The following is a 56104-nucleotide window of genomic DNA, read 5'->3' on the forward strand; positions in this document are numbered from 1 at the left end:
AGGAGTTCCACCTGGAGCTGGCGCGCGCCTTGCGCCATGCCGGGCCCTGGGGCCAGCACTTTCCCGAACCCCTTTTTCATGGCGTGTTCCAACTGGTCGAACAGCGCGTGGTCGGCGAGCGTCACCTGAAGGTCGTGCTCAAGAGCGAATGCGGTTCGGTGAAGCTTGACGGTATTGCCTTCGGTATCGATCGGGAGATCTGGCCCAACCCTTCGGTGCGCTGGGTAGAGCTGGCCTACAAGCTCGATCTCAATGAGTTTCGCGGCCAGGAAACCGTCCAGTTGATGATCGCGCACATGGAGCCGCGTTGATCGAATAGGGGGGAAGCCGATCAAAGTGGTCTAGGCTCTAAAGCACTGTCTGATTTGTCATGTGAACCTGCGGGGAAGATTCTCGTCTGTCGACTTTTCAAACAGAACCTGGAGCCTTACCACTTGACTTGAGAGGTGCCCCATGAGTCTGCTGCTTGAACCCTACACCCTGCGTCAGTTGACCCTGCCCAATCGAATTGCGGTTTCTCCAATGTGCCAGTATTCCAGTGTCGATGGCCTGGCCAATGACTGGCACCTGGTTCATCTCGGCAGCCGCGCCATCGGCGGTGCGGGCCTGGTTTTCAGCGAAGCGACGGCGGTCACCGCCGATGGCCGCATCACCGCCCAGGACTTGGGCCTGTGGTGCGACGAACAGATCGCGCCATTGCAACGCATCACCCGTTTCATTACCGCGCAAGGCTCGGTGCCCGGCATCCAGCTCGCACATGCCGGGCGCAAGGCCAGTACGTATCGGCCCTGGTTGGGCAAGCACGGCAGCGTGCCGGTCAGCGAAGGTGGCTGGGTTCCGGTCGGGCCATCGAAAATTGCCTTCGACCCCGAGCACACTGCGCCCACCGAACTCAGCGAAGGGCAGATCCAGAGTGTGATCGAAGCCTTTGTCGAGGCCGCCAAGCGGGCATTGGTCGCCGGTTTCAAAGTGGTCGAGATTCATGCGGCGCACGGCTACCTGCTGCATCAGTTCCTGTCGCCGATCAGCAACCAGCGTCGCGACCAGTACGGCAGCTGCTTCGAGAACCGCATCCGTCTGACCCTGCAGGTCACCGAAGCGGTGCGCGCCATCTGGCCTGAAGAGTTGCCGCTGTTCGTGCGGGTTTCGGCCACCGACTGGGTCGAGGACGGCTGGAATCCGGACGAAACCGTCGAATTGGCACGGCGCCTGAAAGCGGTGGGCGTCGACTTGATCGACGTTTCGTCCGGTGGCACCTCAGTGAATGCCGAAATCCCCACAGGCCCCGGTTATCAAACCCGTTTCGCCGAGCGTGTACGCAAGGAGTCCGGTATCGCCACTGGCACCGTGGGCATGATCACGGAACCGGCCCAGGCCGAACACATTCTGCGGACGTGCCAGGCCGACATCATCCTGCTGGCCCGTGAACTGCTGCGCGACCCTTACTGGGCGTTGCATGCCGACGACGATCTGGGCGGGCAAAAGGCCGTCTGGCCGGCGCAATACCAACGCGCCACGAGTCGGGACCAGCCGATTCATGAGTCGGATTTGCGCGATTGATCGCAGGGGCGGCCGAGCGGTGCCCAGCTTGGCCGCGAATGGTTCGAGTCACCTCCAACCAGAGCGGCCACTTGAAGTCAGGCGTGCGCCTCGCGGCTCAAAACATCACTGACCCATTGATTGATGCTTTTATGCGCAAGCTCTGCCTTTACTGCGACTGACGCGTGCAAGGCGGGCTCCAGCCGTAGGCTCAGTTTGCCCGAATAGGCTTTTTGTGGCGGGCGCCCGATGCGCGCACAGGCCGCCAGATAATCGTCTACAGCGTCTTCGAAAGCCTCGCGAAGTTCGGACACCGACTCGGCGTGAAAGCCAATCACGTCCCGAATTCCGGCGACTTGGCCGATCAGTAGTCCATCTTCGTCGCTGTACTCGATGCGGGCTGCATAGCCTTTGTAATTCATTACATTCATGGGGTAATTCCCGCCTGCTCCAGAAAAAAACGCGCATCGCGAACCTGGTAAGGTTTGGCTTCCTTGTCTGGATGAGGCCGATGGAAGGTGGCGATAACACCGTTGAGTTCAAAGCGAACGCGAGAGCCATTGCCCTCGATTGTTCTGGCTCCCGCTGCTACCAGCAACGATTCGATACGGACCCACTCCAGGCTTCTGGGGACAGGTCTGGCGAATATCACGCGGAGAGTAGAGAGCTGATTGTTATTCATGGTATCAGATTATGATACCTAGTAGAGAAGCTCAATTGGCATGAGATGGGAAAAGGAAGCGCGTTTTGTCGGAGATGTCTGCGGCAGGGCAGGGGAGTGAGTGCCCAGACGACCCGACCGCATAGCGGCCGGGTCGTTGCAGTTACCGGCTGACTTTCCAGCGATAAGGCCCCAGAGGGGTCTTGCCTTTTAATGCTTGAACATCACATGCCGCACAACCGTGTAGTCCTCCAACCCATACATCGACATGTCCTTGCCATACCCGGAAAGCTTCTGCCCGCCATGGGGCATTTCGCTGACCAGCATGAAGTGGGTGTTGACCCAGGTGCAGCCGTACTGCAGGCGCGCCGACATGCGATGGGCCAGGCCCACGTCGCGGGTCCAGACCGACGAGGCCAGGCCGTAGTCCGAGTCGTTGGCCCAGGCCAGGACCTGCGCCTCGTCCTTGAACTTCGTCACCGATACCACCGGGCCGAACACCTCGCGGCGAACGATCTCGTCGTCCTGCCGGGCATCGGCCAGCACCGTCGGCTCGAAGAAGTAGCCATCGCCTTCGACCGCCTTGCCGCCAGTGATCAGGCGCATGTGCGGCTGGGCGATGGCCCGCTCGACCAGGCCAGCGACGCGGTCACGGTGCTGGGCGGTGATCAGCGGGCCGAGCTCGGTGCTCGGGTCGTCCTGCAGGCCGAGCTTGATGCTGCTGACGGCGGCGCCGAGTTTCTCGACGAACTTGTCGTAGATGCCTTGTTGCGCATAGATGCGGCAGGCCGCGGTGCAATCCTGGCCGGCGTTGTAGAAGCCGAAGGTGCGGATGCCCTCGACGGCGGCGTCGATGTCGGCGTCGTCGAAGATGATCACCGGGGCCTTGCCGCCCAGTTCCATGTGCATGCGTTTGACGCTGTCGGCGGTGCTGGCAATGATGTTCGCGCCGGTGGCGATGGAGCCGGTCAGCGAGACCATGCGTACCTTCGGATGGGTCACCAGCGGGCTGCCGACGGTAGCGCCGCGACCGAACACCAGGTTGAGCACGCCGGCCGGGAAGATTCCGGCAGCCAGTTCGCCCAGGCGCAGGGCGGTCAGCGGGGTCTGCTCGGACGGCTTGAGCACCACGGTGTTGCCGGCGGCCAGGGCCGGGGCGATCTTCCAGGCGACCATCATCAGCGGGTAGTTCCACGGCGCGATGGAGGCGATGACACCGACCGGGTCGCGGCGGATCATCGAGGTATGGCCCGGCAGGTACTCGCCGGCGGTCGAGCCGCTCATGCAACGGTTGGCCCCGGCGAAGAAGCGGAACACATCGGCAATGGCCGGAATCTCATCGTTCAATGCGGCGTGGTAGGGCTTGCCGCAGTTGTCCGATTCCAGCTTGGCCAGCTCTTGGTCATGGGCCTCGATGGCGTCGGCCAGCTTGAGCAGCAGCAGCGAACGTTCCTTGGGCGCGGTCTGCGACCAGCTTTCGAAGGCTGCATCGGCGGCGCGCACGGCGGCATCGACCTGGGCTTCGCTGGCTTCGTTGATTTCCACCAGGACCCGGCCCAGCGCCGGGTTGAAGACCGGCTGGCCCGGGCCCTCGCCAGTGACCAGTTGGCCATTGATCAACAGTTGGGTTTGCATGGCTGAATCCTCAGGGTGCTTGATTCGAATCACAGGTTATTTTCCGCCACTGCCGGCCACGCTTTCACCGCCGCGGGTCAGGTAGTAGGCGCCAAGGATCGGTAGCATGGTCACCAGCATCACCAGCATGGCGACGACGTTGGTCACGGGCACGTCGCGCGGGCGGCTGAGCTGGTTGAGCAACCAGATCGGCAGGGTCCGCTCGTGGCCGGCGGTAAAGGTGGTGACGATGATTTCATCGAACGACAGCGCAAACGCCAGCATGCCGCCCGCCAGCAATGCCGAGCTGAGGTTGGGCAGGATGATGTAGCGGAAGGTCTGCCAACCGTCGGCGCCCAGGTCCATGGAGGCTTCGATCAGGCTTTGCGAGGTGCGGCGCAGGCGGGCGATGACGTTGTTGTAGACGATCACCACGCAGAAGGTCGCGTGACCGACGACGATGGTGAACATGCCCGGTTCGATGCCCAGGGTCTTGAAGGCCGAGAGCAGGGCGATACCGGTGATGATGCCGGGCAGGGCGATCGGCAGGATCAGCATCAGCGAGATGCTTTCCTTGCCGAAGAAATCGCGCCGGTAAAGCGCCGCCGACGCCAGCGTGCCCAGCACCAGTGCGATCAACGTGGCCAGCAGGGCGATCTGCGCGGACAGCTTGATCGATTCCAGCACGTCGGGGCGCGAGAACGTCACGCTGAACCACTTCAGGGTGAAGCCCTGGGGCGGAAAGCTGAAGGCCGCGTCCTGGGTGTTGAACGCATAGACGAAGATGATCAGGATCGGGAAATGCAGAAACACCAACCCGCCCCAGGCGGCAAGGCGCAGGCCCAGGGAAGCCTGCCCTTGAGATGAAGAGTCAGAGTGCATCGAAGGCCCCCAGGCGTTTGACGATGGACAGGTAGATGGCGATCAGCACGATCGGCACCAGTGTGAAGGCTGCGGCCATGGGCATGTTGCCGATGGCACCCTGTTGGGCGTAGACCATGCTGCCGATGAAGTAGCCCGGTGGGCCGATCAGTTGCGGCACGATGAAATCGCCCAGGGTCAACGAAAAGGTAAAGATCGAGCCTGCTGCGATACCCGGCACCGACAGCGGCAGAATCACCTGCATGAAGGTCTGCCGGGGCTTGGCGCCCAGGTCCGCCGAGGCTTGCAGCAAGGAGGGCGGCAGGCGTTCCAGCGAGGCCTGGATCGGCAGGATCATGAACGGCAGCCAGATGTAGACGAACAACAGGAAGCGGCCCAGGTGCGAGGTCGACAGGGTGCTGCCGCCGACACCGGGAATGCCCAGCACGAACTGCAGCACCGGTTCCAGATTCAGTTGCTGGACAAACCACTGGGCGACGCCGCCCTTGGCCAGCAGCAACGTCCAGGCATAAGCCTTGACGATGTAGCTGGCCCACATCGGCATCATCACCGCGATGTAGAAGAACGCCTTGGTCTTGCCGCTGGTATAGCGGGCCATGTAATAGGCGATCGGAAAGGCGATGACTGCGCTGGCGATCGACACGCTGACGGCCATGCCCAGTGTGCGCAGGATGATGTCGAAGTTGGATGGATTGAACAGGGCGGCGAAGTTGGCCAGGGTCAGGTCGGGCGTGACCGCCATGGTGAAGTCATCGAAGGTGTAGAACCCCTGCCACAACAGAATCAACAACGAGCCGAGATAAATCGCGCCGAACCAGCTCAGCGGCGGTATCAGCAGCATCGCCAGATAGAGGTTGGGGCGCCGCCAGAGCAGGTTGGAGAAGCGCCTGAAGGGTGAGTACACCGGCGTTTGTGTCGTTTTTTCCAGGGCCAGGCTCATGTCACTTGCCCTCGCTCAAGGCGGTTTCCTGCAAGGCGGTCATGGCCTCGCGGGCCCAGCGAGCGGTCAGGCGCTGGCCGGGTTGGTGCACGACCGCGTGTTCCTGCCATTGGTTGTTGGCCTGGCTGACGCTGAGCAGCTGACCGTTATCCAGTTTCAGTTCATAGCGCGTTGCGCTGCCCTGATACTGAATATCATGCAGCAGGCCACTGATTTCGACTTCATGGCTGGCCAGCGGGCCGTCGCCGAAGCGGATGTGTTCGGGGCGAATCGAGAAGGGCAGCTGGCTGCCGCTCAACTGTTGCGCCAGGTCGCCGCGAACCACGTTGGACGTGCCGACGAACTCGGCGACAAAGGTCGTGGCCGGTTTCATGTACAGGTTGCGCGGGGTATCGACCTGCTCGATACGACCCTTGTTGAACACCGCGACACGGTCGGACATCGACAGCGCTTCGGTCTGGTCGTGGGTGACGAAGATGAAGGTGATGCCCAGCTGGCGCTGGAGCTTCTTCAATTCGCCCTGCATTTGCTCGCGCAGTTTCAGGTCGAGGGCGCCCAATGGCTCGTCGAGCAACAACACGCGGGGGCGGTTGACCAGGGCGCGGGCCAGTGCCACCCGCTGGCGCTGGCCGCCCGACAGCTGCACCGGTTTGCGCGCGCCATAGCCACCGAGGGCGACCATGCCCAGGGCTTCTTCGGCGCGTGCCAGACGTTCCTGTTTGCCGACACCCTTGACCTTCAGGCCATAGGCGACGTTGTCCTGCACATTCATGTGCGGGAACAGGGCGTAATCCTGAAAGACCGTGTTCACGTCACGTTGGTAGGGCGGCAGGCCGGCGGCTTCAGCACCGTGAATGCGGATCGAGCCGGCACTCGGTTGCTCGAAGCCTGCGATCAGCCGCAGGCAGGTGGTTTTGCCCGAGCCCGATGGGCCGAGCATGGAAAAGAACTCGCCGTCCTGAATGTCGATGGAAACCCGGTCTACGGCTTTCACTTCGCCGAATTGACGGGAAACTTGGGTGAACTGGACTGCAAGCGTCATGATGCGGTGCTCCGGATAGGCGCGGGTGTGCACAGCGGCCCGGCCTGGACTTCTGAAATCAAAAAAGCGTCGATGCTGGCGAGCGCTTTGGGCTCGATCCATGTAGCCGCTGCCGAAGGCTGCGCTCGCTCGCGAAGCGGGCGCACGATCTCAAGATCGCCTTGGAGGTCCTGTCGGACCTCAGCGTCGCAGCGGCGCACCGAGCCTGCGGCAGCGGCTACAGGAGGTCGGGGTTAGCGACCGCCCATAATGGCGATGTAATCCTGCGTCCAGCGGCTGTACGGCACGAACTTGCCGCCTTCGGCCTGCGGGGTTTTCCAGAAGGCGATCTTGTCGAACTGATCGAAACCGTTGATGGCGCAACCCTCGGCCCCCAGCAGTTCACTTTCCTTGCACGCCGCAGGTACGGCCGGCAAGGAGCCGAACCAGGCCGAGACATCACCCTGGACTTTCGGCTGCAACGACCAGTCCATCCACTTGTACGCACAGTTAGGGTGTTTGGTATCGGTGTGCAGCATGGTGGTGTCAGCCCAGCCAGTGGCACCTTCTTTCGGAATGACCGAGGCTACCGGCTGCTTCTCGGCCTTCAGCGTATTGACCATGTAACCCCAGGAGCTGGTGGCCGCGACACCTTCGTTTTTCACGTCGCTCATCTGCACGGTCGCGTCATGCCAGTAGCGGTGAATCAGCTTTTGTTGGGTGCGCAACAGGTCGAGCACCGCCTTGTACTGGGTTTCGTTGAGCTCGTAGGGGTTCTGGATGCCCAGCTCGGGTTTGATCGATTTCAGGTACAGCGCCGCGTCGGCGATGTAGATCGGGCCGTCGTAGGCCTGGACGCGGCCCTTGTTGGGGTTGCCGTCCGGCAGGTTCTGTGGCTCGAAGACGACGCCCCAGCTGGTCGGTGGCTGTTTGAAGACGTTGGTGTTGTACAACAGCACGTTCGGGCCCCACTGATAAGGGGTGCCGAAGGTCTGCTTGTTGACCACGTACCATGGGCCGTCCTTCAGGCGCGGGTCCAGGTTCTTCCAGTTCGGGATCAGTGCCGTATTGATCGGTTGCACACGCTTGCCGGCGATCAGGCGCAGCGATGCATCGCCGGAGGCGGTGACCAGGTCATAACCACCCTTGGTCATCAGGCTGACCATCTCATCGGAGGTGGCGGCGGTCTTGACGTTCACCTTGCAGCCGGTCTCTTTCTCGAACCCGGTGACCCAGTCGTAATTCTTGTCGCTTTCACCGCGCTCGATATAGCCGGGCCAGGCGACGATATCCAACTGGCCTTCAGTGGCGCCCAGAGCCTTGAGCGGCTCGGCGGCCTGGAGGCTGGCGCTGGCCAGCAAGGCGGTGGTCAGTGCGCTCAGCAGTGCAGTCTTGTGCACGAACATGGGATATCCCTCTTTTTTAAATTATGGTCGGGGCAGTAGTGAACGTGATGAAACAGTTAAGGCTCGTTATTAGAGTAGTGCGGTTATCGGTGCTTAACTCATATGCTCGCCATGTCGCGCCATGATGTGGCGTACCACGCTGTAGTCCTGAAGCGAATCGCTCGATAGATCCTTGCCATAGCCGGAGCGCTTGAGCCCGCCGTGAGGCATCTCGCTGACCAACATGAAGTGGCTGTTGATCCAGGTACAGCCGTACTGCAGGCGGGCGGCAACCTGCATGGCCTTGTCCAGGTTCTGGGTCCAGACCGAGGAGGCCAGGCCATATTCGGAATCGTTGGCCCAGTCGACTGCCTGGGACAGCTCGTCGAAACGGGTGACCGTCACGACCGGGCCGAATACCTCGCGCTGAACGATCTCGTCGCTCTGCTTGCAACCGGCGAGCAAGGTCGGCTGGTAGTAGAACCCGGGGCCGGAGTGCACCGCTGCCCCGGTGACGCGTTCGATATGCGGCTGGCCAAGAGCGCGCTCGACAAAACTGGCGACGCGGTCGCGCTGGCGGGTGCTGATCAGCGGCCCGATCTCGTTATCGGCATCACGCTTGCCGGCAAAGCGCAGGCTGCCGACGGCGCTACCGAGCTCGGCGACCAGGCGATCATGAATCCCGGCCTGGGCGTAGATACGACAAGCTGCGGTGCAATCCTGGCCTGCGTTGTAATAGCCGTAGCTGCGCACGCCTTCGACGACCGCCTTGATGTCGGCGTCGTTGCAGACGATTACCGGTGCCTTGCCGCCCAGTTCCAGATGCGTGCGCTTGAGGGTCTTGGCGGCGGCCTGAAGGATTTTCTGCCCGGTGACGATATCGCCGGTCAGCGACACCATGCGTACCTTCGGGTGGCTGACCAGATGGCTGCCCACGCCTTCGCCGCCGCCGCAGACGATATTCAAAACCCCGGGCGGCAGCAATTGGGCCAATGCTGGCGCCAGTGCCAGGATCGACAAGGGGGTGTGCTCGGACGGCTTGAACACGAGGGTATTGCCGGCCGCCAGTGCCGGAGCGATTTTCCAGGCGGCCATCATGATCGGGTAATTCCACGGCGCGATCGAAGCCACGACGCCGATCGGGTCGCGGCGGACCATGCTGGTATAGCCAGGGAGGTATTCGCCCGAGAGCTGGCCGGTCTGGCAGCGCACGGCGCCAGCGAAGAAACGGAAAACGTCGATGGTCGCGTTGAGGTCGTCCTGGCGCGCCAGATGCAGGGGCTTGCCGCAGTTCAATGCTTCCAGGCGTGCCAGCTGATCGGCCTGTTTCTCGATGGCGTCGGCAATGGCCAGAAGGATATTCGAGCGTTGCTGCGGGGTGGTTCGCGACCAGCCGGCAAAGGCGCGATGAGCTGCAAGGATTGCCGCTTCGACCTGTTCGGTGCTGGCTTCGGCGATATGTGTCAGGACTTCGGCCGTGGCCGGATTGATGATGGGCTCGACGAAACCCTGGCCGGCAACCAGCTCACCATCGATCAACAGTGAGGTGAACAGTGGAGTCGGTTGCACGCCAGCCATGTTACGAGTTCTCTTGTTAGTTAATGGCACGGTGCTCTCCACGAAACTCTTTATGAAAAAAGCAGCCCGACCTTATGTTCTCGATGGAAACAGACTAGTGGTCGGGCCTGAGGTCGACAAATTCTAAATACTGAAAGGGGCATTCGATTAAATCGATGGCCTGCGCCCACCATTGGGTTGTTCGCGGGCCACGGTCAGGAAAGGGTCGACCAACGCTGGCCGCGCCGTGCCCCGGCGCCAGGCAAGGCCCACGTCCAGGGTCTGGTTGAGGTCGGCCAGCGGGCGGGCCTCGATAATGTCGCCTTCCAGCGACCAGGGTCGATAGGTCATGTCCGGCTGGATCGAAACCCCCAGCCCGGCCGCGACCAGGCTACGCACGGCCTCGGTGGAGGCAGTGCGCAGTGTGATGCGGGGCTGCAGGCCGACGCCGGACCAGATGCGCTGGGCATTGCGGTCCATCTCGTCGACGTTGAGCTGGATCAAGGGCTCGCGCGCCACATCGCCCAGACTGATGCTGTCATGTTCCAGCAGCGGATGTTGGGCGGGCAACCAGAGGCGATGCGGCGAATGGGTGAGGACTTCGGTCTGCAGTGCATGCCGGTCCTCCAGGTTGGAGAGGATCAGCACACCGACATCGATCTCGCCGCTGACCAGCAGGTGTTCGATGTAGGGGCGCTCATCTTCCATCACTCGAATCTCGACGTTGGGGTAGGCCCGTTGGAAGCGCGTCAGCAGGTCGGCCAGGTAATAGCCGGCCACCAGGCTGGTCACGCCGATGGTCAATTGCCCGGCAACCTGGTCGGTGCTCTGCTGCAGGCTGCGCTTGGCGTTGTCGACAGTGGCCAGGATCAGGTGGGCCTGGCGCAGGAATTGATGCCCTTGGTGGGTCAGGGTCATACCCTTGGCGTGACGGTTGAACAGGTTGACGCCGATTTCCTGCTCCAGTTGCTGGATCGCCAGGGTGAGGGTCGATTGCGAGATGAACACCGCCTGGGCGGCGGCGGAGATCGAGCCGGTCTCGGCGACGGCGATGAAATGACGGATCTGGCGTAGCGTCATCATGGACAGCGGCTTCTTGGTGAGTTTTATAGATTTTTCTGAGTGTATATCTTTTTTATCAATGGATAGTGGCACCTTGAGGGTATGCCTGTGGGCAACATCTGGAAGCAAATCCCTGGGCGTGCTTGTCTGGAGTTGGCATTACTCTCGTGAAGTCTTTTATGGATTCGGTGTGTGGAGGCTCTCCCATGAACACGCGTGGCTTGCTCGATCAATTGCTCAAGTCCGGTCAGGACCTGCTGCAGAACCAGGCGAAGAAAAGTTCGACCAACACACCGTCCGCCAGCGCCGCGGGTGGGTTGGGTGGCCTGCTCGGCGGTTCCAATGGCGGCGGGCTGGGCAGCCTGCTCTCCGGTGCCGGGGGCGGTGCCCTGGCGGCAGGTGCCATGGGGCTTTTGCTGGGCAACAAGAACGCGCGCAAGTTTGGCGGCAAGGCATTGGCCTACGGTGGCCTGGCCGCGCTTGGGGTGCTGGCCTACAAGGCTTATGGCAACTGGCAGGCGCAACAAAACAATGCCCCGCAAAGCGAACCGCAAACCCTTGACCGCCTGCCCGAGCAACAAGCGGAACTGCACAGCCAGGCGATTCTCAAGGCGCTGGTGGCAGCCGCCAAGGCCGATGGGCATGTCGATGAGCGCGAGCGGAACCTGATCGAGGGTGAGTTCGTCAAGCTGACCCCGGACCAGGAACTGCAGCATTGGCTGCATGCCGAGCTCAACAAGCCGCTGGACCCGGCCGACGTCGCTCGCGCGGCGAGCACTCCGGAAATGGCCGCAGAGATGTACATCGCCAGTGTCATGCTGGTCGATGAGGAGCATTTCATGGAGCGCGCTTACCTCGATGAGTTGGCGCGTCAGCTCAAGCTGGATCCGGGCTTGAAAACCGAGCTGGAATTGCAGGTAAGACAAGCATCGGTCTGACGCTAAAGGAGGCAATGGCAAATATCAAAGCAGTTGGGGTCTGGTTCAACGCTGGAAAAGGCCTGCGAGTCTGTCGGAAAGAAGACAGATAGCGAGGATGCGCCTGGGCTATACTCGCCCATTTTTCGCGTGCTGGCGTTGAACGCTTGAGGGCTGACTGTGAAGAATTGGACATTGCGCCAACGAATCCTGGCGAGTTTCGCCGTAATTATCGCCATCATGTTGCTGATGGTGGTTGCCTCTTACTCCCGCCTGGTCTCCATTGAAGCCAGCGAAGAGAATGTTCGAACCGACAGCCTCCCGGGGCTGTACTACAGCTCCATGATTCGCAGTGCGTGGGTCGACAGTTTCGTGTTGACCCAGCGCCTGGTCGACCCCACCGATCAGCACGCCCTGGTTGCCGAAGACCTGGAGCAGTTCAAGGGCTTCAAGGAGCGACTGACGGCGAACAAGGCAAAGTATCAGGCAACCATCCATGAGAGTACCGACCAAGCCAGCTTCGACGAGTTCGGACGCCTTGAAGCCACCTTTGACGAGGCATTGAGCCACGTCCTGGAGGCCTATCGAAAACAGGATCATGCCGAGACCCAGCGGCTGTTGACCGATGAATTGGGGCCGGCCTGGATGGCGGGTCGCGACCAGCTGAACAGCCTCATCGAGCGCAATCGCCAGGTGGCCGAAGAAGCCACCGCGTCCATCGAGGCGGCTGTAGCGGCCGCCAAGATCAGCATGATGCTCTCCTTGCTGGTGGCTGTTATCGCAGCCGCTATCTGCGGGCTGCTGCTGATGCGCGCCATCATGGCGCCGATGCAGCAAATCGTGAAAATCCTCGAAATCATGCGCACCGGTGACTTGAGCACCCGACTGAACCTGGCGCGCAAGGATGAGTTCGGCGTGGTGGAGAGCGGATTCAACGACATGATGACCGAGCTGACGGCGCTGGTGTCCCAGGCCCAGCGGTCTTCGGTGCAAGTCACCACGTCGGTGACCGAGATTGCCGCGACCTCCAGGCAGCAGCAGGCGACGGCCACCGAGACGGCGGCGACCACCACCGAGATCGGTGCGACCTCCCGCGAGATCGCGGCAACTTCCCGCGACCTGGTCCGCACCATGACCGAAGTCACCTCGGCCGCCGACCAGGCATCAACCCTGGCAGGCTCCGGCCAGCAGGGCCTGGCCCGCATGGAAGAGACCATGCACCAGGTCATGGGCGCGGCCGATCTGGTTAACGCGAAACTGGCAATCCTCAACGAGAAGGCTGGCAACATCAACCAAGTGGTGGTGACCATCGTCAAGGTCGCCGACCAGACCAACCTGCTGTCGCTCAATGCGGCCATCGAAGCGGAAAAGGCCGGCGAGTACGGCCGTGGTTTTGCCGTTGTCGCCACGCAAGTGCGACGACTGGCGGACCAGACCGCCGTGGCGACCTATGACATCGAGCAGATGGTCAGGGAGATCCAGTCGGCGGTGTCCGCCGGCGTCATGGGCATGGACAAGTTCTCCGAAGAAGTGCGACGCGGCATGTTCGAGGTGCAGCAGGTCGGTGAACAACTTACGCAGATCATTCAGCAGGTGCAGGCGCTGGCGCCGCGCGTGTTGATGGTCAACGAAGGGATGCAGGCCCAGGCCACCGGCGCCGAACAGATCAACCATGCCCTGGCGCAACTCGGTGACGCCAGCAGCCAGACAGTGGAGTCCTTGCGTCAGGCCAGCTTCGCCATCGATGAGTTGAGTCAGGTGGCGGTCGGGCTGCGCGGCGGCGTATCGCGTTTCAAAGTCTGAACTGCCGATGAACGAGCTTTCGCCACCTCGCGGCGCCATGACGGCATCGCTCAGCAAGCTGTTCCTGGTCTTCCGCATTGGCACGGAACGCTTTGCGCTGGAGGCCGCCGAAGTTGCCGAAGTGCTGCCCCGCCTGGCCCTCAAACCAATCGCCCAGGCGCCGCAGTGGGTCGCCGGCGTATTCGCCCATCGCGGCCTTGTGGTTCCGGTCATCGATGTCAGCGCATTGACCTTTGGCCGACCGGCACCGGAGCGCACCAGCACGCGTCTGGTCCTGGTGCATTACCGCATCGATGCACAGCGCCCCCACTTGCTGCTGGGCCTGGTTCTGGAACAGGCCACTGACACGCTGCGCTGCAACCCGGCCGACTTTCACCCCTATGGCCTGGACAATCGCCAGGCGCCCTACCTTGGGCCGGTGCGCGAGGATGAGCAGGGCTTGTTGCAATGGATCCGAGTTCTGGATTTGCTGCCCGAATTCGTTCGCGCGCTGCTGTTTCCTGCGCAGATGGGCGTTCCGGGCGAGGGCCAGGCATGAACCATCAGCAACGTTTTTTCCGCTTCCTGCAAGACCGAATCGGCCTGGACGCTACCTCGGTCGGTGCCGCGATGATCGAGCGTGCCGTGCGCCAGCGCTGCACGGCGGCACAGGCGCGAGACCTGGATGATTACTGGCTGATGTTGCAGCAGTCGGCGCCTGAGCAACAAGCGCTGATCGAAGCGGTGATCGTTCCGGAAACCTGGTTTTTTCGCTACCCCGAGTCGTTTACCGCATTGGCCCGACTGGCCTCGGCGCGTCTGGGCGAGCTGAATGGGGAGCGGCCGTTACGCATACTGAGCCTGCCTTGCTCATCGGGAGAGGAACCCTATTCGATTGCCATGACCTTGCTCGACGCCGGTATTGCCGCGCATCAGTTCAAGGTCGAGGGTATCGATGTCAGTCCGCATTCGATCGAGCGGGCCAGTCGTGGGCTTTATGGGCGCAACTCATTTCGCGGTGCCCGGCTCGACTTTCGCGAACGGCATTTCACGGTACAGGCCGAGGACTACCTGCTCAGCGAGCCCGTTCGCAAGCAGGTGCAGCTGCGGGTCGGGAATGTACTGGACCCGGCATTGCTTGCCGGAGGGCCGACCTACGACTTCGTCTTTTGCCGCAACCTCTTGATCTATTTCGATGTGCCGACCCAGCAACGGGTGTTCGGCGTGCTCAAGGCACTGACCGCTGAACCAGGGGTGTTGTTCATTGGTCCGGCCGAGGGCAGTTTGCTGGCCCGCCTGGGCATGCGCCCGCTGGGCATTGCCCAGTCATTCGCCTTCGTGCGGCGCAGCGAGCCTGCCGCGATCGACCTGCCGACACGGCTACCAATTTCGCCGCCGCCACGTTTATTGCCTGCGGTTCACTTGTTGCCACAGGCCCGCTCCCAGAACCGATCGGTGCCCCTGCGTGCGGCCGTCGCCGAGCCGGCCGAGGTCATTGCCGGCGCGCAACAGGCGGCGACCCTGCTCGGTCAGATCGCCACGCTTGCCAATGAAGGCAAGAGCCGTGAGGCACGTACCGCGTGCGAGCTTTATCTGCAGCAGCATGCCCCGGATGCCCAGGTGTTCTACTGGTTGGGGTTGCTCAGCGATGGGGCGGGCAACGCCCTCGAGGCTCAGGTTTTTTACCGCAAGGCGTTGTACCTGCAACCGCAGCACCCTGAAGCACTGGCGCACCTGGCTGTTCTGCTTGCGTCCCGGGGAGATATGGCCGGTGCCCGACGCTTGCAGGAGCGCGCTGCCCGTAGCGAACGTGCCGCTGAAAGTGAGCGCAAACGATGATTGGCCTGACTTCGCTGAATGTGATCCAGGCGGATGCCCAGGACATCGACGATTGCTGGAACCGGATCGGCGTGCATGGCGAACAGTCCTGCCCGCTGCTGGTCGAGCATATTCATTGTCGCAATTGTGCTGTCTATGCGGCGGCTGCCACCCGTCTTCTCGACCGTTACGCCTTGTCCCAGGAGCCGCAGCAGGCATACGCCGAACAGCAAGCCTCGGTGGTGACGCGTTCCATGTTGATGTTTCGCCTGGGCGATGAGTGGCTGGCCCTGGCAACCCGTTGCCTGGTCGAGGTCGCGCCGGTTCAGCCGGTTCACTCCCTGCCGCACCAGCGCTCAAGGGCCTTGCAGGGGGTGGCGAACGTCCGTGGAGCGCTCGTGGCCTGCCTGTCGCTGGGTGAATTGCTCGGGCTCGACAGCGCAGCTGTCAGCGTACCTTCTGCTGCTGCACGGGGCATGCCGCGCATGTTGATTCTCGCCGCGCCTGGCGGCTCGGTGGTGGTGCCGGTCGACGAGGTCGACGGGATTCACGCGATCGTCCCCAGTGACCTTGACGCCAACCCGGTGAGCGGGCAGGGCAGCGCCCGGTTCACCCAGGCTGTATTGATGTGGAAGGGCCGTAGCGTGCGAGTCCTGGATGAAGAGCAATTGTTGTCTGCCGTGACCCGGAGCCTGTCATGACCCCAGAGCAAATGCGCGATGCTTCATTGCTCGAACTGTTCAGCCTGGAGGCCGAGGCGCAGACCCAGGTCTTGAGTGCCGGGCTGCTGGCGCTGGAGCGTGATCCAACCCGGGCCGATCAACTGGAAGCGTGCATGCGCGCCGCCCATTCGCTCAAGGGCGCGGCGCGTATCGTCGGCGTCGATGCGGGTGTCAGCGTCGCCCATGTCATGGAAGATTGCCTGGTCGGCGCCCAGGAGGGGCGATTGTTCTTGCTGCCCGAGCATATCGATGCGCTGTTGCAGGGCACCGACCTGTTGATGCGCATCGCCACCCCCGGGGATGCCTCGAGCGGGCCGGACGAGATCGCAGCGTATCTGGCGCACCTGGCCGGCTTGCTGGAGCCGGCTGCGGGGATCGCGCCTGCGGCTCCGGCAACATGGGTTGAACCCGAACCCGAACCCGAACCCGAACCCGAACCGGCGCTGGCCGAACCTGAACCAGCGGCGACGAGCAGTTCGGCCATGGGCAAGCAGGTCAGCGAAGGGACCGAGCGCGTCCTGCGGGTGACCGCCGAGCGCTTGAACAGCCTGCTGGATCTGTCGAGCAAGTCCCTGGTCGAGACCCAGCGCCTGAAGCCTTATCTGGCGACCATGCAGCGGCTCAAGCGCATGCAGGGGCAAAGTATCCGTGCACTGGACGACTTGAAGGTGCAACTGCAGGCCAGTGGTCAGAGCCTCAAAGTGCAAGAGGCCCTGGCCCAGGCGCAGCAGTTGCTGGCCGAGACCCAACAGATGCTGGTGCAACAGACGGTCGAGCTCGATGAGTTCGGCTGGCAGGCCGGCCAGCGTGCGCAACTGCTTTACGACACCGCCCTGGCGTGCCGGATGCGTCCGTTCGCCGAAGTCCTGGCCGGCCAGGCCCGTATGGTCCGCGATTTGGGACGCTCCCTGAACAAGCAAGTGCGTCTTGAGATCGAGGGTGAAAAGACCCAGGTCGATCGGGATGTGCTGGAAAAGCTCGAGGCGCCGCTGACGCATTTGCTGCGCAATGCTGTCGACCATGGCATTGAAGCGCCGGAGTACCGAATGCTGGCCGGCAAGCCGCCGGAGGGCCTGATTCGCCTCAGGGCTTCGCATCGGGCCGGCATGCTGGTGCTGGAGCTGAGCGATGACGGCGCGGGCGTCGACCTGCCGCGCCTGCGCCGCAGCATTGTCGAGCGGCAGTTGTCGCTAGCCGAGACGGTCGCACAACTGAGTGAGGCCGAGTTACTGACGTTCCTTTTTCTGCCGGGTTTCTCGCTGCGAGACCAGGTCACCGAGGTTTCCGGGCGCGGGGTCGGGCTCGATGCGGTCCAGCACATGGTCCGTCAACTGCGGGGGGCGATCGAGCTTGAGCAGGTGAATGGGCAGGGCAGTCGTTTTCATCTGAAAGTGCCACTGACCCTGTCGGTGGTACGCAGCCTGGTCGTTGAAGTCGGCGCCGAAGCCTATGCTTTTCCCCTGGCGCATATCGAGCGCACGCTCGACCTGCCGACTGCCGACATCGTGCAGATCGAAGGGCGCCAGCATTTCTGGCATGAAGGGCGCCATGTCGGCCTGGTCGCGGCCAGCCAGTTGTTGAACCGCCCGGCCAGCCAGGCTGCCGGCGATAGCCTGCGCGTGGTGGTGATCCGTGAACGCGATGCGATGTATGGGGTCGCGGTGGAACGCTTCATTGGCGAACGGACCCTGGTGGTCCTCCCCCTCGATGCACGACTGGGCAAGGTCCAGGATATCTCTGCCGGTGCCTTGCTCGATGATGGTTCGGTGGTCTTGATCATCGATGTCGAGGACATGCTCCGTTCGGTAGAGAAACTGCAGGCCACCGGGCGTCTGGAGCGGATCGACCGTGGCTTGCACCGGGCCAGTGAAGCGGCGCGCAAGCGGATTCTGGTGGTGGACGACTCGCTGACCGTACGCGAGTTGCAACGCAAGCTGTTGAGCAATCGCGGTTATGAGGTCACCGTGGCTGTCGATGGCATGGATGGCTGGAATGCACTGCGCGGCGAGGATTTCGATCTGTTGATCACCGATATCGACATGCCGCGCATGGACGGTATCGAACTGGTCACCCTGTTACGCCGCGACAGCCGCCTGCAATCGTTGCCGGTGATGGTTGTGTCCTACAAGGATCGAGAAGAAGACCGACGTCGTGGACTGGACGCAGGAGCCGACTACTATTTGGCAAAAGCCAGTTTTCATGACGATGCCCTGCTCGATGCAGTGGTGGAGTTGATCGGGGGAGTTCAGGGATGAAGATCGCAATCGTCAACGATATGCCCATGGCCGTAGAGGCCTTGCGCCGAGCCCTGGCGTTCGAGCCGGCGCACCAGGTGGTATGGGTGGCACACAATGGTGCCGAAGCGGTGCGCCTGTGCGCTGAAATGACCCCGGACCTGATCCTGATGGACCTGATCATGCCGGTGATGGATGGCGTCGAAGCGACCCGTCTCATCATGGCCTCGACGCCTTGCGCGATTCTCATCGTCACGGTCGATCGCCAGCAGAACGTTCACCGGGTTTTCGAGGCCATGGGCCATGGCGCCCTGGATGTCGTCGATACGCCGGCACTCGGCTCCGGTAACGCTCGGGAGGCCGCCGCACCGCTGCTGCGCAAGATCCTCAATATCGGTTGGCTGGTCGGCCAGCGCAGCCCGTCGTTACGCAGCCTGGACAACCCCTTGCGTGACGTTGTCCAGCGCCAGGGGTTGGTCGCCATTGGCTCCTCGGCGGGCGGCCCGGCCGCGTTGGAGATACTGTTGAAAGGTTTGCCGCCCGATTTTCCTGCCGCGATCGTGCTGGTTCAGCATGTGGACCAGGTCTTCGCCGCGGGCATGGCCGAATGGCTCGGCAGTGCTTCGGGGTTGCCCGTGCGCCTGGCGCGTGAAGGCGAATCGCCCCAACGGGGGGCGGTGCTGTTGGCTGGCACCAACCACCATATCCGCTTATTGAAAAATGGCACCCTGGCCTATACCGCCGAACCGGTCGATGAAATCTACCGGCCGTCCATCGATGTGTTTTTTGAAAGCGTGGCCCGCACCTGGCGCGGGGATGCCGTCGGCGTCCTGTTGACCGGCATGGGTCGCGATGGTGCGCAAGGGCTCAAGTTGATGCGTCAGCAAGGATTTTTGACCATCGCCCAGGACCGGGAAAGCAGTGCGGTCTATGGTATGCCGAAGGCTGCTGCGGCGATCGATGCCGCTGTCGAGGTGCGCTCACTGGAACGGATCGCGCCGCGACTGATGGAGATATTTTTGAAATGAACCCGAATTCGCCACGCCCTAGGTAACAGCGCATGCATGATTTACCCATCGACGGTTTCCAGACCGCCCACCATAACGCCGCAATGGTCCTGCTGGTCGATGACCAGGCGATGATCGGCGAGGCGGTGCGCCGTGGCCTGGCCCTGGAAGAGAATATCGACTTCCACTTCTGCGCCGATCCCCATCAGGCTGTGGCCCAGGCAATCCGCATCAAGCCGACGGTCATTCTGCAGGACCTGGTGATGCCGGGGCTCGATGGCCTGACGCTGTTGCGCGAGTACCGCAGCCATCCGGCCACCCGGGAAATTCCGATCATTGTGCTCTCGACCAAGGAAGAGCCCTTGATCAAGAGCGCAGCGTTCGCGGCCGGAGCCAACGATTACCTGGTAAAACTGCCTGACAATATCGAGCTGGTGGCGCGAATTCGCTATCACTCACGCTCTTACCTGACCCTGCTGCAACGTGACGAAGCCTACCGGGCCCTGCGGGTCAGCCAGCAGCAGTTGCTCGATACCAATCTGGTGTTGCAACGGCTGATGCACTCCGACGCCCTGACCGGCCTGTCCAATCGCCGGCATTTCGATGAGTACCTGGAGCTGGAATGGCGCCGGGCAATTCGCGAACAGACGCAATTGTCGCTGTTGATGATCGATGTCGACTATTTCAAGTCCTATAACGACAATTTCGGCCACCTGGATGGCGATGAGGCCTTGTGCAAGGTGGCCGAGGCGATTCGTGGCGTGTGCAACCGGCCATCGGACCTGCCTGCGCGCTACGGCGGCGAAGAATTCGTTCTGGTCTTGCCCAACACTTCCCATGGCGGCGCACGGCTGCTGGCCGAAAAGCTGCGCCAGACGATTGCCGCGCTGCAGATTGCGCACGTTTCGCCGCAGCCTGGCGCCAGGCTGACGGTCAGTATCGGCCTGGCGACGATGACGCCGCAGGTCGGCAGCCAGTGTCGGCAACTGATTTCAGCCGCCGACAAGGGGTTGTACCTGGCCAAGAACAACGGGCGCAATCAAGTGGGTATCGATTGAAAAGCAACCCGGTGGCTGAAAAAAAGCCGGGGGAGTGGGCGGTTTTCGCAGGGCCAACTGCCAGGCGGGCTGCCGTGCGCACCTGAGTGCGCTATACTCTCCGGCTTTTGATACGCTACATACGAGTGCTGCCCGCCATGGAAATCAACCCGATCCTTAACAGCATCAAGGACCTGTCCGAGCGCTCCGAAACTATTCGGGGGTATCTTTGACTACGATCAAAAGCATGAGCGCCTGACCGAAGTCAACCGCGAGCTTGAAGATCCGAATGTCTGGAACAACCCCGAGTACGCCCAGAATCTAGGCCGCGAGCGCGCCTTGCTGGCGCAGATCGTCGAAACCCTCGATGAGATGTCCGGCGGTCTGGCCGATGCCAAAGACCTGCTGTTGATGGCCGCCGAGGAAGAAGACGAAAGCGCTGTCGCGGACGTCAGCGAAGAAGTCGAGCGCCTGCGCGAGTCGCTGGAGAAGCTCGAGTTCCGTCGCATGTTCAGCGGCGAGATGGACGCCAACAACGCCTACCTGGACATCCAGGCCGGCTCCGGCGGTACCGAAGCCCAGGACTGGGCCAACATCCTGCTGCGCATGTACCTGCGCTGGGCCGACAAGCGCGGCTTCGACACCACCATCATGGAACTGTCGGCCGCTGAAGTCGCCGGTATCAAGGGCGCAACCCTGCATATCAAGGGCGAGTACGCCTTCGGCTGGCTGCGCACCGAAATCGGCGTGCACCGCCTGGTCCGCAAGAGCCCGTTCGACTCCGGCAACCGTCGCCATACGTCGTTTTCGGCAGTGTTCGTCTCTCCCGAGATCGACGACAACATCGAAATCGATATCAACCCGGCGGACCTGCGCATCGACACCTACCGTTCCTCCGGTGCCGGTGGCCAGCACGTAAACACCACCGACTCGGCGGTGCGTATTACCCACGTGCCGACCAATACCGTGGTCAGCTGCCAGAACGAACGTTCCCAGCACGCCAACAAGGACACCGCGATGAAAATGCTGCGGGCGCGCTTGTATGAGCAGGAAGTGCAGAAGCGCAATGCCGCTTCCCAGGCCCTGGAAGACACCAAGTCTGATATCGGCTGGGGTCACCAGATCCGCTCCTACGTACTCGACGCCTCGCGCATCAAGGATCTGCGAACCAACATCGAGCGCAGCGACTGCGACAAGGTGCTGGACGGCGATATCGACGAGTACCTGGTAGCCAGCCTCAAGCAAGGCCTGTAAAACAGGCCGGTAAAAATCAGCAGCACCCAAGTCCCTCCCCGATGAGGGAGGGCAACGAATCCCGCGATGGAAAATTTGAAGACATGAGCGACCAACAACTCGACCCGCAAGACCTGCAAGCCCTGCAACAGGAAGAAAACACCCTGATCGCCCTGCGCAAGGAAAAGCTTGCTGCCGTGCGCGCCCAGGGCCAGGCCTTCCCTAACGATTTCCGCCGCGACAGCTACTGCGCGGACTTGCAGAAGCAGTATGTCGACAAGACCAAGGAAGAGCTGGAAGCGGCAGCGATCCCGGTCAAGGTTGCCGGTCGCATCATGCTCAACCGTGGCTCGTTCATGGTGATCCAGGACATGACCGGTCGCATCCAGGTCTACGTCAATCGCAAGACCCTGCCCGAAGAAACCCTGGCGGCGGTCAAGACCTGGGACCTGGGCGACATCATCGCTGCCGAAGGCACCCTGGCCCGTTCGGGCAAGGGTGACCTGTACGTCGAGATGACCAACGTGCGCCTGCTGACCAAGTCGCTGCGCCCGCTGCCGGACAAGCATCACGGCCTGACCGATACCGAGACCCGCTATCGCCAGCGCTACGTCGACCTGATCGTCAACGAGGAAACCCGTCAGACCTTCCGCGTGCGTTCGCAAGTCATCGCTCACATCCGCAACTTCCTGATGCAGCGTGACTTCCTCGAAGTCGAAACCCCGATGCTGCAGACTATCCCTGGCGGTGCAGCGGCCAAGCCGTTCGAGACGCATCACAACGCGCTGGACATGGGCATGTTCCTGCGCATCGCGCCGGAGCTGTACCTCAAGCGGCTGGTTGTCGGTGGCTTCGAGAAAGTCTTCGAAATCAACCGCAACTTCCGTAACGAAGGCGTTTCGACCCGGCACAACCCCGAGTTCACCATGCTCGAGTTCTACCAGGCCTACGCTGACTACGAAGACAACATGGACCTCACCGAAGAGCTGTTCCGTGAACTGGCCGAGCTGGTTCTGGGCACGACCGACGTCCCTTACCAGGGCAAGGTGTTCCACTTCGGCGAACCCTTCCAGCGTATTTCGGTGTTCGACTCGATCCTCAAGTACAACCCCGAGCTCACTGCCGCAGACCTCGAAGACCTGGACAAGGCGCGCGCCCTGGCCAAGAAGGCCGGTGCCGACGTCAAGGGCTTCGAAGGCCTGGGCAAGCTGCAAACCATGATTTTCGAAGAGCTGGTCGAGCACAGGCTGGAACAACCGACCTTCATCACCGAATACCCGTTCGAAGTGTCGCCGCTGGCACGTCGCAACAACAGGAACCCGAACGTCACCGACCGTTTCGAGTTGTTCATCGGTGGTCGCGAAATCGCCAATGCCTACTCCGAGTTGAATGACGCCGAAGACCAGGCCGCGCGCTTCATGGCCCAGGTGGCCGACAAGGACGCCGGTGACGACGAGGCGATGCACTACGACGCCGACTTCGTTCGGGCACTGGAGTACGGCATGCCGCCGACCGCCGGTGAAGGTATCGGCATCGACCGTCTGGTGATGCTGCTGACCGACGCCCCGTCGATCCGCGATGTGATCCTGTTCCCGCACATGCGCCCGCAAGCCTGATCGCACTGAACAAGCCGCCGACCAAGGCGGCTTTTTCTTGTCTAAAAAAAGTTGATCTATCAGACAATATTCGAGGGATGCCCGTAGTGACTCCTGCAATGGCTCGACAAGGTGCTGCTGGCGTTGCCACAGCGGTGGCGGAAAGTGTTCAGTATCAAGGCCGCAAGGCGAGCCGCCAGGGCAGCGAGCAGCGTCGCCAGGACATTCTCGATGCAGCCATGCGCATCGTGGTCCGCGACGGCGTGCGTGGTGTGCGCCATCGTGCAGTGGCGGCCGAGGCGGGCGTACCGCTGTCGGCCACGACCTATTACTTCAAGGATATCGAAGACCTGCTGACCGATACCTTTGCCCAGTACGTCGAGCGCAGTGCGGCGTTCATGGCCAAGCTCTGGGAAAGTACCGAAATCATCCTGCGCCAGTTGCTCGCCCAGGCCAGCAGCGTGCCATCGTCTCGCGCGCAACTGGCCGACGAGATCGCGAAGATGACGGCCGAGTATGTGCAGCGGCAATTGTTTACCCGGCGGGACTACCTCATGGCCGAACAGGCTTTTCGCCAGGAGGCGTTGCTCAGCCCGCGACTGGCCGAACTGGTCTGCTCGCACCAGCAGATCCTGCTGCAGGGCACCTGCCAGATGCTCCAGGTATTGGGCTCGCGCGAACCCCAGCAGGATGCCAAGGTGTTGACGGCGATTATCGGGCGGATGGAATATCAGGGTCTGCTCAATAAAGAGCACCCGCACGCCGATGCAGAGATGCTCGGTATTCTCACGCGGTTCTTGCATCTGGTACTGGCTTCGGAGTAACTCGTGGTCCTATCTGGGAGAGCTGAATGAAAGCCTGGCACCTGGTATTCGCCTTATCGTTTTTGTTGTTGAGTGGCTGTCTGGTGACCTTCAAGGATCCGATCCCGGCCAACCAGGCGGCGCCGGCTGGCTTGCTGGGCAAATGGACCAGCAAGGACGCCTGGGGTGAAAAGCGGACCCTGGAAATCAGCCGCTCCGGCAGTAACCTCTACAAGGCGATCAGCTACCCCACGGGCAAGAAGGCGGCCAGGGACGAGTATGGTTTTACCGTCTCGCGCCACGGCAACCGCTGGTACGTATCGGCCGGCGTGCCGAAGGCCTTCGGTGCGAACTTCGCTATCGCCGGTTTCGACCTGACCGACGAAAATGAGCTGGTGGTTTACAACCTGGACATCGAACTCATCGAACAGGCGTTGCAACACAACGCGCTCAGTGGCGAACCCTTCGAAACCAGCGAAGGTGAAGGTGTGCTGATCACCAGCTCTCTGGACAAGGTCTTTGCCTACCTGGATGACCCGGCCAACTCCGACCTGTTCGTCGAAGTGGCGCGTTTCCAGCGGCCCAGCAAGTAATCGATCGAGAAGGAGCTTTGGGTGGACGAGTACCAGCAGACGATACGCGCACTGTCTGATCGCATAGTGTTGGCGCAGACACCGATTCGCGTGCTCGATGCGGTGAAGTGGGACGATAGCATCCGCCAGGGCTTCCTCAAGGCCAATGGTCGGGAGTTGCCGGCGGTCGACCGGGCTTACTACGAAGCGCGACCGCTGGCGTTCGACTCCAGTGCCGTGAAGCTGGAATTCCAGAACATCGAGCGTGATATCACCCGCCAGTTGGGCCAGTTCAACCCGGTCGGGCAGATCATGCGGCGCATGTGCAAGGAATACCGCATGGTGATACGCATGCTCGAGGCGCGCGGCACCGAGGATTTCGGGCTGATTTCCCAGGAGCTTTATGGCGCGGCATCCGATGCCTTCCACGCCGGCGACCCGACCCTGTCGGACCTGGGCCTGATGCTCTCCGATTACCTGAACAATATCGACTGTCGCGGCGACCTCAAGGACGAGCCCAAGAATCTGACCGCCAAGCAGGCCGTCGAGATGCTGCAGGGCCGCCTGAACAAGGTGTTCGGGGAAGCCGAAGACACCATCCGCGTGTTCGAATCCGACGGTATCGTCGCCGATGCGGCGGCGGGTGCCGATTACATCAAGATCCGCGCCGATGCCATGTTCAACAGTCGTGATGTGCGGGCCCTGGAAGTGCACGAAGGCCTGGTGCACGTCGGCACTACGCTCAATGGCTTGAATCAGCCGATCTGCACCTTCCTGGCCAAGGGGCCGCCATCGTCGACGGTTACCCAGGAAGGGCTGGCAATCCTGATGGAGGTGATTGCCTTCGCCTCCTACCCGAGCCGGCTGCGCAAGCTCACCAACCGCACCCGTGCGATCCACATGGTCGAGGAGGGGGCGGACTTCCTGCAGGTCTTCGAATTCTTCCGGGCCCAGGGTTTCGAAATGGCCGAAAGCTACGGCAATGCCAGCCGGGTGTTCCGGGGTTCGGTGCCCGACGGTCTGCCGTTTACCAAGGACTTGTCCTATCTCAAGGGCTTTATCATGGTTTACAACTACATTCAGTTGGCCGTGCGTAAAGGCAAGCTCGAACAGATTCCATTGCTGTTCTGCGGCAAGGCCACCCTTGAAGACATGCGGACCCTGCGCCTGCTGGTCGATGAGGGCCTGGTGGTGGCGCCCAAGTACCTGCCCGAGCAGTTCCGCGACCTGAACGCGTTGTCGGCCTGGATGTGCTTCTCCAACTTCCTCAACCACCTGAGCCTGGACCGTATTGAAGCGGACTATTCGAACATTCTTTAGCTCCATCCTCAGGCAGCTCGGCATCATGGCCCTGCTGGCGGGGTTGAGCGGCTGCAGTGCCTTGTTGTTCTTCCCTGAACGAGGCCAGCCGTTCACCCCGCAAAGGGTCAACCTGCAATACAGCGACATCACTCTCAAGGCCGCCGACGGTACCCGCCTGCATGGCTGGTGGCTGCCGGCCAAGGCCGGTGTACCGGTCAAGGGCACGGTACTGCACCTGCATGGCAACGGCGGCAATCTGGCCTGGCACCTGGGCGGCAGTTGGTGGCTGCCGGAGCAGGGCTATCAGGTCTTGCTGCTCGATTATCGCGGCTACGGGCTGTCCGGCGGCGTGGCCGAGTTGCCTGGGGTCTACCAGGATATCGAGGCGGCGCTGGAGTGGCTGCGGCAAGCCCCGCCAGTCCAGGGCAAGCCGCTGGTGCTGCTCGGCCAGAGCCTGGGTGGCGCGATGGCCGTGCATTATCTGGTCGGGCACCCCGAACAGCGCGCGCGGTTCAAGGCCCTGGTATTCGATGGTGTGCCGGCCAGCTATCGCGATGTCGGGCAGTTTGCCTTGAGCACGTCGTGGGTCCTTTGGCCGCTGCAGGTCCCGCTGTCCTGGCTGGTGCCGGACGGCGACAGCCCGATCCACTCGATCGATCGACTGACCGGCGTCCCGAAACTGTTCTTCCAGAGCATCGATGATCCGATCGTGCCTCTTTCCAACGGCATCCGACTGTATCAAGCTGCGCCGCCGCCCAAGGCCCTGCAGTTGACCCGGGGCGGGCACGTGCAGACCTTCGCCAAACCGACCTGGCGCAAGGTCATGCTCCGGTTTCTGGATGACCCGCAGCATTTCAACGGGCTGCGACGGCTGGCGGAAGTGTCGAACTTTCCACCTGCTGCATCCGTACCGCCTTCTGACGATGAACCTTCCGAGAGTCCGCAATGAGTGAAGAACGTAACGCCATCCCTCTGATCATCACCGGGATCTGCAGCATCATCGGCACCGTCGGGTTCCTGTGGTACTACGGCTACCTGCATTTCGCCAAACCGGAGGATGCGCTGCTGTTGTCCGACTTCACCATGCTCAAGACCGTGCCAGGCGAGGACTACAAGGTCTCCCTGAGCCCATCCCCGCAGGTTGCGCAGTGCATCGACGGCGTGCTGGTGCTGTTCGACACCGAGCAGAAGGGGCTGACCGGTGTGCTGGTCGATCGCAAGAAACAGGCGGTGCGCTGCATGGGGCAGGAGACGCCGCAGCAGGTTGATTGAGGGCCTGTAATTGAGGCTGTCCTTCAGGGCCTCATCGCGGGCAAGCCCGCTCCTACAAGGATCGCGCGAACCCCTGTAGGAAGGGCCGGGCGGCGTTCCGCTTGCCCGCGATGAGGCCCTCAAAATCACCATCAGTGTTTCTGATCATCATTCTGCACCGAAAGATCATGCAGATACCGCCGCGACAGCGCCAGAAAACGCGGGGTAGGTCCGATGTCCTCATACAGCGGATCACCTTCTTCGTCAGTGGCAATCACCTGCTGGCCCTTGATGTAGGGAAAACTGGTTTCCAGCTCTTCCAGCGCAGCCCCGAGCAGTTCACCGAGCAGTTCTTCGGGCTGGCGTTTGGGATACATTTCGGCAATGGCGGCCAGGCGGGCGGCCGACTCCACATCCAGGTGCAGGCTATAGGCGGTCTTGGTCAGGCGACCCTTGGCGTTTTCTTCCCAGTGTTGGGCAAGTTCACGAATTTTCATATGGACCTCACCGCCTTGGCGGCACTGAACCCTCGGGGGGCGTCTATTCAGATTAGCCCCATTCAGGCAGCCCAACACCTCGGCCGCCTTGTAACAAAGCGCCGGGCTGGGGCACTCTGTGCAGCAGAGGCGTTTTTCCTGACAGTGTTCCTTCACTGGAACGGCAAGCGGTCCCTGCGCCGCTGGAGAGAAGACCGATGACCGATATCGACGCGCGCCTGCGCGAGGACGTCCATCTGCTGGGCGAGTTGCTGGGTAAAACGGTGTGCGAGCAGCATGGCGAGGCCTTCCTGGAGAAGATCGAACGCATTCGCCGAGGGGCCAAGGCCGATCGGCGCAGCGCGGAAGTCAGCGCCGAGCAGCTGAGTTCCAGCCTCAACGACTTGCGCGAAGATGAACTCCTGCCAGTGGCACGGGCCTTCAACCAGTTCCTCAACCTGGCGAATATCGCCGAACAGTACCAACTGATCCGCCGTCGCGACGCCAGCCAGGCCGAACCCTTCGAGGCCAGGGTGTTGCCGGATCTGCTGGCACGGCTCAAGGCCGAGGGCCATGGCAACGACGCGCTGGCCCGGCAACTGGGGCGTCTGGACATCGAACTGGTGCTCACCGCGCACCCGACCGAAGTGGCCCGCCGGACCCTGATCCAGAAGTACGACGCGATCGCCGCGCAACTGGCCGCCCAGGACCATCGTGACCTGATCCCGGCCGAACGCGAGCAGATCCGGCAGCGCCTGCAGCGCTTGATCGCCGAAGCCTGGCACACCGAAGAAATCCGCCGTACCCGGCCAACCCCGGTCGATGAAGCCAAGTGGGGCTTTGCGGTGATCGAGCATTCGCTCTGGCAGGCGATTCCCAATTACCTGCGCAACGCCGACAAGGCGCTGCATGAAGCCACCGGCTTGCATCTGCCGCTGGAGGCCGCACCCATCCGTTTCGCGTCCTGGATGGGCGGCGACCGTGACGGCAATCCGAACGTGACCGCCGCCGTGACCCGCGAAGCGTTGCTGCTGGCGCGCTGGATGGCCGCCGACCTGTTTTTGCGCGATGTCGATCATCTGGCCGCCGAGCTTTCCATGCAGCAGGCCAGCAGTGCCTTGCGCGAAGTGGTCGGCGAAAGCGCCGAACCTTACCGGGCGCTACTCAAGCAGTTGCGCGAAAGGCTGCGGGCGACGCGCAACTGGGCCCAGTCGTCGCTGCGCGAAACCCAGCCGGCAGCGGCCGATGTCCTGCACAGCAACCACGAACTGATCGCAGCGCTGCAATTGTGCTATCAGTCGTTGCATGAGTGCGGCATGGGCGTCATTGCCAATGGCCCGCTGCTCGACTGCCTGCGCCGCGCGGTGACCTTCGGCTTGTTCCTGGTACGTCTGGACATCCGCCAGGACGCCGCGCGGCATACCGCAGCGCTCAGTGAAATCACCGACTACCTGGGCCTGGGGTGCTACGCCGACTGGGACGAAGAGACCCGGATCAGCTTTCTGCTTAAAGAACTGCACAACCGCCGTCCGTTGTTGCCGCCGCACTTTCGGGCGCAGGCTGAAACCGCCGAAGTGCTGGCGACCTGTCGCGAGATCGCTGCCGCGCCTGCGGCATCGCTTGGGTCTTATGTGATTTCCATGGCCGGGGCAGCTTCGGATGTATTGGCCGTGCAGTTGTTGCTCAAGGAAGCCGGCCTGATGCGGCCGATGCGCGTTGTGCCGCTGTTCGAGACCCTGGCGGATCTGGACAACGCGGGGCCGGTGATCGAGCGCCTGTTGCTTTTACCCGGTTATCGCGCCGGTTTGCACGGGCCGCAGGAGGTCATGATCGGTTACTCCGATTCCGCCAAGGATGCCGGCACCACGGCCGCTGCCTGGGCCCAGTACCGGGCGCAGGAAACCCTGGTACGGATCTGTCGCGAGCAGCAGGTCGAGCTGCTGCTGTTCCACGGTCGCGGCGGCACGGTCGGGCGCGGCGGCGGCCCGGCGCATGCGGCGATCCTGTCGCAGCCTCCGGGCTCGGTGGCCGGGCGCTTCCGCACTACCGAGCAGGGCGAAATGATTCGTTTCAAGTTTGGCCTGCCGGACATTGCCGAGCAGAACCTCAACCTGTACCTGGCGGCCGTGCTGGAAGCGACCCTGTTGCCACCGCCGCCGCCGGAACCGGCCTGGCGCACGCTGATGGACGAACTGGCGGCCGATGGTGTCCAGGCCTACCGCAGCGTGGTGCGTGACAACCCGCAGTTCGTCGAGTACTTCCGCCAGTCGACGCCGGAACAGGAGCTGGGGCGCTTGCCCCTGGGCAGCCGGCCGGCCAAGCGCCGGGCCGGCGGTATAGAAAGCCTGCGGGCGATTCCCTGGATTTTCGGCTGGACCCAGACCCGGCTGATGCTGCCGGCCTGGCTGGGTTGGGAGGCAGCACTGAGCAAGGCGCTGGAGCGAGGGCAGGGGCCGCTGCTGGAAGGCATGCGCGAGCAATGGCCGTTCTTCCGCACGCGCATCGACATGCTGGAGATGGTCCTGGCCAAGGCCGACGCCGATATAGCCCGTCTCTACGACGAACGTCTGGTGCAACCGGAACTGCGACCTTTGGGTGCACATTTGCGCGACCTATTGTCGCAGGCGTGTGCGGTGGTGCTGGGGCTGACCGGCCAGTCCGTACTGCTGGCACACAGTCCCGATACGCTGGAATTCATCCGGTTGCGCAATACGTATCTGGACCCGCTGCATTTATTGCAGGCTGAGTTGCTGGCTCGTTCGCGAGTGCGCGAAGCCGCCCTGGATAGCCCTCTGGAGCAAGCGCTGCTGGTCACTGTCGCCGGAATCGCGGCCGGTTTGCGCAATACCGGCTGAGGCCGGGCAGGTCCGAAAAAGGGGCAAAGCGGCCCATTCGAAAGCGCCGATTGCATCATGCATTCGATGCTTTCGGGTGGGGTTGCACTTTGTTCAACCCGAGGCAAAAGACTTTACCTGCGGCCGGTTCTTCCGACTTTCGACGGCTTGTGTGCCACAAGTGTGCTGTGTATCTTGATCAGCCTTTGGCCACATTGCGGCCCAAACTGATTCTGGAATTGGCCCTCGTGGCGAGTCCGACGATTTCCATATAAAAAATTGAGGAGCACATCGATGCGCGTCATTCTGCTGGGAGCTCCCGGGGCCGGTAAAGGTACTCAGGCAAAGTTCATCACTGAAAAATTCGGCATTCCACAGATCTCCACCGGCGACATGCTGCGTGCTGCGGTCAAGGCCGGCACTCCCCTGGGCCTGGAAGCCAAGGCGATCATGGACGCTGGCAAGCTGGTTTCCGACAAGTTGATCATCAACCTGGTGAAGGACCGCATCGCCCAGCCTGACTGCGCCAATGGTTTCCTGTTCGACGGTTTCCCACGCACCATTCCTCAGGCTGAAGCCCTGGTGACAGCCGGCGTCGAGCTGGATGCCGTGGTTGAAATCGCCGTCGAAGACGAAGAAATCGTTCAGCGTATCGCTGGCCGCCGCGTGCACGAAGGTTCTGGCCGCGTCTACCACGTGGTCTACAACCCGCCGAAGGTGGAAGGCACGGACGACGAGACCGGCGAGCCGCTGGTACAGCGCAAGGACGACACCGAAGAAACCGTGCGTCATCGCCTGTCGGTCTACCACGAGCAAACCAAGCCGCTTGTGCACTTCTATCAGGAACTGGCAGCTGCCAATGGCAAGCCGAAGTACAGCCACATCGAAGGTGTGGGCTCGGTTGAAGCCATCACTGCCAAGGTACTGGCTGCCCTGAGCTGATCCTGGCTCAGCAGTTCATACAACGGCCCGCTTGCGGGCCGTTGTTGTTTATAATGCCGTTCTTTTTTCATTCGCCTGGAAACACTGATGACCACCTTGTTGGCCCTGGACACCGCCACTGAAGCCTGCTCCGTTGCCTTGCTGCATGACGGCAAGGTCCTGAGCCACTATGAGGTGATCCCGCGCCTGCACGCGCAAAAGCTGTTGCCGATGATCAGGGACCTGCTGGCCGAGGCCGGTACCAGCCTGTCGGCGGTCGATGCGATTGCCTTCGGTCGCGGTCCGGGTGCGTTCACCGGCGTGCGCATTGCCATCGGTGTCGTCCAGGGCCTTGCCTTCGCGCTGGAACGCCCTGTATTGCCGGTGTCCAACCTGGCGCTGCTGGCCCAGCGAGCCTACCGCGAGCACGGTGCAGTGCAGGTGGCCGCAGCCATCGATGCGCGCATGGATGAAGTGTACTGGGGCTGCTATCGCGAAACCGCCGGGGAAATGCGCCTGGCGGGTGCCGAAGCGGTGCTGCCGCCGGAGCAGGTTCGTTTGCCCGGCGATGCCAGCGGGGAGTGGTTCGGTGCCGGAACGGGCTGGGGCTATGCCGAGCGCATTCCGGTCGCGGTGAGCGGCCAGGATGCCACCCTGTTGCCCCATGCCCTGGACCTGCTGACCCTCGGCCAGTTCGCCTGGCAGCGTGGTGAAGGGATCGCAGCCGACCTGGCGCAGCCGGTTTACTTGCGCGACAAGGTCGCGACGCCGAAAGCGCGTTGAGTGGTCGGTTTTTTCCCATGCGATCAAACATTTTCCGAAAACTGTGGTCCAGTTATCAGTCATTATTTGCGCCACTGCCAAAGTGCCGTTAAATTGCCATCATTGATAATGAGAAGACCGTTATGCGCATAGACGGAGTTTCCTCACCTTCCTATCCCATCAAGCGCAAGCCACGCAAAGAGCAGGCGCTGGTCGACGATTCGGTCGAAGACCTGGATGGTGAGTTCGTCCGCACTGACGCTTCTGCGCATTCGCAATCCTCAAGCGCCGGGGCGCGTACCCAGGCCGGCGCCAGTCGCATCGCGACGCTGCCGGCCCGTCAGCAGGACATGATTTTTCCGCGCGCGCACAGCAACCGGGTCGCCACTGCGCTGGCCAGCTACCTCACCACTGCCAGCTTCGTCGATTGGGACATGGAAGTGCTGGGGCTCGACCTGCATATCTGAACGGATGACCCAACCGCACCTGCCGTATTTTCTCGGATGTCCGTCCTGGAGCGAAAATGCCTGGCGCGAGTACCTGTACCCCGATAGCGCAAAACCTGCGGAATTTCTCGCCTTCTACGCTCAGGTATTCAACGCCGTGGAGGGCAATACCACCTTTTACGCGCGACCTTCGCAGGCGACGGTCGAGCGTTGGGCGCAGTGCATGCCCGCGCATTTTCGCTTCACGGCCAAATTCCCCCGCGATATCAGCCACGGCGGCGACCTGCGCCTGCAAGTGAGCGCAGCCGAAGATTTCATCTCACTTCTCAAGCCCCTGGGCCAGCGGGTCGCTCCGTTCTGGCTGCAGCTGCCGGCGACCTTCTCGCCGCTGCAGTTGGCCGAGCTGGTGGGGTTTCTCGACGCACTGGAGCGCCCCATCGCGGTAGAGGTACGGCACCCGGTGTTCTTCGCCAAGGGTGATGAAGAGCGGCTGCTCAATCGGATACTGCTCGATCGCGGCGTGGAGCGTATCTGTCTGGACCCGCGCGCCTTGTTCAGTTGCCGCTCGAACGATCCTGCGGTGCTCCATGCACAATCGAAGAAGCCCCGGGTGCCACCGCGCCCGGCAGCGTTCAGCCAGTCGCCGCAGGTGCGCTTCATCGGTCATCCGGTACTGGCCGCCAACGAGCCGTTCCTGTTGCCGTGGTTGGATAAAGTCGCAGGCTGGATCGAGGAAGGTCGTACGCCTTATATCTTCCTGCACACTAGCGACAACTACCTTGCCCCGGCCTTGGCGCAGCGTTTCCATCAGGGTTTGATGGAACGATTGCCAGGCCTGCCTGCCTTACCTGAGCTATACAGAGAACCTGTCAGTGAGCAACTCGGGTTACTCTGACCCGCGACGGTCGATATTCAAGGAGTGTGCATATGGATGTTCAAACCCTTAGAGCCCAGGCATTCAAGGCTTTGCACGAGCGCGACGGGGCCTTTGTGATTCCCAATCCATGGGATGCGGGTTCGGCAAAAATGCTCGCAAGCCTGGGCTTCGAAGCCCTGGCGACCACCAGTGCGGGCCTGGCTTTTTCGCTGGGCCGGCCGGATGGCGAGGGCGCGATTTCCCGCGAAGAAACCTTGCTCAACGCCAAGTCGATCGTCGACGCCACGGCATTGCCGGTGGCGGCCGATCTTGAAAATGGCTTTGCCGACGATCCTCAGGGCTGCGCCGAAACCATTCTCGCCGCTGCTGCGGCAGGCCTGGTGGGTGGTTCGATCGAAGATGCCAGCGGTTCGGCGCAGGAGCCGATCTATCCCTTCGCTCAGGCGGTCGCACGGGTAGAGGCGGCCGTGGCCGCCGCCCGCAGCCTGCCGTTCCCATTCGTGCTCACCGCCCGGGCAGAAAACTTCCTGAATGGGCGCATGGACCTGGATGACACCATTGCTCGCTTGCAGGCATTCGCCGAGGCCGGTGCCGATGTGCTGTACGCACCGGGCTTGCGTACAGGCGAAGAGATTCGGCAGGTGGTGCTTGCGCTGGCCCCCAAACCGGTCAATGTTGTGATGGGGCTGAGCGGGGTCAGGTTGACCGTCGATGAGCTGAGCGCGCTTGGGGTCAAGCGCATTAGTGTCGGCTCGGCAATGGCAAGGGCGGCGTATGGGGCTTTCTTCCGGGCTGCCGAAGAGGTCTATGGCCAGGGCCGGTTCGATTTCGCCGAGACGGCGATGCCCTTCGCGCAACTGAATCAGTTGTTCAAACGCTGAGCCTCCCATGCGTGCGGGTGTACGCAGGGGAATAGGCGCGTTGCTCGTCGTGGCCCTCACTCTGCTCACCTGGCCGGGCAACTGGCGCTTGCCGGACAACTGGAACCCTTGGGCCCCGCTGGATGTTCGCCAGCCGCCGAACCGGATCACCCGCTTCAAGCTCGCCCGCCTGCAGAATGACCCGCAACTCTGTGCCAGGGCACTGGCGACCTCATCGCTGCGTTTTGAGCCTCAGGCCGATTCGAAGGTGGACAAGGATTGCCCCTTGCACAATGTGCTGCGCGTGCAAGGCTCCAATGTGCGGCTGAGCAGCAGCTTTCTCGCCAGTTGCCCACTGGCGGTGGCCTTTGCCCTGTTTGAACGTCATGCGCTGCAGCCAGCGGCGCAGGTGACCTTTGGTCAACCCGTGGTGCAGGTGGATCATCTCGGCAGTTTCGCGTGTCGCAATGTCTATAACCGGGCCGATGGCCGCCGCAGTCAGCACGCCACGGCCAATGCGCTGGATATTGCCGGCGTACGCCTGGCCGATGGTCGGCGCATTTCGGTACTGGCAGGTTGGTCGGGCAAAAGCGACGAGGCAGAGTTTCTGCACCAGGTGCATTCGGGGGCCTGCAAGACGTTCAGTTCAGTGCTGGGGCCTGATTACAACGCAGCCCACCGTGATCATTTCCATGTGGATATGGGCGGTTGGTCGGTGTGTCGTTGAGCAGTCAGGCCACCAGCCGCACCCCAACCAGTGAGCGTGTTTCCGGCATAATTTTCGGAAATTTCCGATTTACTCTCGATCCCCTTGTATCGAGTCTAGGGTCTGGCACTTGGCCCTGACTCAGCTTATTCGTACAAGGAGTTCAATCTATGGCAGACGGACACTTCATCCGCAAGGGCGACAAAACCAGCTGCGGAGGCACGGTTCAGGAAGCAGATACACGCGTCATGATGTTTGGCATCGCCCATGCCCGCGAAGGCGATCGGGTCACCTGCGGGAAGGATGGAAAGACCTACGTCATCTCTGGCGGGGTTCCCTACATCAACAGTCATGGAAGACTCGTGGCCGGCACGCTGGACAGCATTAGCACTTGCCCCTGCAAAGCCACCCTGATCCCCTCGCTCTTCAAGTCCACCTACGAGTCAAGTCGAAACGCTGCACCGCCAGCCACCCGAACAGCCGCTCAGCCGGCTGCCCCAGCCGCAAGCAACCCCTCGACAGCGACACGTCATTCCAGTTTCGCTCCCCAGACCAGCCACCCAGCACCAGCGATCTACAGTAGCGCAGAGGCCCAGGAACCGGGCTTCTACATCGTGCCCCATAGCATGTCCGGCGAGCAGGTTCTGAGCCAGCTCAATCCATACCCCGCTGCGCAGTTGATCAATCGAATCAAGCAGCTCAATCCCTCCTTTGGCCACGGCTTCAAGGCTGGCGAACTCTTCGTCCTCGGCGACCCGTACAACCCCATGGCCTGTACCCGCGAGGAAGCCGCCATGATGGCCGCCGCCACTCAAGTACGCGAAGCCTTGGCACCACTGAGCGAAGAAGAGGCCAATTTTATGGCGCGCCATCTCGCCGAAATTGCACTCATCACCGGTGGTGCGAGCGAAGCGCTGGGCGTCGGCAAGGATATGCTGGACAAGGGGCTCAAGCAGGTCGAAGGCACCCTGCGCAGTCTCGAGCTTTTGCATCAACGGGAATTCCTGGCCCATGGTCACCTGCGAAGCAAGGCGTTCTTCGATACGCGCAGTCAGCTATACAGCCAACTCGATGCCCAGCTGAAAACCGCCTTCCTCAACAAGCAACTCAACCTCGGCAGCTACGACAGCCTGCGTCGCGACCTCGGTATTTCCAGCGGTAGCCCGGTGCATCATTGGAGTCGTGCTGGAGCTTCAGGGCAGATTCTTGGGTATGCCACATATATGGAGCAGATCGCCAAGGCTGCCAAGTACCTGAAGTACGGGGGCTATCTCGGTACTGCACTGGGTGGTTTCTCTTCCTATGCCAAAGTTCAGGAGGTTTGCCGAGCTGGTGAAACTGAGGAGTGCCGGAAGATTCGGTTTACCGAAACGGGGAGCTTCTTTGGCGGATGGGCTGGCGCCTCAGTCGCCGTGCCAATTGTTAGCCGTTACGCGGCTCTCCCGATCTGTGCTGCAGTTGGCTTAGGCTCAGCGGGAGTTGGCGGAGCGCTGTGCGTCCTTCTGGTCGTCGGAGGGGCATCTTATGGTGGAAGCTTGAGAGGCGAAAAAGGTGGTGAAGTAATGGGCGAGAGACTCTATAACTGGATGCAGCCATGATGTTTGATTTCTACTCCTGGCATCCCGGTGTCGGCTTCTTCTTTATGGCAGCTCCTTTTGCGATTGGCCTTATAGGTCAAGCTATAACCGTCTATATGGTCTATCGCGACTTGGATGAAATGAAAGCCGCTTTTCCCAACAGCATCCTGATCCAGAACCAAATGAACATGTGGGCCGGTTCCGGCTTCGTAGCACGCTACATGCAGGTAAACGTTATCACGGGTGCCGTGCTGCTCTCGGGATTCTGGCTACGCCGTGGCGAGCTTGACCCAGATGAGGTGAGAAACTTTCCACCCCATTTGAAACCACGGATGATCTGGTCATCTTGGTTTTTGGGAGTAGGTCTGGCCTGGCTGTTCCTGGCAGTAGGCCTAGTCAAGCTTTCTGAAGGCTAAAGCGTCAGGCTGCCAGCCGTACATTCTGCAACACCACCGGCCGCGTCCAGCTGATATCGAAGTCCAGATGCTCCTGCTGCTCACGCAGCGTAGCGGCATCGAATGGCTCCGGCTTCTTGTCCAGCAGGTCCATTTCGAACTCGGCTATCGGCAGGTGCAGTGGGCGCGGCGCAGGTGCCGGGCCAGGCTCGGCCACTGGCTGGCCGGCGTTCAGTGCCAGAGGACGCACCCAACCGCTTTCGAAGTCGAGTTGCTTTTGCTGGGCGATGATTTCAGCCGGTTCGAATGGCACGGCGGGTTTGTCGAGCAGTTCCATTTCGAATTCGGCAATCGGCAGGAACAGCGGCTCTGGCGGACGCAGCTCGGTGTCCTGCACATCGCACAAGCGTTGCGAGATAATCTGCGCCAGAACTTCGCTGCCGCCCAGGGGTTCGCCCGTGTGGCGGTCCACCTTGCCGGCCGGTGCAACGGCCGCTTCGCTGGCATCGCCCATCTGCTCGGCCAGCGCCTGGGCAAAGAAATCCTGCCACAGGTGGCTGACGCCGCCCAATGCCTGGGTATTGCGCAGGCTGTAGTCGCCTACGGGCGACAAATAACCTGGCGATGCGTATTGAATGTCTGACATGGCAGTCGCAGAGCGTCCGGGTCTGGCAAAATACCGAATATCTGGTTATCGGCGGTTTGCGCCGATCATTTAATTTTTGAGTGCAGGAATTCATGGTTGAGCAATTAGCGGGCAGCCGCATCCGCGTTGAAGCACTGAGCCCGGCCTTGCAGGCCCAGGCCGAGCTGTGGGCGGGCCGACTGGACCTGCCGTTGCAGGACGACGCTGCCCAGTTTGCGGTACAGGTCGGGGAGGCCGGTTTGCAGTTGCAGCAACTCGGCCCTGAGGCACCCGGCCCGGTGCGGGTGGACTTCGTCGAAGGCGCCGCGGCGCATCGCCGCCTGTTTGGCGGCGGCAGCGGGCAGATGATTGCCAAGGCCGTGGGTATCCAGCAAGGGGTGCGCCCACGCGTGCTGGACGCTACCGCAGGCCTGGGCAAGGACGCCTTCGTGCTGGCGAGCCTTGGCTGTGAGATGAGCCTGATCGAGCGCCAGCCGCTGATTGCGGCGCTGCTCGAAGACGGCCTGGCGCGAGCCCAGGGCAATGCCGAGGTGGGCGCTATCGTCGCCCGGATGCGCCTGTTGACCGGCAACTCCATCGAGTTGATGCGTGCCTGGGAGGGCGAAGCGCCCCAGGTGATTTACCTGGACCCGATGTTTCCCCACCGCGACAAGAGCGCCCTGGTGAAGAAGGAAATGCGCGTGTTCCGCCCGTTGGTCGGCGATGACATGGACGCACCGGCGCTACTCGACGCCGCCCTGGCCCTGGCCAGCCACCGTGTGGTGGTCAAGCGCCCGCGCAAGGCGCCGTGCATCGAGGGGCCCAAGCCAAGCCATTCGCTGGAAGGCAAATCGAGCCGCTACGATATCTATCCAAAGAAAGCGCTCAAGCCCTAAAGGCGCGCATGAACAACTCGACCACTTCCTCGACGTGTTCCTCGGCGGCTTCGGCGCCCAATGGCCCGGCGCAGCCGAGCAGGAGCCTGAAGTTGGCGGCGCCCTTGAGCAGGCAGAAAAAGTGCTCGGCAGCGTTGCGCGGCTTGTCGATGCGCAGCGCGCCGCTCTGGTCGATCCGGGTCAGCAGGCCTTCCATCTCGTTCAGCACCCGCATGGGGCCGGCTTCGAAAAAAATCTGGCTCAGGCGCGGGTCCTGACTGCCCAGGGCCATGATCAACCGATGCAGGTTGACCGACTCGCGACTGCTGACCAGCGCCTGGAAACCGCGGCCGATGTTCATCAGCACGGTCTTGATCGGCACGCCCTCGGGGAGCTCGAAAAACAACTCGGGCAGTTGCGCCTCGCAGGTCGCGACCACGGCAGCGCAGAACAGCGTCTCCTTGTCGGTGAAATGGCTGTACACCGTGAGTTTCGATACGCCAGCGGCAGCGGCGACGGCATCCATGCTGGTGTTGGCATAGCCGTGGGTCAAAAAGAGCTCCTTGGCCGCGTCGAGGATGGCCTGGCGCTTGGCCAGATCCTTGGGGCGGCCCGGGCCGCTTTGTACTGCTGGATCGTTGTGCATGCGGGACTTGAATAGTGGACGGGTCAGTCTGGCATCTTACCGCGTCCAATCGTTCAGATCAGGAGGAATATCCTCCGTCTGACGACTAACTGGGAGGCGTCCTTCAATGGTTTGTAATCCACCCTGGTACGAAACTTCCTGATTTTTTGGGTGGCGGTTTCAGTGAGTTTTAGCTCAATAGAATCGCGTCTCATTTTAATTGAGGTGCGATTCAATGAAGCTCGATGCAAACGCCAGCCTGCTTTCACCCAACACGGGCTTGTCTTCGGTGCTGGGCGTGGCCCTGATGACAAGTTCACTTGCGCTCATGGCCCAAGACAGCGATAGGCCTGAGCCCATGCTGCTCGATGACGTGGAGATTCAGGGGCTGGCCGAAGAGAGCTACCGCGCGGAACACTCGGCCTCGGCCAAGTACGCGGTCCCCTTGCTGGATGTACCCCAGACGGTCACGGTGATCCCCCAGCGGATCATGCGCGAGCAGGGTGCCTTGAGCCTGCGCCAGACGCTGTCGAACGTGTCCGGTATTACTTTCAATGCCGGCGAAGGCGGTGGCGGCTCGGGTGACAGTATCAATATTCGCGGTTTCAATGCCGATGCCAACCTGCAGGTCGACGGTCTGCGCGACAGCCCGCAGATGAACCGTACCGATACCTTCAATCTGGAGCGTATCGAAGTCATCAAGGGGCCCAACTCGGTATTCGGAGGGGCCGGAACCACCGGTGGCACCATCAACGTGATCACCAAACAGCCCGTGGCCGAGTCGTTCACCCGCCTGGGCGCCGGGCTTGGCACCGATAGCTATCGCCGACTGACACTGGACACCAATCAGCCACTGGAAGGCCTGGCGCAAGGGGCGGTGTTTCGTCTGAACCTCATGGCCCATGGCAACGATGTGCCGGGCCGTGATCAGATCGATCAGCGGCGGTGGGGCATCGCGCCTTCGCTGACCTTCGGTCTGAACGAACCCACGCGCCTGACCTTGAGCTACATCCACCAGCGCGAACGCAATCAGCCCGATTACGGCCTGCCGGCGCGCGATGGCAAGACGCTCGATGGTATCGGTCGTACGCGGTATTTCGGTTGGCGCAACCTGGATCAGGACCAGACCAGCGCCGACAGTTTCACCGTTGCCCTGGAACACGACTTCAACGACGAGCTGTCGCTACGCAACCTCTCGCGCCATGCCCGCATACGACGCGAGGCCGTGGTCTCTGCCTCCCATGTCGATACCCTCGGTTTGCCGCCGGGACGCTACAAGCCGGCCGGGCCACAGGGTTACGGTCGTGATATCGATACGGCCCTGTGGATCAATCAGACCAACCTCACCAGCCGCTTTGACACCTTCGGGCTGGGGCATACGCTGGTAGCCGGGGCCGAGATTTCCCGTGAACACTACGACCGCGATGCCTTTTCATACAACATCACCCGTTTCACCCCGGCAGCCGGTTTCGATCTGTACAACCCGCCCGGTTACTGGAACGGCTCCACCGACCGCAAGCCGCTGGCGAAAACCCGCAATCGCCTCGACGACAAGGCGCTCTATCTGTTCGACACGATTGCCCTGAACGAGCAATGGGACCTGAACCTGGGCCTGCGCTATGACCTGATCAATGGGCGAGCCAGGGAAACCAAAGCCGATGGCGTGACCAGCCGGGCGAGCTCCGAAGACGGTCAATTCAGCCAGCGGGCCGGGCTGGTCTACAAGCCGGTTGAAAATGGCCGCGTCTACCTGGCCTGGGGTACTTCCTTCAACCCTTCGGCGGAATATCTGGTGTCCAGCGGACGCGGGGTCGATGCCAGTACTGCGGGGCTGGCGCCGGAGCAGAACGAGACCTGGGAGCTCGGCACCAAATGGGAGCTGTTGCATTCGCGGCTGGGGTTGGAAGCGGCCTTGTTCCGTGTCGAAAAGAACAACGCGCGTGAGCGCCTGCACAATGGCACCTCGCTGCTGGCAGGCAACCAACGCGTACAAGGCCTGGAGCTGGCCATGACCGGTGAATTGAGCGAGCAGTGGAATGTGTTCGCCAACTTCACCTACCTCGATAGCCAGACCCTGAAGTCGGTGAGCATGCCGGCACGCGAAGGTCAGGCATTGAGCAATACGCCGCCACGGTCCTTCAACCTCTGGACCAGCTATGAGCTGCCGGCGGGGTTCACGCTCGGCTACGGTGCGCGTTACGTCAGCGAGCGCAATGTGACCTCGGTTGACACGGCCAAGCTGGACGCTTACTGGGTACACAACGCGATGCTCCAGTACAAGGTCAATGACGGGCTGGAGCTGCAGCTCAACGCCAACAACCTGTTCGACAAGGCCTATGTCGAGCGCGTGCGGCAGGTCATTGGTTCCGGGTCGCGTTCTTCGGCGCTGGAGTTCGGTGATGCCAGGGCCTTGATCCTTTCCGGGGTCTATAGCTTCTGAGTCTCCCTCGATAATCAAGGGGGCAGGACCCGGGGCGGGAAAAAACCGTTGAACGGTCGCTTCCCCGTTCCGGTACCCTGATTTAATATACTCGCGAGTATAAATATTCCAAGTGTCACTCGCGAAAGGTCATTCATCATGTTGCGCCATGCCTTGCGGCTTGCCCTGCCCATCAGCCTGGTCCTGTTGCTTGCCGCCTGCGGCCAGGAAGAAGTCGCGCAAACCACGGTGCGCCCAGCCATGGTGGTGCAGCCGCAGCCGGCGTCTTCTGCGGTGGACAGTTATCCGGGAGAGGTGCGTGCGCGCCTGGAACCGGAGCTGGCGTTCCGCATCGGCGGCAAGGTCAGCCGACGCCTGGTCGAAGTGGGCGAGCGGGTCAAGGCCAACCAGGCCCTGGCCGAGCTCGACCCACAAGACGTTCGCCTGCAACTGGAGGCGACCCGCGCGCAAGTGGCCGCGGCCGAGGCAAACCTGCGAATGGTACGCGCTGAGCGCGATCGCTACAAAACCTTGATGGATCGGCAAATGGTCAGCCGTTCGCAATACGACAACGCCGAAAACCTCTACCGCTCCGGTGAAGCTCGCCTCAAGCAGATCCGCGCCGAGTTCGACGTGGCCAGCAACCAGGCCGGCTACGCGGTACTGCGTGCTTCCCAGGATGGCGTGATAGCCAGGCGCCTGGTCGAGGTCGGGCAGGTGGTCGCGGCCGGGCAGACGGTGTTCACGCTGGCCGCCGACGGCGAGCGAGAAGTGTTGATCAGCCTCCCGGAACAGAATTTTGGCCGTTTCAAGGTTGGCCAACCGGTGTCCGTCGAATTGTGGTCTCAACCCGATGCACGCTTCGATGGTCGCATTCGCGAACTTTCGCCTGCCGCCGACCCGCGTTCGCGCACCTTTGCGGCACGGATTGCCTTCACTGCTGGCGAGGTGCCGGCAGAGTTGGGGCAGAGCGCCCGGGTATTCATACAAAGCGCGGCCAGCGTGCCGTTATCGGTCCCGCTGTCGGCGCTCACTTCCGAAAACGGCGTGAACTACGTCTGGCGGGTCGATGCCAACAATACCCTCAAGCGTACACCGGTGCGCACAGGCCCCTTTGGGGAAACCAGTGTCCCGGTGCTCGAAGGCCTGAATGCCTCGGACTGGGTGGTGGCCGCCGGCGTTCATGTGCTGCATGAAGGGCAGCAGGTACGGCCGGTGGACCGGTCCAATCGTGTGGTGAATCTGGCGGCCAAGGAGTAGTCCCCATGGGTTTCAACCTTTCTGCATGGGCGTTGCGCAATCGCCAGATCGTGCTGTTCCTGATGCTTCTGCTGGCCATCGTCGGTGCGCTTTCCTATACCAAGCTGGGGCAGAGCGAAGACCCTCCCTTTACCTTCAAGGCCATGGTGATCCGGACCAACTGGCCGGGCGCCAGTGCCGAGGAAGTCTCCCGGCAAGTCACCGAGCGCATCGAAAAGAAACTGATGGAAACCGGTGAGTACGATCGTATCGTCTCCTTCTCGCGCCCGGGGGAGTCGATGGTGACGTTCATTGCCCGTGACTCCATGCATTCGGTGGAAATTCCCGAGCTCTGGTACCAGGTCCGCAAAAAGGTCAGCGACATTCGCCACACCTTGCCGCCAGGCGCCCAGGGCCCATTCTTCAACGACGAATTCGGCACCACGTTCGGCAATATCTATGCATTGACCGGCGAGGGTTTCGATTACGCCGTGCTCAAGGATTACGCCGACCGGGTACAGATCCAGCTACAACGGGTCAAGGATGTCGGCAAGGTCGAGCTGATCGGGCTTCAGGACGAAAAGATCTGGATCGAACTGTCCAACGTCAAGCTGGCAACCTTGGGGCTGCGTCTGGAGACAGTGCAGCAGGCGCTGGAGGCGCAGAATGCGGTCAGTACCGCCGGCTTCTTCGAAACCCCGAGTGAGCGCTTGCAACTGCGTGTCAGCGGGCGCTTCCAGACGGTCGAGCAGATCAGGAACTTCCCGATCCGGGTCGGCGATCGCACCTTCCGCATCGGCGATGTGGCCCAGGTTCAGCGTGGTTTCAACGACCCACCGGCGCCACGCATGCGTTTCATGGGCGAGGATGCGATCGGCCTGGCGGTATCGATGAAGAGCGGCGGCGACATCCTGATATTGGGCAAGGCGCTGGAAGCCGATTTTGCCCGCATCCAGCAGAGCCTGCCGGCCGGCATGCAGCTGCGCAAGGTTTCCGATCAACCGGCTGCCGTGAAGACCGGGGTCGGCGAATTCGTGCAGGTGCTGGCCGAGGCACTGGTCATCGTGCTGCTGGTGAGTTTCTTCTCCCTGGGCCTGCGCACGGGGCTGGTGGTGGCCCTGGCGATTCCGCTGGTGCTGGCGATGACGTTTGCCACCATGTATTACCTGGGGATAGGCCTGCACAAGATTTCCCTGGGGGCACTGGTTCTGGCGCTTGGCTTGCTGGTCGACGATGCGATCATTGCTGTGGAAATGATGGCGATCAAGATGGAGCAGGGCTTCGACCGGCTCAAGGCGGCCAGTTACGCCTGGACCAGCACGGCGTTCCCGATGCTGACCGGTACCCTGATCACCGCAGCCGGCTTCCTGCCCATTGCCACCGCGCAGTCCGGGACCGGGGAATACACGCGCTCGATCTTTCAGATGGTGACCATCGCCTTGCTCGCCTCCTGGGTGGCCGCGGTTGTGTTCGTGCCGTACCTGGGCGAGCGACTGCTGCCAGACTTGGCCAAGCTCCATGCAGCGCGCCACGGCACGCCCGAGAGCGGCTACGACCCTTATGACACGCCGTTTTATCAGCGCGTACGGCGTCTGGTGGAATGGTGCGTGCGTCGGCGCAAGACAGTGATCCTGGCCACCCTCGCGCTGTTCATTGGTTCGGTGGTGTTGTTCCGCTTCGTGCCACAACAGTTCTTCCCGGCCTCCGGCAGGCTGGAGTTGATGATCGACCTGAAACTGGCGGAAGGGGCCTCCCTGAGCAATACCGCCGAGCAGGTCAAGCAGCTCGAAGCGCTGCTCAAGGAGCATCCGGGCATCGACAATTATGTCGCCTACGTGGGTACGGGCTCGCCGCGTTTCTACCTGCCGCTGGATCAGCAACTGCCGGCAGCCAGCTTTGCCCAGTTCGTGGTACTGGCCAAGAGCATCGAGGACCGCGAGGTGCTGCGCAGCTGGCTGATCACAGCACTCAACGAGCAGTTCCCGGGCCTGCGCACGCGGGTCACGCGCCTGGAGAACGGCCCGCCGGTGGGCTACCCGGTACAGTTCCGGGTGACCGGCGAGCATATCGAGCAAGTCCGGGCCCTGGCGCGCAAGGTGGCGGCCAAGATGCGCGAGAACCCGCACCTGGTCAACGTTCACCTGGACTGGGAAGAACCGAGCAAGGTGGTCTACCTCAATGTCGATCAGGACCGCGCCCGGGCCCTGGGCGTGAGTACGGCGAACCTGTCCAGGTTCCTGCAGAGTTCCCTGACCGGCGCAAGCGTCAGCCAATTTCGCGAAGACAATGAGCTGATCGAGATCCTGCTGCGCGGCACGATGCAGGAACGCACCGAACTGACCCATCTGCCGAGCCTGGCGGTGCCGACCGACAACGGCCAGAGCGTCGCGTTGTCGCAGATCGCCACGCTCGAATACGGGTTCGAAGAAGGGATTATCTGGCACCGCAATCGCCTGCCGAACGTGACCGTGCGCGCCGATATCTATGACAAGGTGCAGCCGGCCACGCTGGTGAAGCAGATCCTGCCGACGCTTGAGCCGATCCGTGCCGAAATGCCGGATGGTTATCTGCTGGATGTCGGCGGTACCGTCGAGGACTCTACGCGTGGGCAAAACTCGGTGAAGGCCGGAGTGCCGCTGTTCATCGTGGTGGTGCTGACGCTGCTGATGGTGCAATTGCGCAGTTTCTCGCGCACGTTCATGGTCTTTCTCACCGCGCCGCTGGGTCTGATCGGGGTCACGCTGTTCCTGCTGGTGTTCCGTCAGCCTTTCGGTTTCGTGGCCATGCTCGGGACGATCGCCTTGTCGGGAATGATCATGCGCAACTCGGTGATCCTGGTCGATCAGATCGAGCAGGACATCGCCGCCGGGCTGGATCGCTGGCAGGCCATCATCGAAGCGACGGTACGGCGCTTCCGCCCCATCGTCCTGACCGCGCTGGCGGCGGTGCTGGCGATGATCCCGCTGTCGCGCAGTGTGTTCTTCGGGCCAATGGCGGTGGCGATCATGGGTGGGTTGATCGTGGCGACGGCGTTGACGTTGTTGTTCCTGCCGGCGTTGTATGCAGCATGGTTTCGAGTGAAAAAAGAGGCGGTGCAGACAGTGACGGTTTCACGGCCGGGTGCCGACGGTGTGGCCGAACCCATGTAGCCGCTGCCGAAGGCTCGGTGCGCCGCTGCGACGCTCGCGTGCGTAGCAGGCGCAGGATCTCAAGACCGCAGGGGAGCCCCTGCGGGACTCCAGCGCAGCCTGACGGCAGCGGCTACGCCGATCGTGTTACGCCGGCCCCTTGTAACTGCTGCCGAAGGCTGCGCCAGAGCCTCCAGGGCTCTCGGTTCGGCTCAAAGCGAACCGAACACCTTCTTCGCCAGGCTGGTAGCCGCGGCCGCCGGGTTCTCGCGGATGGTCGCTTCCTGCTTGGCGATCATCTCGAACAGGCCATTGAGGGCTTGTTCCGTCACGTAGCCTTCGACATTGGCGTTCTTGGTGTCGAGCAAGCCCAGGGCCGCTGCTTGCCCGGCAAAGTTGTTGTATTGCTGGGCCAGGCCGACCTTGTCCGTGGCTTGCTTGACGATGGGCAGGAACTTGACGCGGATCTGCTCGCGGCTGGTCGTGCTCAGGTACTGGGTGGCCGAATCCTTGCCGCCACTGAGAATGCCCTTGGCATCGTCGACGCTCATCTTCTTTACGGCATCGACCAGCAAGGCCTGGGCTTGCGGCACGGCGGCTTCGGCGGCCTTGTTCATGCTGCTTTCCAGCTCTTCGACCTGGGCCCCCATGCCAAATTGCTTCATCTTCCTGGCGGCCTTGCCGAGGTTGCCGGGCAACCCGATGTGCACCTCGGGGTTGTTGCTGAAACCGCCGGGGGTACCCAGTTGCTTGACCGCCACCTGGGCGCCTTGGATCAGGGCATCCTTCAGGCCGCCAGTGGCATCCGTCTGCGAGAGATCGCCCAGCGAAAGTGCCAGGACGTTGGCCGAGAGCAATAGACCCGCGCACAGGCCGGTAAAGGTAAGAGAACGGAGCATGGCAGCTTCCTTATCGTGTACTGGAAATGATTAACGCGCCGGGTCCAGACGAATCCGCAGGGGTTGCGGGTCCTGGCCGTTCAGTTGCACGCCGTGATGCTCGGTATTGATGAACAGCAGCTCGCCGTCCAGTTCAATGCGGGCGCTGACGGCGTAACGGTGGCCAGGCTTGACCTGGGCCGGATCGTACGCCAAGTGGAAAGGCAGCGGCACTTGACCTTCGACCGGCCCGCTCTGGCGCGCGAGGGTCACGGCAGGGGCATCGGCCAGGGAGACGTCCTGCAGGCTCACGCTGAGCGTGGCGGCGGGTGGCAGGGCAATGCGTTGCAGGTAAAAGACCTCGCCGTCCAGCGTGGCCTTTGCGGTGGGAGAATTGCTGGAGCAGGCAGCGAGCAGGGCGCTGAACAACAGCAGGCTAAGTTTTTTCATCGGAAACTCCGTTTGATTGGCACCGGCTCCAAGCCGGCGCCAATCGACTTTAACGGATTTTTCCGGGAAGGCCAGTCGCGATTGAAGACGCCTTTACCGGGATTTGTCGACGTAAAGGGTCAGCCGTTACCGCCGTGAAAACCACCCTCGTCGCGATGCAACGCTACCTGGCGGATTGACAGGCGAATCTCTGCCGACAGCACGCGCTTGGCCGCGCCCTCGGCCAGTTCACCGAGTTTTTCATGGTAACCGAGCTTGCCATTGGCATCCGGGCGCAACACGCCGAGCCCGATCATGCTCTGGATAAAATGCCGGAACAGGCTTTTATCGAAGAACTCCGGCGCATTGAGCCCATGCAGGATCGACAGGCGCTGGGCCATTACCGTGCAGAGGTCTTCCAGTTCTTCGGCGCTGAGTGTGTTCTGGCCGCTGTTGAGCAGCAGCGAGATGGCCATGTAGAAGCGTTGCAGGGTCTGGGCGATGGAGCGCGACAGCAATGTCAGCAGCACGAAATGCCGCGAACTCGGTGCCGGGCGCAGGTACACTGCATTCTCGAAACGCAGCAGGCCTTGTTCGACAAAGGCTTGCAGCCATTGATCGATAACCTGATCGAGCTCATCGAGCGTCCAGCGGATAAACAACTCCGATTGCAGGTACGGGTAGAGCGCGCGGGTGTAGCGCAGGATCTGCTCGCGGCTCATGCGCGAGGCGCTCTGGAAGAAACTCGCCAGCAGCGCCGGCAACGCGAAGATGTGCAGCACGTTGTTGCGGTAGTAGGTCATCAGGATGGCATTGTGCTCATCCAGGTAGAGGATCTTGCCCAGTGCATCGCTCTGCTCGGACAACAGGTCCATACCCTTGACGTGCTCGATCAGCGCCCGGCCGTCGCCCTGGGGCAAGGTGGTGTGGGGCGAATAGGGCACCTTGCGCAGCAAGGCCAGGTACAGGTCCAGCACCCGCGCCATGGCCCGGTCGTCCAGGGCCAGCTTGCTGGTGGAAAGCAGGGCCAGCGCGACCAGGTTGACCGGGTTGATCGCCGCTGCCTCGTTGAGGTGCCGGGCGACTTTCTGGCCCAGGCGATGGGTGGTCTCGTTCAACCAGGCGGGGCGGAACTGCGGGCTGTGTTCCTGTTCGCGCCAGCCGGGTTGCTGCTGGTCGAGAAACTCCGCCAGCTTGATCGGTTCGCCGAAATTGACCGCGACCTGGCCGAAGCGCTGCTTGAGGGCGCCGATGACCTTGAAGATATCGAAGATCGACTCTTTCTTCTTGCTCGCCCCACGTAGCTCGCCCAGGTAGGTACGGCCTTCGAGGACGCGTTCATAGCCGATATACACCGGCACGAAAACAATCGGCATGCGCGAAGAACGCAGGAAGCTGCGCAGGGTGATCGCCAACATGCCGGTCTTGGGTTGCAGCATGCGCCCGGTGCGCGAGCGTCCGCCTTCGACAAAGTATTCGACCGGGAAACCCTTGGTGAACAGGGTATGCAGGTATTCGTTGAACACGGCCGTGTACAAGGGGTTGCCCTTGAATGTGCGGCGCATGAAGAAGGCCCCGCCCCGGCGCAGCAGGCTGCCGATCAGCGGCATGTTGAGATTGATCCCGGCGGCGATATGCGGCGGGGTCAGGCCGTTGCGAAACAGCAGGTAGGACAGCAGCAGGTAATCGATATGGCTGCGGTGGCAGGGCACGTAGATGACTTCGTGGCCCTGGGCGATACCTTGCACGCCCTCGATGTGGTTGACCTTGATGCCATCGTAGATCTTGTTCCAGAACCAGCTCAGGACCACTTCAAGGAAGCGGATGGCGGTGTAGGTGTAGTCCGAGGCAATCTCGTTGCCATAACGCAAGGCCTGCGCCTCGGCCTTGACCAGCGAGATCTTCTCGCGTTCGGCCTCATCGGCAATCGCCTGGCGCACCAGCGGATCATGGATCAGGCCCTTGACCAGGTTGCGGCGGTGGGAGATGTCCGGGCCGATGACGGCGGTTTTGAGATTACGGAAATGCACCCGCAGCAGGCGCTGGGTCATGCGCACGGTGCGCTCGTGGCCCTTGTCTTGTTTGATCAACTCACCCAGGTGGATGGGTGCGGAGAATTGCACGCGGGTCTTGCGGCCAAGGATCAGGATGCTCAGCAACCGGCGCAGGCGTCCCGTCACGGCCCAACTGTCGGCGAACAGCAGCTTCCAGGGGCTCGACTCGCTGGCCGGGGATTGGCCCCAGAACACGCTCACCGGAATGATCTGGGCGTCGTCTTCGACTTGCTCGCTGATGGCGGCGACCAGTCGCGACAGGGTTGGCGGAGCGCCGCGTTTGTCCTGGCGGCCCAGCCAGTCGGGTTCCGGTGTCAGGTAAAAGAAGGCAGCCGGTTCCAGCAAGGTCCCGACCGCAACCGGCAGTACCGGACGCGGCAGGCCGGCCTTGGTGCATTCGCTGTCGACCACGGCCAGGTCGCTCAGCGACGGCGATTGCAGCACGTAGAACACCGGACGGCTGCGGTCCAGGTTCAGTGTGAAGGCCGACTGATTGATCGTCTCCGAGCGAACCCAGAGGTACATCAGTCGACGCAGGGCGCCAAACACGAAACGACGGAACGGAGAGCGGGTCATACGGCTTCTGCTTTGGCTGAAAAAAACGAGCATTTGCTCGGTTGGGCTGGCTAGTGTGACGTATCTGCGCAAGTTCAGCAAAATGCCGCACGGTCATCAAAAATGTACCGAGGCTGTCATATACTCGGTCCGCCGAGGTTTCAGGATGTTGCTGAAACCTGTGCTGTCAGCAAGGGCGCTTCCACATCTTCCATAATAAAAAAGCCGGAGTAGTACAGATGTCGTCTCGTGAGACTGGTAACGTGAAATGGTTCAACGATGCCAAGGGATATGGCTTCATTCAGCGTGAAAGCGGTGCGGATGTATTCGTGCACTATCGCGCCATCCGCGGCGAAGGCCATCGTTCCCTGGTAGAAGGGCAGAAGGTCGAGTACGCATTGGTAGAAGGCCAGAAAGGCCTGCAGGCTGAAGACGTTGTAGGTCTTTAAGCGACTGCGAAAAAAGGCCCGTCATCTCGGTGAGGTGACGGGCCTTTTTCGTTAGCCGATTCTGAAAATCAGGTGCGCCAGGTGATCTCTTCTTCACCGTCCGTGCTGATGCGAATCCAGCGGTCGGCGCTTTCTTCACCTTCTTCCTCGACCCAGGTGCCCGGTGCACAGCGCACTTCGACGTTCAACGCGGCGAAGGCTGCACGGGCACAGGCGATGTCGTCGTCCCAGGGCGTCTGGTCGCTTTCCAGGTACAGGCTGTTCCATTTGCCGACAGCCTTGGGCAGCCAGGTCACTGGCACATTGCCGGCCTTGCATTTGTAAGTCTGGCCCTTCTGCACCCAGTCGCTGCAGGGGCCCAGCGCCGCGCCCAGCCAGGCGGCGATCGCCTTGTGGTCCACGTCGGCGTCTTTCAGGTAAATCTCGATATCGGGTTGGCGCATGGACGTACTCGCTTGTGGGCTGGAAACCACGTGGATTATTGCAGCACAAAATAATCGTAACGCATCGACACCGTCACCACGAACGGCTTGGCCTGTTCGATGACTTCGGTACGACGCTCGGCGCTGGCGCGCCAGCCATGGGGGGTCATGGCCAGCAGGTCGGCGCGGGATTTGCCGTCGATCAGCTTGATCTTGTACTTCAAGGTCTCGCTGTGGGCCAGGTGCATGCCTTCAGGCACCTGGGCCAGGTGTTTGTCGTCGACGTATTCACGCACCTCGTCGTAGAGGCGCTCGCGCAGTTCGATCAAGTGTTCGCTGGTCGGGCCTACCCGCATCAAGCCGCCGCCAGGGCTGAGCAGGCGCTTGGCTTCGTGCCAGTCGAGCGGGCTGAAGACGCTGGCCAGAAACTGGCAGCTGGCATCGGGCAACGGCACGCGGGCCATGCTCGCCACCAGCCAGGTTACGGCCGGGTTGCGTTTGCAGGCGCGCTTGACGGCTTCACGGGAAATATCCAGCGCGTAGCCATCGGCGTGGGGCAATGCCTCGGCGATTTGCGCAGTGTAATAGCCCTCGCCACAGCCGATATCCAGCCAGCGCGCCGGCGAGCGTTCGGCCGCGAGTTCCGCCAGGCGCTGGGCCACCGGTGCATAGTGGCCGGCGTTGAGGAAATCGCGCCGGGCCTCGACCATGGCCTGGTTGTCGCCAGGGTCACGGCTGTTCTTGTGCTGCACCGGCAACAGGTTCAGGTAACCCTGGCGGGCACGGTCGAAGCGATGGCCGGCAGGGCAGGCCACGCCGTTGTCGACGGTAGCCAGCGCTGCTGCGCAGATCGGGCACGTGAGCATCAGGCGAGCAACTTGACGAGAGTCTGGTAGTAGATTTCGGTCAGCACGTCCAGGTCGCTGGCCAGGACGCGCTCGTTGACCTGGTGGATGGTGGCGTTGACCGGGCCGAGTTCGACCACCTGGGTACCCAGGGTGGCGATGAAGCGCCCGTCGGAAGTGCCGCCGCTGGTCGAGGCCTGGGTTTCGCGGCCGGTGATTTGCTTGATGCTGGCCGAGACGGCATCGAGCAGCTCACCCGGTTCGGTCAGGAACGGCCGGCCCGACAGGGCCCAATCCACATGCCAGTCCAGGCCATGCTTGTCGAGGATGGTCGCGACCCGCTGCTGCAGGCCTTCGACGGTGGATTCGGTGGAGAAGCGGAAGTTGAACACCGCCACCAGCTCGCCCGGAATCACGTTGGTGGCGCCGGTGCCCGAGTTCAGGTTGGAAATCTGGAAGCTGGTCGGCGGGAAGAAGGCATTGCCGTCGTCCCAGTGCTCGGCGGCCAATTCGGCCAGGGCCGGCGCGGCCAGGTGGATCGGGTTTTTCGCCAGGTGCGGATAGGCCACGTGGCCCTGCACGCCGCGCACGGTCAGCTTGGCGCCAAGCGAGCCGCGACGGCCGTTCTTGACCACGTCACCGACCAATGAGGTGCTCGAGGGTTCGCCGACGATGCACCAGTCCAGGCGCTCCTTGCGCGCGGCCAGACGCTCGACCACGGCCTTGGTGCCATGGTGGGCCGGGCCTTCCTCGTCGCTGGTGATCAGGTAGGCGACCTTGCCCCGGTGGTTCGGGTGGTCGGCGACGAAGCGCTCGGTCGCTATCACCATGGCCGCCAGGCTGCCTTTCATGTCGGCCGCGCCACGGCCGCAGAGCATGCCGTGCTCGTCGATCAGGGCGTCGAACGGGGCATTCTGCCAGGCCTGCACCGGGCCGGTCGGCACCACGTCGGTATGCCCGGCGAAGCACAGCACGGGGCCCTCCTGGGTGCCGTGGGTGGCCCAGAAGTTGTCGACGTCCTCAATGCGCATGGGCTCGAGCGTGAAACCGGCATCGCCCAGGCGCTGCATCATCATTTTCTGGCAATCGGCATCGATCGGTGTCACCGAGGGGCGACGGATCAGGTCGCAGGCCAGTTGAAGGGTAGGCGAGAGGTCGGCTGGGGCCGTCATGGAAAGACTCCGGAAGCAAGGCAAGGCGGGCAAAGGGCGACAGTTTAAAGCAAAACGGGCGGTGTGATGCATGCCGAATCCGATACGCAGGAAGCAGACCGTTTTCTTGCCTCTTGAGAGAAATCTGGAGGTCCCTTGGGAAAAATCCGAATTTCCTTGGGAAAAGGTCCGTCGAAGGGTAGGGGGCCATTCCATACCATTGCGTCAATGCCTTGGAAGGCAGCTTCGAGAGCAACCACCCCCGTACAGGAATGCATTGCAATGAAATTTTCACCCCTGTTTGCCCTGAGTGCCCTGATCGCTTTAACGCCGGTCGCCTTTGCCCAGTCCACCACCGACCTTACTGTCACTGGCACTATCACGCCGGCGGCATGCACGCCCTCGCTCAGCGGTGGTGGCAGCTTTGAATTCGGCAGGATTTCCGCGCAGGATCTCAAGCAGGATGCCCAAACAATGTTCAAGTCGTCGCTCAGGCAAATGAGCGTGGTTTGCGATGCGCCAACTCGCTTTGCCCTTCGCGCTGTGGATGGCCGGGCCGGAACTGATATCTCTCCGAATGAGGAGTCATTCGGTGTGGGATTGAACGGCACTGAAAAGATCGGCAGATATTTGCTTCGCACCAACAACTACACCGCTGACGGCAACTCATCAACGACGCTTCTGGAGTCATGGAATGGGGGAAGCGCATGGTCGCTTTATGGTAGCACTTATGCCCATATCCCCAACACGAACTTTCCCTGGCTTGTTGGCGTTTCCGTGGACGGTGGTATGGAGCCAAGTGCGATTGGAATGCTGACTGCAGACTTTCAGATATACATGCATATCGCCCCAGCCAAGGACTTGACGCTGACCGATGCAGTTCCAATCGACGGTGCCTCCACGCTGGAAGTCGTCTACTTGTAAGCGCGACAACCAACCGAATTGCCTGCAATTTCGAGAGGAGCTGCCAAAACAAGGCAGCCCGAGGCGATACGTTATGTTTCTGAAGGAGAATCATGACAATGAGGTCAGCATGTGCATTCATTTTTTTCGCTTCACTGTCGGTGGTCGGCGGCGCACTTGCACAGTCCGCTACCGACCTCACGGTTACCGGCACCATCACGCCGGCGGCGTGTGCACCGATGCTCAGCGGTGGCGGTGAGTTCAATTTCGGAATGATCGCGGCGCAGGATCTTGATCAGGAAGCAATAACCAACTTCATATCGCCTGCCAGGCAACTGAGTGTGGCGTGCAGTGCGCCCACCCGTTTTGCGCTGCGCGCTGTCGACGGTCGTGCCGGCACCCAGCCGACGGTGACGATCGATAATTTTGGCCTCGGCCTGAGTGGCGTTGAAAGGATTGGTGAATACAAGTTGCGCACGACCGGCTATGCCGCCGATGGCAGCGCTGCGATCGATGTCCTGGAATCTCGTGATGCCGGGTCCTCCTGGCTTAAAGCACCCTCTGACGAGTCCTACCTCTTCAATACCAACGGCCCGAACCTCACGGCTGTCGGGGGCATCGGTGCCAATGAGCCAAGTGCGATCGAGGTGCTGACAACCGACCTGGCCGTCAGCATGGCGATCACTGCGGCCAAGAACCTGACCCTGACCGACGAAGTCACCATCGATGGTGCGGCCACGCTTGAGGTTGTCTATCTGTAGGCACTGTTCTCAACCACCTGACGGTTTTCGTGCAAAAAGGAATCCATGACAATGAAGTTCGCCCTCTCGCTCATAGCGGCTGCCGTGATTTCAGCGGTACCGACTGCGTTCGCGCAATCCACCACAGATATTTCTGTCACCGGCACCATCACGCCGGCAGCCTGCCGGCCAACGTTCGGTGGCGTGGGTGCTGTCGACTTTGGCCGTATCGCTTCCCATGATCTGGAGCAGGGTTCGCATACTCCGCTGCCAGAGAAAACCCTGGCGTTGACGGTCGTTTGTGACGGGCCCACGCGATTTGCCCTGCGCTCTGTAGACAACCGCGAGGGATCGGCAACGTCGCCTTCCGGGGCTGGCGCCAGGGCCGCCTATCGTGCTCACGGCCTGGGTATGTCGGGGGAGGAAAAGATCGGTCACTACCTGCTCGATATCGAGCCGGCCAACGCGCAGATCGATGGTGCTACGGCGTATGCCACCTACACCCTGGACCTGGGCTTGACGTGGAGCAACACGGCGGATGCCCCTCATCCCCTCTCGCCGCTCGAGCTGGTCGGCTTCAGCTTCAACTCGGGGCATACCGCAGGGCCGGATGCGGTTACCAACCTGACAAGTGCCCTGCGCATCTCTGCGCATGTGGCGCCCGCTCAGGAATTGAGCTTGACCGATGAAGTCACCCTGGATGGTTCGGCGGTGATTGAAGTGGTTTACCTATGAGCAAACTGGTTGAAGCTGGCGTGTTCATAGGACCCCGTGACGTCCTCCAGATCGACGGCGCATCCACGATCGAAGTCGTTTACCTGTAGGCGATGTGCCAGCCGGCATGCCAGACATGCCGGCCGCTCTCTCACGGCCCCGCCCGCGGTTTTCTATTTTTCAAAGCCTGCGACTCCATCCCACTCTTTTTACGGGTGAGCGCAGCCGTGCCCCGGAGTATTGCCATGAAACTCACGCAAGTACGCAGGCGTGCACAGCGCCTGTCTGTCTTCGCCGGTCTGCTGACCCTATGTGCGGCTTTATCCAGCTGGGCCGACGGCATGATCCCCGAAACCTCGGTGGTGATTGTCAAGGAAGCGGACGGCGAGGCATCGATCAAGGTTCGCAACAGCGATACCAGCACCGCGTTGCTGCATGTGACCTTGCAGAACGTACCGGAAGACCCGGAGCCCTTGCTGTTCCTTACCCAGCCGGTTTGGCGGGTGGAGGCTGGCAAAGAGCAACTGGTGCGCTTCATTCTGCGCAGCGAGAAGCCTTTGCAGACGCAGCGCCTCAAGCGGGTAATTTTCGAAGGTATCCCGCAAACAGCCAAGGCTGCAGAGGCGGGCCAGGCAAGGGTCGGTGTCAGCGTGCGGCAGAACCTGCCGGTGATCCTGCATCCCAAGGGCCTGGCAGCCAACCGTGAACCCTGGACCGGCCTGCAGTGGTCCCTGGCTGACGGAAAGCTGACCGTGCGCAACGAAACGTCCTATGTGGTGCGCCTGGCGCAAGAATTGAAACTGCTGCCCAGCAATCAGGCGGCGCGCTTGCCGCGCAGCTACGTGCTGCCGGGTGACCACATCACGGTGGAGGTCGACGGCCCGGTGAATGGGGCGCCTGCCACGGTGAAGTTGTTCCCGGCAACCGTATACGGCTTTGCCGTGGATGCGTATGAGGCACCGCTGCGTGCTACCGGCGCCTGATATGCGATCCATTTTTACTGAGCGCCCAGGGCGGGCGCTATTGGCCAAGGGCCTGTTGCTATGGAGCTGTACACAGGCCAGCGAGGCCTTCGCGCAATCGAACCAGGAAGCATCCGGTAGTGGCAGCGCGCCCTTGACGTTCGATGCCGACATTTTGCGCCAGCGCGGCATCGACCCCGGCCTGATCGAATACCTGCGCGATGCAGCACGCTTCACGCCGGGAGTGCATGTGGTAACGCTCCGGGTCAACGACCAACCCCGTGGTCGGGTGGAGGCGCGCAT

General features: G+C 61.9%; 54 protein-coding genes (2 of these 54 only partly in view). 36 read left to right on the top strand and 18 right to left on the bottom strand.

The window, feature by feature from the left end; translation table 11 throughout:
• Both recJ and NVV94_RS05750 read left to right on the top strand, forming a co-directional pair.
• Positions 1–311, top strand: the 3' portion of a protein-coding gene (gene recJ / locus NVV94_RS05745) for a single-stranded-DNA-specific exonuclease RecJ (RefSeq protein WP_258446265.1). 1399 nt of this gene lie to the left of the window's left edge; only the last 311 of its 1710 coding nucleotides appear in the window; its start codon lies beyond the left edge, outside the window; its stop codon occupies positions 309–311.
• Positions 312–453: 142 nt separating this feature from the next.
• Positions 454–1560: an NADH:flavin oxidoreductase/NADH oxidase gene (locus NVV94_RS05750; protein WP_258446266.1), complete on the top strand. Its 1107-nt coding sequence runs from the start codon at positions 454–456 to the stop codon at positions 1558–1560.
• A 77-nt stretch (positions 1561–1637) separates the two neighbouring features.
• On the opposite strand, the gene NVV94_RS05755 is transcribed toward NVV94_RS05750, so the two are convergent.
• From NVV94_RS05755 to NVV94_RS05795, 9 genes are all read right to left on the bottom strand, one after another.
• Entirely contained in the window at positions 1638–1970 is a 333-nt protein-coding gene (locus tag NVV94_RS05755; protein ID WP_258446267.1) for a type II toxin-antitoxin system HicB family antitoxin, read from the bottom strand.
• Complete coding sequence (locus NVV94_RS05760) at positions 1967–2221, bottom strand: type II toxin-antitoxin system HicA family toxin (protein WP_258446268.1); 255 nt, start codon at positions 2219–2221, stop codon at positions 1967–1969. Before NVV94_RS05760 ends, NVV94_RS05755 begins: the two co-directional genes overlap by 4 nt.
• 189 nt (positions 2222–2410) lie before the next feature.
• Positions 2411–3835 (bottom strand): gamma-aminobutyraldehyde dehydrogenase, encoded by a 1425-nt coding sequence (locus NVV94_RS05765; RefSeq protein ID WP_258446269.1) that lies wholly within the window; start codon positions 3833–3835, stop codon positions 2411–2413.
• 36 nt (positions 3836–3871) lie between these two features.
• Positions 3872–4696, bottom strand: coding sequence for an ABC transporter permease (locus NVV94_RS05770; RefSeq protein WP_258446270.1), 825 nt, complete (start codon positions 4694–4696; stop codon positions 3872–3874).
• Complete coding sequence (locus NVV94_RS05775; protein ID WP_258446271.1) at positions 4686–5636, bottom strand: ABC transporter permease; 951 nt, start codon at positions 5634–5636, stop codon at positions 4686–4688. The genes NVV94_RS05770 and NVV94_RS05775 overlap by 11 nt, the downstream gene beginning before the upstream one ends.
• A 1-nt stretch (position 5637) precedes the next feature.
• On the bottom strand, positions 5638–6678 hold the full coding sequence (locus tag NVV94_RS05780; RefSeq protein ID WP_258446272.1) for an ABC transporter ATP-binding protein: 1041 nt from the start codon (positions 6676–6678) through the stop codon (positions 5638–5640).
• A gap of 233 nt (positions 6679–6911) precedes the next feature.
• The gene (gene ydcS, locus NVV94_RS05785) at positions 6912–8063 is read right to left on the bottom strand and encodes a putative ABC transporter substrate-binding protein YdcS (RefSeq protein WP_258446273.1); all 1152 of its coding nucleotides are present in this window, start codon (positions 8061–8063) and stop codon (positions 6912–6914) included.
• A gap of 93 nt (positions 8064–8156) precedes the next feature.
• Positions 8157–9620: a gamma-aminobutyraldehyde dehydrogenase gene (locus NVV94_RS05790; RefSeq protein ID WP_258446274.1), complete on the bottom strand. Its 1464-nt coding sequence runs from the start codon at positions 9618–9620 to the stop codon at positions 8157–8159.
• Between the two features lie 147 nt (positions 9621–9767).
• Positions 9768–10682 (bottom strand): LysR family transcriptional regulator, encoded by a 915-nt coding sequence (locus tag NVV94_RS05795; protein ID WP_258446275.1) that lies wholly within the window; start codon positions 10680–10682, stop codon positions 9768–9770.
• A gap of 185 nt (positions 10683–10867) precedes the next feature.
• Between NVV94_RS05795 and NVV94_RS05800 the strand changes: the two genes are divergently transcribed.
• The 15 genes from NVV94_RS05800 to NVV94_RS05870 all read left to right on the top strand — a co-directional run bounded on the left by NVV94_RS05800 (position 10868) and on the right by NVV94_RS05870 (position 26955).
• The gene (locus NVV94_RS05800; protein WP_258446276.1) at positions 10868–11599 is read left to right on the top strand and encodes a tellurite resistance TerB family protein; all 732 of its coding nucleotides are present in this window, start codon (positions 10868–10870) and stop codon (positions 11597–11599) included.
• A gap of 219 nt (positions 11600–11818) precedes the next feature.
• A complete protein-coding gene (locus NVV94_RS05805) occupies positions 11819–13381 on the top strand; it encodes a methyl-accepting chemotaxis protein (RefSeq protein WP_408733481.1) in 1563 nt (520 codons plus the stop codon).
• A 7-nt stretch (positions 13382–13388) separates the two neighbouring features.
• Complete coding sequence (locus NVV94_RS05810; RefSeq protein ID WP_258446278.1) at positions 13389–13919, top strand: chemotaxis protein CheW; 531 nt, start codon at positions 13389–13391, stop codon at positions 13917–13919.
• Positions 13916–15199: a CheR family methyltransferase gene (locus NVV94_RS05815; protein ID WP_258446279.1), complete on the top strand. Its 1284-nt coding sequence runs from the start codon at positions 13916–13918 to the stop codon at positions 15197–15199. Before NVV94_RS05810 ends, NVV94_RS05815 begins: the two co-directional genes overlap by 4 nt.
• Positions 15196–15879 (top strand): chemotaxis protein CheW, encoded by a 684-nt coding sequence (locus tag NVV94_RS05820; RefSeq protein WP_258446280.1) that lies wholly within the window; start codon positions 15196–15198, stop codon positions 15877–15879. Before NVV94_RS05815 ends, NVV94_RS05820 begins: the two co-directional genes overlap by 4 nt.
• Positions 15876–18155: a hybrid sensor histidine kinase/response regulator gene (locus NVV94_RS05825; protein ID WP_258446281.1), complete on the top strand. Its 2280-nt coding sequence runs from the start codon at positions 15876–15878 to the stop codon at positions 18153–18155. Before NVV94_RS05820 ends, NVV94_RS05825 begins: the two co-directional genes overlap by 4 nt.
• Positions 18152–19162 carry a chemotaxis response regulator protein-glutamate methylesterase gene (locus NVV94_RS05830; RefSeq protein WP_258446282.1) on the top strand — a complete coding sequence of 337 codons (1011 nt, stop codon included), beginning with the start codon at positions 18152–18154 and terminating at the stop codon, positions 19160–19162. The genes NVV94_RS05825 and NVV94_RS05830 overlap by 4 nt, the downstream gene beginning before the upstream one ends.
• A 32-nt stretch (positions 19163–19194) precedes the next feature.
• Positions 19195–20199, top strand: coding sequence for a PleD family two-component system response regulator (locus NVV94_RS05835; protein ID WP_258446283.1), 1005 nt, complete (start codon positions 19195–19197; stop codon positions 20197–20199).
• A gap of 137 nt (positions 20200–20336) precedes the next feature.
• A protein-coding gene (gene prfB / locus NVV94_RS05840; protein WP_258446284.1) for a peptide chain release factor 2 occupies positions 20337–21432 on the top strand; the annotation gives its coding sequence in 2 pieces (ribosomal slippage) (positions 20337–20408 and positions 20410–21432; 1095 coding nt in all).
• Positions 21433–21515: 83 nt separating this feature from the next.
• On the top strand, positions 21516–23027 hold the full coding sequence (lysS, locus tag NVV94_RS05845) for a lysine--tRNA ligase (protein WP_258446285.1): 1512 nt from the start codon (positions 21516–21518) through the stop codon (positions 23025–23027).
• Positions 23028–23125: 98 nt separating this feature from the next.
• Positions 23126–23830, top strand: coding sequence for a TetR/AcrR family transcriptional regulator (locus NVV94_RS05850; protein ID WP_258446286.1), 705 nt, complete (start codon positions 23126–23128; stop codon positions 23828–23830).
• Positions 23831–23856: 26 nt separating this feature from the next.
• Entirely contained in the window at positions 23857–24402 is a 546-nt protein-coding gene (locus NVV94_RS05855) for a hypothetical protein (RefSeq protein ID WP_258446287.1), read from the top strand.
• Between the two features lie 21 nt (positions 24403–24423).
• Positions 24424–25701, top strand: a complete 1278-nt coding sequence (locus NVV94_RS05860) for a flavohemoglobin expression-modulating QEGLA motif protein (protein WP_258446288.1) — start codon at positions 24424–24426, stop codon at positions 25699–25701.
• The gene (locus NVV94_RS05865) at positions 25673–26632 is read left to right on the top strand and encodes an alpha/beta hydrolase (protein ID WP_258446289.1); all 960 of its coding nucleotides are present in this window, start codon (positions 25673–25675) and stop codon (positions 26630–26632) included. Before NVV94_RS05860 ends, NVV94_RS05865 begins: the two co-directional genes overlap by 29 nt.
• Entirely contained in the window at positions 26629–26955 is a 327-nt protein-coding gene (locus tag NVV94_RS05870; RefSeq protein WP_258446290.1) for a hypothetical protein, read from the top strand. The genes NVV94_RS05865 and NVV94_RS05870 overlap by 4 nt, the downstream gene beginning before the upstream one ends.
• A 131-nt stretch (positions 26956–27086) precedes the next feature.
• On the opposite strand, the gene NVV94_RS05875 is transcribed toward NVV94_RS05870, so the two are convergent.
• On the bottom strand, positions 27087–27431 hold the full coding sequence (locus NVV94_RS05875; RefSeq protein WP_258446291.1) for a pilin assembly protein: 345 nt from the start codon (positions 27429–27431) through the stop codon (positions 27087–27089).
• Between the two features lie 197 nt (positions 27432–27628).
• On the opposite strand from NVV94_RS05875, the gene ppc reads away from it, so the two are divergent.
• The 9 genes from ppc to NVV94_RS05920 all read left to right on the top strand — a co-directional run bounded on the left by ppc (position 27629) and on the right by NVV94_RS05920 (position 36809).
• Positions 27629–30265, top strand: coding sequence for a phosphoenolpyruvate carboxylase (gene ppc, locus NVV94_RS05880; protein ID WP_258446292.1), 2637 nt, complete (start codon positions 27629–27631; stop codon positions 30263–30265).
• A gap of 273 nt (positions 30266–30538) precedes the next feature.
• Positions 30539–31186 carry an adenylate kinase gene (adk, locus tag NVV94_RS05885; RefSeq protein WP_258446293.1) on the top strand — a complete coding sequence of 216 codons (648 nt, stop codon included), beginning with the start codon at positions 30539–30541 and terminating at the stop codon, positions 31184–31186.
• A gap of 87 nt (positions 31187–31273) precedes the next feature.
• Positions 31274–31948 carry a tRNA (adenosine(37)-N6)-threonylcarbamoyltransferase complex dimerization subunit type 1 TsaB gene (gene tsaB / locus NVV94_RS05890; protein ID WP_258446294.1) on the top strand — a complete coding sequence of 225 codons (675 nt, stop codon included), beginning with the start codon at positions 31274–31276 and terminating at the stop codon, positions 31946–31948.
• Between the two features lie 122 nt (positions 31949–32070).
• Positions 32071–32394, top strand: a complete 324-nt coding sequence (locus NVV94_RS05895; protein WP_258446295.1) for a hypothetical protein — start codon at positions 32071–32073, stop codon at positions 32392–32394.
• 4 nt (positions 32395–32398) lie between these two features.
• Positions 32399–33268 (top strand): DUF72 domain-containing protein, encoded by an 870-nt coding sequence (locus NVV94_RS05900; RefSeq protein ID WP_258446296.1) that lies wholly within the window; start codon positions 32399–32401, stop codon positions 33266–33268.
• A 32-nt stretch (positions 33269–33300) separates the two neighbouring features.
• Positions 33301–34131, top strand: coding sequence for an isocitrate lyase/phosphoenolpyruvate mutase family protein (locus NVV94_RS05905; protein ID WP_258446297.1), 831 nt, complete (start codon positions 33301–33303; stop codon positions 34129–34131).
• Between the two features lie 7 nt (positions 34132–34138).
• On the top strand, positions 34139–34837 hold the full coding sequence (locus tag NVV94_RS05910) for an extensin family protein (RefSeq protein ID WP_258446298.1): 699 nt from the start codon (positions 34139–34141) through the stop codon (positions 34835–34837).
• 149 nt (positions 34838–34986) lie between these two features.
• Positions 34987–36414 carry a PAAR domain-containing protein gene (locus tag NVV94_RS05915; RefSeq protein ID WP_258446299.1) on the top strand — a complete coding sequence of 476 codons (1428 nt, stop codon included), beginning with the start codon at positions 34987–34989 and terminating at the stop codon, positions 36412–36414.
• Positions 36411–36809, top strand: coding sequence for a hypothetical protein (locus tag NVV94_RS05920; protein ID WP_258446300.1), 399 nt, complete (start codon positions 36411–36413; stop codon positions 36807–36809). The genes NVV94_RS05915 and NVV94_RS05920 overlap by 4 nt, the downstream gene beginning before the upstream one ends.
• Positions 36810–36813: 4 nt before the next feature.
• On the opposite strand, the gene NVV94_RS05925 is transcribed toward NVV94_RS05920, so the two are convergent.
• The gene (locus tag NVV94_RS05925; protein WP_258446301.1) at positions 36814–37434 is read right to left on the bottom strand and encodes an energy transducer TonB; all 621 of its coding nucleotides are present in this window, start codon (positions 37432–37434) and stop codon (positions 36814–36816) included.
• A 92-nt stretch (positions 37435–37526) separates the two neighbouring features.
• Between NVV94_RS05925 and NVV94_RS05930 the strand changes: the two genes are divergently transcribed.
• Positions 37527–38309 (top strand): class I SAM-dependent methyltransferase, encoded by a 783-nt coding sequence (locus NVV94_RS05930; protein ID WP_258446302.1) that lies wholly within the window; start codon positions 37527–37529, stop codon positions 38307–38309.
• Here NVV94_RS05930 and NVV94_RS05935 read toward each other — a convergent pair.
• A complete protein-coding gene (locus NVV94_RS05935) occupies positions 38299–38934 on the bottom strand; it encodes a TetR/AcrR family transcriptional regulator (protein ID WP_258446303.1) in 636 nt (211 codons plus the stop codon). The genes NVV94_RS05930 and NVV94_RS05935 overlap by 11 nt on opposite strands.
• Before the next feature lie 214 nt (positions 38935–39148).
• On the opposite strand from NVV94_RS05935, the gene NVV94_RS05940 reads away from it, so the two are divergent.
• From NVV94_RS05940 to NVV94_RS05950, 3 genes are all read left to right on the top strand, one after another.
• Positions 39149–41353 carry a TonB-dependent siderophore receptor gene (locus tag NVV94_RS05940; protein WP_258446304.1) on the top strand — a complete coding sequence of 735 codons (2205 nt, stop codon included), beginning with the start codon at positions 39149–39151 and terminating at the stop codon, positions 41351–41353.
• Between the two features lie 138 nt (positions 41354–41491).
• Entirely contained in the window at positions 41492–42592 is a 1101-nt protein-coding gene (locus NVV94_RS05945) for an efflux RND transporter periplasmic adaptor subunit (protein ID WP_258446305.1), read from the top strand.
• Positions 42593–42597: 5 nt separating this feature from the next.
• A complete protein-coding gene (locus NVV94_RS05950; RefSeq protein WP_258446306.1) occupies positions 42598–45720 on the top strand; it encodes an efflux RND transporter permease subunit in 3123 nt (1040 codons plus the stop codon).
• 191 nt (positions 45721–45911) lie between these two features.
• Here NVV94_RS05950 and NVV94_RS05955 read toward each other — a convergent pair whose 3' ends face one another.
• From NVV94_RS05955 to plsB, 3 genes are all read right to left on the bottom strand, one after another.
• A complete protein-coding gene (locus NVV94_RS05955) occupies positions 45912–46598 on the bottom strand; it encodes a DUF4197 domain-containing protein (protein WP_258446307.1) in 687 nt (228 codons plus the stop codon).
• A 30-nt stretch (positions 46599–46628) separates the two neighbouring features.
• Complete coding sequence (locus NVV94_RS05960; RefSeq protein ID WP_258446308.1) at positions 46629–47027, bottom strand: YbaY family lipoprotein; 399 nt, start codon at positions 47025–47027, stop codon at positions 46629–46631.
• Positions 47028–47146: 119 nt separating this feature from the next.
• Positions 47147–49636, bottom strand: coding sequence for a glycerol-3-phosphate 1-O-acyltransferase PlsB (plsB, locus tag NVV94_RS05965; RefSeq protein WP_258446309.1), 2490 nt, complete (start codon positions 49634–49636; stop codon positions 47147–47149).
• Positions 49637–49854: 218 nt separating this feature from the next.
• On the opposite strand from plsB, the gene NVV94_RS05970 reads away from it, so the two are divergent.
• Entirely contained in the window at positions 49855–50064 is a 210-nt protein-coding gene (locus tag NVV94_RS05970) for a cold-shock protein (RefSeq protein ID WP_258446310.1), read from the top strand.
• A gap of 68 nt (positions 50065–50132) precedes the next feature.
• Here NVV94_RS05970 and NVV94_RS05975 read toward each other — a convergent pair whose 3' ends face one another.
• The 3 genes from NVV94_RS05975 to dapE are packed head-to-tail and all read right to left on the bottom strand — an operon-like array spanning position 50133 to position 52503.
• Positions 50133–50507 (bottom strand): hypothetical protein, encoded by a 375-nt coding sequence (locus NVV94_RS05975; RefSeq protein ID WP_258446311.1) that lies wholly within the window; start codon positions 50505–50507, stop codon positions 50133–50135.
• Between the two features lie 35 nt (positions 50508–50542).
• Complete coding sequence (locus NVV94_RS05980; protein WP_258446312.1) at positions 50543–51352, bottom strand: putative RNA methyltransferase; 810 nt, start codon at positions 51350–51352, stop codon at positions 50543–50545.
• Positions 51352–52503 carry a succinyl-diaminopimelate desuccinylase gene (gene dapE / locus NVV94_RS05985; protein WP_258446313.1) on the bottom strand — a complete coding sequence of 384 codons (1152 nt, stop codon included), beginning with the start codon at positions 52501–52503 and terminating at the stop codon, positions 51352–51354. Before dapE ends, NVV94_RS05980 begins: the two co-directional genes overlap by 1 nt.
• A 261-nt stretch (positions 52504–52764) precedes the next feature.
• Here dapE and NVV94_RS05990 point away from each other — a divergent pair, with 261 nt between their 5' ends.
• The 5 genes from NVV94_RS05990 to NVV94_RS06010 form a co-directional block, all read left to right on the top strand.
• Positions 52765–53406, top strand: coding sequence for a DUF1120 domain-containing protein (locus NVV94_RS05990; protein ID WP_258446314.1), 642 nt, complete (start codon positions 52765–52767; stop codon positions 53404–53406).
• A gap of 98 nt (positions 53407–53504) precedes the next feature.
• Positions 53505–54146 (top strand): DUF1120 domain-containing protein, encoded by a 642-nt coding sequence (locus NVV94_RS05995; protein ID WP_258446315.1) that lies wholly within the window; start codon positions 53505–53507, stop codon positions 54144–54146.
• 51 nt (positions 54147–54197) lie between these two features.
• Positions 54198–54860, top strand: a complete 663-nt coding sequence (locus NVV94_RS06000; RefSeq protein WP_258446316.1) for a DUF1120 domain-containing protein — start codon at positions 54198–54200, stop codon at positions 54858–54860.
• Between the two features lie 224 nt (positions 54861–55084).
• Positions 55085–55822: a fimbria/pilus chaperone family protein gene (locus NVV94_RS06005; RefSeq protein ID WP_258446317.1), complete on the top strand. Its 738-nt coding sequence runs from the start codon at positions 55085–55087 to the stop codon at positions 55820–55822.
• A gap of 1 nt (position 55823) precedes the next feature.
• On the top strand, positions 55824–56104 hold the 5' portion of the coding sequence (locus tag NVV94_RS06010; RefSeq protein ID WP_258446318.1) for a fimbria/pilus outer membrane usher protein. Its footprint extends 2173 nt past the window's final position; 281 of the gene's 2454 nt are visible here — the first part of the coding sequence; it begins with the start codon at positions 55824–55826; its stop codon lies beyond the right edge, outside the window.

The organism is Pseudomonas sp. LS1212 (assembly GCF_024741815.1).
Classification (GTDB): Bacteria; Pseudomonadota; Gammaproteobacteria; order Pseudomonadales; family Pseudomonadaceae; genus Aquipseudomonas.

Excerpts from the sequence above, each read along its gene's own strand:
- NVV94_RS05950 (WP_258446306.1), top strand. The coding sequence starts at position 42,598 with ATGGGTTTCAACCTTTCTGCATGGGCGTTGCGCAATCGCCAGATCGTG.
- plsB (WP_258446309.1), bottom strand. The coding sequence starts at position 49,636 with ATGACCCGCTCTCCGTTCCGTCGTTTCGTGTTTGGCGCCCTGCGTCGA.
- NVV94_RS05980 (WP_258446312.1), bottom strand. The coding sequence starts at position 51,352 with ATGCTCACGTGCCCGATCTGCGCAGCAGCGCTGGCTACCGTCGACAAC.
- NVV94_RS05940 (WP_258446304.1), top strand. The coding sequence starts at position 39,149 with ATGAAGCTCGATGCAAACGCCAGCCTGCTTTCACCCAACACGGGCTTG.
- NVV94_RS05825 (WP_258446281.1), top strand. The coding sequence starts at position 15,876 with ATGACCCCAGAGCAAATGCGCGATGCTTCATTGCTCGAACTGTTCAGC.
- NVV94_RS06005 (WP_258446317.1), top strand. The coding sequence starts at position 55,085 with ATGAAACTCACGCAAGTACGCAGGCGTGCACAGCGCCTGTCTGTCTTC.
- lysS (WP_258446285.1), top strand. The coding sequence starts at position 21,516 with ATGAGCGACCAACAACTCGACCCGCAAGACCTGCAAGCCCTGCAACAG.
- NVV94_RS05755 (WP_258446267.1), bottom strand. The coding sequence starts at position 1,970 with ATGAATGTAATGAATTACAAAGGCTATGCAGCCCGCATCGAGTACAGC.
- NVV94_RS05765 (WP_258446269.1), bottom strand. The coding sequence starts at position 3,835 with ATGCAAACCCAACTGTTGATCAATGGCCAACTGGTCACTGGCGAGGGC.
- NVV94_RS05815 (WP_258446279.1), top strand. The coding sequence starts at position 13,916 with ATGAACCATCAGCAACGTTTTTTCCGCTTCCTGCAAGACCGAATCGGC.
- NVV94_RS05835 (WP_258446283.1), top strand. The coding sequence starts at position 19,195 with ATGCATGATTTACCCATCGACGGTTTCCAGACCGCCCACCATAACGCC.
- NVV94_RS05920 (WP_258446300.1), top strand. The coding sequence starts at position 36,411 with ATGATGTTTGATTTCTACTCCTGGCATCCCGGTGTCGGCTTCTTCTTT.
- NVV94_RS05810 (WP_258446278.1), top strand. The coding sequence starts at position 13,389 with ATGAACGAGCTTTCGCCACCTCGCGGCGCCATGACGGCATCGCTCAGC.
- NVV94_RS05945 (WP_258446305.1), top strand. The coding sequence starts at position 41,492 with ATGTTGCGCCATGCCTTGCGGCTTGCCCTGCCCATCAGCCTGGTCCTG.
- ydcS (WP_258446273.1), bottom strand. The coding sequence starts at position 8,063 with ATGTTCGTGCACAAGACTGCACTGCTGAGCGCACTGACCACCGCCTTG.
- NVV94_RS05955 (WP_258446307.1), bottom strand. The coding sequence starts at position 46,598 with ATGCTCCGTTCTCTTACCTTTACCGGCCTGTGCGCGGGTCTATTGCTC.
- NVV94_RS05850 (WP_258446286.1), top strand. The coding sequence starts at position 23,126 with ATGGCTCGACAAGGTGCTGCTGGCGTTGCCACAGCGGTGGCGGAAAGT.
- NVV94_RS05870 (WP_258446290.1), top strand. The coding sequence starts at position 26,629 with ATGAGTGAAGAACGTAACGCCATCCCTCTGATCATCACCGGGATCTGC.
- adk (WP_258446293.1), top strand. The coding sequence starts at position 30,539 with ATGCGCGTCATTCTGCTGGGAGCTCCCGGGGCCGGTAAAGGTACTCAG.
- NVV94_RS05800 (WP_258446276.1), top strand. The coding sequence starts at position 10,868 with ATGAACACGCGTGGCTTGCTCGATCAATTGCTCAAGTCCGGTCAGGAC.
- NVV94_RS06000 (WP_258446316.1), top strand. The coding sequence starts at position 54,198 with ATGAAGTTCGCCCTCTCGCTCATAGCGGCTGCCGTGATTTCAGCGGTA.
- NVV94_RS05790 (WP_258446274.1), bottom strand. The coding sequence starts at position 9,620 with ATGGCTGGCGTGCAACCGACTCCACTGTTCACCTCACTGTTGATCGAT.
- NVV94_RS05830 (WP_258446282.1), top strand. The coding sequence starts at position 18,152 with ATGAAGATCGCAATCGTCAACGATATGCCCATGGCCGTAGAGGCCTTG.
- NVV94_RS05805 (WP_408733481.1), top strand. The coding sequence starts at position 11,819 with ATGTTGCTGATGGTGGTTGCCTCTTACTCCCGCCTGGTCTCCATTGAA.
- NVV94_RS05915 (WP_258446299.1), top strand. The coding sequence starts at position 34,987 with ATGGCAGACGGACACTTCATCCGCAAGGGCGACAAAACCAGCTGCGGA.
- NVV94_RS05990 (WP_258446314.1), top strand. The coding sequence starts at position 52,765 with ATGAAATTTTCACCCCTGTTTGCCCTGAGTGCCCTGATCGCTTTAACG.
- tsaB (WP_258446294.1), top strand. The coding sequence starts at position 31,274 with ATGACCACCTTGTTGGCCCTGGACACCGCCACTGAAGCCTGCTCCGTT.
- NVV94_RS05875 (WP_258446291.1), bottom strand. The coding sequence starts at position 27,431 with ATGAAAATTCGTGAACTTGCCCAACACTGGGAAGAAAACGCCAAGGGT.
- NVV94_RS05795 (WP_258446275.1), bottom strand. The coding sequence starts at position 10,682 with ATGATGACGCTACGCCAGATCCGTCATTTCATCGCCGTCGCCGAGACC.
- NVV94_RS05995 (WP_258446315.1), top strand. The coding sequence starts at position 53,505 with ATGAGGTCAGCATGTGCATTCATTTTTTTCGCTTCACTGTCGGTGGTC.
- NVV94_RS05925 (WP_258446301.1), bottom strand. The coding sequence starts at position 37,434 with ATGTCAGACATTCAATACGCATCGCCAGGTTATTTGTCGCCCGTAGGC.
- NVV94_RS05855 (WP_258446287.1), top strand. The coding sequence starts at position 23,857 with ATGAAAGCCTGGCACCTGGTATTCGCCTTATCGTTTTTGTTGTTGAGT.
- NVV94_RS05960 (WP_258446308.1), bottom strand. The coding sequence starts at position 47,027 with ATGAAAAAACTTAGCCTGCTGTTGTTCAGCGCCCTGCTCGCTGCCTGC.
- NVV94_RS05905 (WP_258446297.1), top strand. The coding sequence starts at position 33,301 with ATGGATGTTCAAACCCTTAGAGCCCAGGCATTCAAGGCTTTGCACGAG.
- NVV94_RS05970 (WP_258446310.1), top strand. The coding sequence starts at position 49,855 with ATGTCGTCTCGTGAGACTGGTAACGTGAAATGGTTCAACGATGCCAAG.
- dapE (WP_258446313.1), bottom strand. The coding sequence starts at position 52,503 with ATGACGGCCCCAGCCGACCTCTCGCCTACCCTTCAACTGGCCTGCGAC.
- NVV94_RS05975 (WP_258446311.1), bottom strand. The coding sequence starts at position 50,507 with ATGCGCCAACCCGATATCGAGATTTACCTGAAAGACGCCGACGTGGAC.
- NVV94_RS05760 (WP_258446268.1), bottom strand. The coding sequence starts at position 2,221 with ATGAATAACAATCAGCTCTCTACTCTCCGCGTGATATTCGCCAGACCT.
- ppc (WP_258446292.1), top strand. The coding sequence starts at position 27,629 with ATGACCGATATCGACGCGCGCCTGCGCGAGGACGTCCATCTGCTGGGC.
- NVV94_RS05900 (WP_258446296.1), top strand. The coding sequence starts at position 32,399 with ATGACCCAACCGCACCTGCCGTATTTTCTCGGATGTCCGTCCTGGAGC.
- NVV94_RS05820 (WP_258446280.1), top strand. The coding sequence starts at position 15,196 with ATGATTGGCCTGACTTCGCTGAATGTGATCCAGGCGGATGCCCAGGAC.
- NVV94_RS05780 (WP_258446272.1), bottom strand. The coding sequence starts at position 6,678 with ATGACGCTTGCAGTCCAGTTCACCCAAGTTTCCCGTCAATTCGGCGAA.
- NVV94_RS05750 (WP_258446266.1), top strand. The coding sequence starts at position 454 with ATGAGTCTGCTGCTTGAACCCTACACCCTGCGTCAGTTGACCCTGCCC.
- NVV94_RS05930 (WP_258446302.1), top strand. The coding sequence starts at position 37,527 with ATGGTTGAGCAATTAGCGGGCAGCCGCATCCGCGTTGAAGCACTGAGC.
- NVV94_RS05770 (WP_258446270.1), bottom strand. The coding sequence starts at position 4,696 with ATGCACTCTGACTCTTCATCTCAAGGGCAGGCTTCCCTGGGCCTGCGC.
- NVV94_RS05935 (WP_258446303.1), bottom strand. The coding sequence starts at position 38,934 with ATGCACAACGATCCAGCAGTACAAAGCGGCCCGGGCCGCCCCAAGGAT.
- NVV94_RS05895 (WP_258446295.1), top strand. The coding sequence starts at position 32,071 with ATGCGCATAGACGGAGTTTCCTCACCTTCCTATCCCATCAAGCGCAAG.
- NVV94_RS05910 (WP_258446298.1), top strand. The coding sequence starts at position 34,139 with ATGCGTGCGGGTGTACGCAGGGGAATAGGCGCGTTGCTCGTCGTGGCC.
- NVV94_RS05775 (WP_258446271.1), bottom strand. The coding sequence starts at position 5,636 with ATGAGCCTGGCCCTGGAAAAAACGACACAAACGCCGGTGTACTCACCC.